The following is a 50,380-nucleotide window of genomic DNA, read 5'->3' on the forward strand; positions in this document are numbered from 1 at the left end:
GCGTCGCGGACAACCAAAAAATTCGCCTGCGGGGCAAGGGGTATCCCAGCCAAGATGGTGGCGAGCCCGGAGACATTGTTCTGACGGTTACCGTCGGCAAACACGCCGTCTTTGAGCGTGAGGGCATCAACTTGCGCGTCTTCGTTCCCATTACTTTTGTGGAGGCGGCACTCGGGGCCACGATCGAGGTTCCGACCGTGGACGGCGAACAGGTGAAACTGAAGGTTGCCGCGGGAACTCCCAGCGGTCGCGTGCTTCGTGTAAAGGGTCGCGGCATTCATACTCCCAAGGGCGACGGGGATTTGCTCGCGGTCGTTCAGGTGGCTGTTCCATCACACCTTGATGCGGATGCCCGGGAGGCTTTAGAAAAATTCGCTGCGCTGGCTCCCACCGAAAACCCTCGAGCCGACATGCTTGCCAAGGCACGGCGCTAGGCTTCCGTGAAACACCTCGTCAGCACTGTGTGAAACATCCGTAGCTAGTCCCCAACGAGTGAAGGAGAATGACCATGGATGAACTCCAGCCAATCTTCACGATCTCCATGGCGGCCGAACTCTCGGGCATGCATGCGCAGACCCTGCGGCAATACGACCGCCTGGGCTTGGTGTGCCCGACCCGTACCGCTGGGCAAAGTCGGCGCTACTCGATGCGCGATATTGCCCAGCTGCGCGAAGTTGCCCAACTCAGCTCGGAGGGCGTGAGCCTCGAGGGAATCTCTCGCGTGCTCGATCTCGAGAACCAAGCAGATAACCTTCGCAAGCGCGTGCGCGAGTTAGAAGTGGCGCTCGCGGATGCTCTGCTCGCTCAGCCAGGACGGCGCATCTTCGCCGCGGGAGTCGAAGGTGAAGTGCAATCATTGCGTGCCGGTACGCGGGCTCGCCGCCAGACCGACGTCGTGGTGTGGCGCCCCTTCGGCCGCCACTAAAGTAAATCTCATGAACCCGAGTGAAGAAATCGATGCCTACATCGCGAAGTTCCCCGATTGGCGAGGCGCCAAGATGGACCACCTGCGAGCGACGATTCTCGCTGTTGACCCTGAGATTATCGAGACCTGGAAGTGGATGGGCTCCCCCGTCTGGGAGCGCAACGGCATTCTCTGCGTGGCCGGTATTTACAAGGGCAAAGCCAAGCTCACCTTTCACGATGGTGCAAGCCTTCCCGATCCCGACGGTCTATTCAACGCGGAACTCGAAGGCAACAAGCGTCGGGCCATCGACTTCTTCGAGGATGACGCGACGACCGACGAGTCGTTGCAGAACCTTATTCGTGCCGCCATTACCTTCCGTCTGGCGCGGGAAACGAAGTAGGCCGCTCCTCACCAACCCCTCCACGGTGGCTGTCATTCACATGTCGCGCGAGTTCGGCGAAAACCGAGGTTAGTCGCCGATTGCGAGTCCACGTTGGCTGGACCACTTCGTTAGGCTTTCAGCATGACTGATTCGGGTATGCCCGCTCCCCCCGAATTTCCGCTCGCTCGGCTGCGCCGCTTCCCCGACCTTGAGTCACCCGAGCTTGTTGCAGTCGATGCCGCGGATCGCCTCCTGCTGGAGGAACTCTCTGACGCGCTCACTCGAGATCCCTCCCTGACGGCTTCGGACCTTGTCGTCATCGGTGACACCCACGGCGCTCTCACTCTGGGCGCGCTCTCGTTCGGGGAGCTCGAAATCCGCGGCCCGGCAGCGCGATTTAGCCAGGTCAAGGTTCATCAAGATGCACGTTCCGGTGAGCTCGCGCTCGACGCAAATGCTGCTGCTCTTGCACAGTTCCTCCCCGTCGAGGCAACCTTCGCGCACCACCCGCTCGATGCCGATCTCGTCGCCGGCGCCCGCATTGTCATCCTTCGACTCCCGCGGGCTCTCGAGCAACTCGGTCAGTGGGCCGCGCTCATCGCCGCTCAGGCTGCCCCCGATGTTCTAGTGCTCGCCGGTGGACGTATCAAGCACATGACGCTGGGCATGAATGAGGTCATGGGTCGCTATTTCGACACGGTGGAGGCCAGCTTGGCCCAGCAGAAGTCCCGCGTCCTGCGGGTTCGGGGCCCCCGGGTTGAGGAAGCTCGTGCTGCCGCGGCGACCTGGCCGAAGCGACAATTTCATGCGGATGTTGACCTCACGGTGTGTGCAGAGGGTGGCGTCTTTGCGGGAACATCCATTGATATTGGCACCTTTTCATTGCTCGCGGTGCTCGATCGCGTCTCGGGAAAACAGGGCCAACGCATCATAGATTTCGGATGCGGCACCGGCATCCTGGCAACCCAGCTCGCCAGATTGCGCTCGACCGCGCACGTCATCGCCAGCGACCAGTCTGCGGCGGCTGTCACATCCGCACGGGCAACGGCGGCGGCCAACGGCGTGGCTGACCGTGTTGAGGTTGTCCTCGACGATGGGCTTTCCACGCAACCCGATGAGTCGGCCGATCTCATTGTCTTCAACCCGCCGTTTCATTCGGGGGCTGCCGTGCACGCGGGAACTTCAATGCGCCTCTTTGCCGAAGCGGGGCGCGTGCTAAAGCCTGGCGGCGAACTGTGGGTCGTGGCCAATCGCCACCTCAGCTACAAGCCCGCGCTCAGAACCCTCGTCGGATCGACCCGCGAAATTCGGCGCAACGCAAAATTCACCGTGACGGCGTCCATCAAAGACGGAGGTGCCGACGCCGCCGAACGCGCCGAGCGCCGGGCGGAACGTCGCCCCGACGGGCTCAAGAAATCACATCGCGAGCAATGACAGAGCCCGAATCTTCTACGTGCGGGCGATGGTCGCAATGTCCTCGCGGAAGGCCTCGGCGACCTCGGCCGAAACAGTTGTCCGAGTTTCCGATATTCCAATGAGGTAATCCTCCGTAACGGCACTCCCGTCGGGGGCAATCGCGGTACCCTTCTCTCGCGAGATGATGGCTCGCTCGAAGGCCCGTTGAGAGGCCTTGCGCGCCGCATATTCAATATCGGCGGGCGAGAAACCGTCTGTTTTTGAAACGATGAGCGGGAGGTCGATGCTCTCGCTCACCTCCCCAGGGATGTAGCCGCGCCAAATCGCATCGCGCGCTTCATCGTCGGGCAGGCCTATGGGAATGACGTAGTCAAACCGACCATGACGAAGGAACGCCGAATCTAAGGCTCGGATAAAGTTGGTCGCGCAGATCAGAATACGGCCCGGTTTTTCACGAAAAACGGGAATGAGCTTGAGCAATTCGTTGGTGACACCCTGCGTAGCTGAGGGTGGCTCGCCGCCACGCTGTGCAGCAATTTCTTCAACCTCGTCAATAAAGACAACGGCGTGATCGAGTTCGGCAATGGCCGAAAATGTCTCGCGAAGTCCCCCCGCCAAACCCTCGGGGCTACTGGCCAGTCGCGAAGGAAAAACCTCAATGAAGGGCCATTCGAGTCTTGAGGCGATGGCCTTGGCAAACGTGGTCTTACCGGTTCCCGGAGGGCCAAAAAGCATGATGGCCCGGGGTGGCACGACGCCATACTTTTCGGCGAGTTCGGCATCCGCTAATGGCACAATCAGGCGTGATTCGAGGAGGCCCTTTTCGGTGCTCATGCCCCCGATCTTGTTCCAGAGGTCGCGGGTGAGAATGCGCCCACCGAGCTCGCGCAACACCGTCATTTCCTTGGCTTTGATGGGAATCTCACGTTCGAAATAGCGCAGGTGTTTCTTGTCTTCAAAGCCAGCCTTCGTGAGCAGCCCCACGTTGGATTGCAGTTCGGGAACCAGAATTGACAGCCGGGTCAGGCCTTGAGGGGCGAGGCGTTGCTCGGCGGCGGCCAACAGTGTGTCCCCAATTCCCTGGTGGCGAAAACGCGAGTCGGTCGTGATGAAGACGATCCAGCCTTGGTCGTGAGCCGCGCGCGCCACCACAACCCCAACAACGTCGTTCCCTTGGGTCGCGACAACGGCGGTGTCTTTTTGGCACGACGCGAGAACTTCGCTGAGGGAGTAGACGGGCTCCGCACCGGTTCCCTTAACTTCGTCATAGAGCCGCAGCACGGCATCCATGTCAGTGGGTTGATAGTCGCGCAGGCTAATGGCAGACATAAGGAGCCTCTCCGGAGGTCGCCAACGGCGGCGATGAAGCCCACGCTACAGGGGTAACGCCCGGGTTAGGCCACGGGTGTCGAGGATTCTTCCGCCAGCACGTTTTCCCCGTTGAGATGATCCAGGTGCCAGCCGGCGGGGGATGCCCGGACCACCGTGAGGGCAGCGTTGGAGATGGGCCCGGCAGAGATGTCGAAGATCGCATTCACGGTCAGCCGAATCAGCGTGCCGTGGCTGACGACGATGATGCGCGCTCCAGGGAACTCGGCCGCGAGGCTCTGCAAGGCGTCGATACCACGTTGGGCCACCGCGGCTTCTGACTCGGCCGTGAGGAACCCGTTAGGGATGCGTAGAGCCTCGAGCTCGGGGCCCGCTTGGAGGCCTTCGGCATCGCCGTAGTCGCGCTCGATAATGGTGGGGAGGCGATGGGTCACGTCAATGTTCAGGCCGGCGGCAATGGCATCCGCGGTATCGGCAGCACGCGACAGAGGCGACGAGACAACGAAGTCCCAGTCGCGTTCGTCTTCGTGAAAAGCCGCCAGGGGAATGACGGCAGCGGTTGCCTGGCCGCGACCGACGTCGTTCAGGGGGATGTCGGTGGAACCCTGAATGCGAAACTCAGCGTTCCAGTCCGTTTGACCATGACGAACGAGGGCGAAAGTTGTTGTAGTAGGCATTGTTATCATTCTCCCCTGCTTTCATGTGAACAAAATGCGTGTCCCCAATATGTCCCTAAGTTGCCCCAAACCCTTCCCAACGATTCCTCGAAAGAGATAAAATTGAGCAAGAGTGACTCGACTTTGGGGGAGCAAGAACCATGCAGCAAGAGCCGCAAGAGGACAACCAGAGTGCTCTGGAGAAGTACGGTATCAACCTGACTGAGATCGCCAAGAGTGGAAAGCTCGATCCTGTCATCGGCCGCGATGCGGAGATCCGTCGGGTCAGCCAGGTTCTCACAAGGCGCACCAAGAACAACCCCGTTCTCATCGGAGAACCCGGGGTCGGTAAGACGGCTGTGGTCGAGGGGCTTGCTCAACGTATTGTTGCCGGCGACGTTGCCGACAGTCTCAAGGGCAAGCAACTCATTACGCTCGATATTTCCGCTCTCATTGCCGGCGCGAAGTATCGCGGCGAGTTCGAGGAACGCCTCAAAGCCGTGCTCAAGGAAATCAACGACTCCGATGGTCAGATCATTACCTTCATCGATGAGCTACACACGCTCATGGGCGCCGGCGGTGGCGAGGGCTCGGTCGCGGCCTCCAACATGCTCAAGCCCATGCTGGCCCGTGGTGAGCTGCGCCTCATTGGCGCCACGACACTGAACGAATACCGTCAGTTCATTGAGAAGGATGCTGCGCTCGAGCGCCGCTTCCAGCAGGTCTTCGTGGGGGAGCCCTCGGTCGAGGACACCGTCGCTATCCTCCGCGGACTGAAGGAACGGTATGAGGCGCATCACAAAGTTGCCATTGCCGACACTGCTCTCGTCGCCGCGGCATCGCTCAGCAACCGTTACATCCCCTCCCGTCAGCTCCCCGACAAGGCCATTGACCTCATCGATGAGGCGGCGAGTCGATTGCGCATGGAAATTGACTCGGCTCCGGTGGAGATTGACGAGTTACGACGAAGTGTTGACCGCCTGAAGCTCGAAGAGTTTGCGCTAAAGAAGGAGAAGGATGAGGCTTCCAAGCTTCGCTTAGCAAAATTGCGCGAGGATCTTGGCGAACGAAGTGGTCGTCTTGTCGACCTCGAGAAGCGCTGGGAGATTGAACGTTCCGCCCTGAACCGCGTTGGTGACTTGAAGGGCAAGCTCGATGCCGCCCGCATCCAGGCCGAACGCGCCCAGCGTGAGGGCAACCTGGAACAAGCCAGCCGCCTCCTCTACGGAGAAATTCCCACTCTCGAGCGGCAGGTCGTTGAGGCCGAATCGGCTGACTCCACGGATGCTCGTATGGTGAATGATCACGTCACCCCCGAGGACATCGCGGCCGTTATCGCAGCCTGGACGGGAATCCCTGTCGGTCGTTTGCTGCAAGGGGAAACCGAGAAACTTCTCAACCTCGAAAACGAAATTGGAAAGCGTCTCATTGGTCAGAAGAAGGCGGTGAAGGCCGTTGCGGAGTCCGTGCGCCGAAGCCGCGCGGGCATCAGCGACCCCGATCGCCCCACCGGTTCGTTCCTGTTCCTGGGACCAACGGGCGTGGGAAAGACGGAGCTCGCCAAGGCGCTCGCCGACTTCTTGTTTGACGACGAAAAGGCCATGATTCGAATCGACATGAGCGAGTACGGCGAGAAGTTCTCCGTCTCGCGGCTTCTCGGTGCCCCTCCGGGCTATGTGGGTTACGAGCAGGGCGGTCAGCTGACCGAAGCCGTTCGGCGTCGCCCCTATTCCGTCGTGCTGTTGGATGAGGTCGAGAAAGCGCATCCCGAAGTCTTCGACGTGTTACTGCAGGTTCTGGATGACGGACGCCTCACCGATGGCCAGGGGCGCACGGTCGATTTTCGGAACGTCATCATGGTGCTCACGTCGAACCTTGGCAGCCAGTACTTGGTGGACCCGGAGCTCTCGCAGGCACAAAAAGAGGAAGCCGTGCAGCAACTTGTGCGCCAATCTTTCAAGCCCGAGTTCGTGAACCGCCTCGATGACATCGTTATCTTCTCCCCGTTGAGCGAAGAAGACCTTTCGCAGATTGTCGAGCTGTACATTGACCGCCTGCAAAAGCGTCTGGGTGATCGCCGGCTCGATTTGGCCGTCACTCCGGATGCCCGGACTTGGCTGGCCGAGCGCGGTTACGACCCCATCTACGGGGCTCGTCCGCTGCGCCGCTTGATGCAGCACGAGATTGACGACCGCCTCGCGCGGGCGCTCCTGGCGGGGGACATTCGTGATGGCGACACCGTGCGGGTCGATCTTGCCGGAGATGAGCTGACTGTCATCTCGACAGGTCCTGCGGCCCCCGCGGAGGGCTAACGAGTTATTTAGCGGCCAATCGCCTTAGCAAGGATGGCCGCTGGATCCGGATTCGCTCCAGCCCAAGCCACGTACTCGTCTGGTCGGACAAGCACGAGAGGTTGGGTGTAACGCGCGGCTGATGTGCCATCGAGTTCGATTACCGTGAGCGGCACCCGCAATTGGGCGGCGGCGGACTCGAACTGTTCGGCGGATTGACCAGGAGCAGTGAGCAGGGTGAACCCCGAACCGAGTGAACCGAACACTTCGACGCCGAGTGCAGTCACTCCGGGAGTGAGGCGGTGGCCTGCTCGGGCTTCGAAGCGGTGACTACCGATGGCGGATGGTGTACCGATACCACCGATCAAGGGAGACCCCTCGTAATTGGGTTCGAAGCGATCAACTTCGCTGGACGTGGCGCCGGCACGCTCGCCCCAGGCTTTTTCGAAAGCCTCGAGGTCCTTCGTGGGTGAGAATTGCTCGAGAAAAGCGCGGTCCGAAAAAATCGACTTCTCAATAAAGCCATCCCGTGTGGACGCGAAGACGGGACGTCGTTCCGCGTCGTACGAGTCGAGCAGACCCTCTCCGGACCAGCCCTCTATCTCTGCGGTCAGTTTCCAGCCGAGATTACGAGCGTCTTCTAAGCCGGAGTTGATGCCGTAGCCGCCATAAGGCGGGTGGCTGTGTGCAGCGTCCCCAGCAATGAACACGCGTCCAGCGCGGTATGTGTCAGCGAGGGTGAAGCGCAGGTCCCAGAAGCCGAGGTACTCGACCGAGAAGTCGATTTCCCGACCGATTGCCCGCGCGAGGATAGACCCGAGATCGATGGTCTCTTTGGTTGAAGAGGGGTCGACGGGGCAGTGGAAAAACCAGGTCTCGCGGGCATCTACGCGTCCGAAGAATTGCCAGTAGCCTTCGAGCTCAGGATTCATGACATTGAGGAAGGCGGCATCAGGATACTGGCGCATGACGTCGTCGAAGTCTTTCGAGCGAAAAACCAGAAGCACCATGAGCCGGTCGTGGTCGGCACGCGTCTGAGTGATTGCTGCCGCGTCCCGCACGATCGACGTGCTGCCGTCCGCGCCAATGATGTAGTCCGCGACAACTGTCGCTCGCTCACCATTGGCGCGGGAGAGTATCTCGACGCTCGCGCTATCGGTCGACTGGGTGATCGCCTCCGCGGACCATTCGAACAATGTGACGGCGCTGGGAAGTTCCGCGAGACGATCGCGAAGAACCTGCTCAGTTCGGTATTGGGGCAAGCGGAGGTTCTGCGCGGCGTAAAACTCACCGACAGTGCCCCGTTGCAGCCAGGGGTGGTGGTACTGCGAGAGAAGCGAGCCATAAGAGTTCATGCCGATTGACTTTTGGTCTTCGGCCATTGTCTTGGCGGCGTATAGTTCCCGCTCGATTCCCCAGCGGCGGAAGTGTTCAGCGGTCCGCTGGGTGAGATTCTGCCCCTTGGGTACGGGCTGTGGCTCGAGGTATTTCTCGATGACGACAACCTCGATGCCGCGCTGAGCAAGCGTAATCGCGAGCCCAACCCCCACCGGGCCGCCGCCAACAATCGCGACCCGAGTCTGATGGTTCTGCAGGGGAGTCACTTCAGCAGCACGCTGGGGATGTCGACCCGTGCCGTCGTGAGTCCGTAGGCGAACATCTGTTCTTCCATAAACGTCAGCGAGTTCAGATCAACGTCCGAGTTCCAGATCGGCAATACCAAAGCCTGTGCGGCGGCATCAGGAATACTGGCGAGGGTGGTCAGTGCCGTGCGGAACGAAGCTGGGTCTGCCGCGATGGAAGCGGCGGTGGCAGCTACTCCGCGTTGAAATGAAGCAACAATTTCGGGGTTGTCTGCTGCATAAGATTCGCTGGCTACATAGCATCCGACCATCAGGCCGGGAAGTGCCTCAACATAGGGTGATAGCACGGAGCGGTCGCCAGCATTCAGACCAGAGGTAACGAAGGGTTCAATGACCCAGGCAGCATCAATCTGCCCGGAGTCCAAAGCCGCGAGCATGCTCGGGAACCCGAGTTCGACAAAACTGATACCGCTCACGTCGACCCCCGTGGCCTCAAGCGCGGTTTTGATGGTGACCTCACCGATGTTCTCTAGCGTGTTGACGGCGATGGTCTTTCCCGCCAAATCGTTCGGGCCTTGGATTGCACTTGCGCCAGGAACCAGGACAGCGGAGAAGTCCTCACCGACCGTTTTCGTGGCGGACGTGCCGGGGGCGATTATCATGAGCGGAAGTCCCTTGCTCTGAGCGAGCAGCACGCTCACGACGTTTGAGCCGGCGAAATGCGTTGTCCCGCTGACAACGCCGGGGATGGCGGCAGCCCCTCCGGCACCGGTGTCCACCACTAAGTCGAGACCTTCAGCACTGAAGAATCCTTGTTGAACACCGTAGTCGAGAAAGGCAGACGGCATTCCGGCTGTTTCTGCGACATTCACGGTGACGGGAGCATCTCCACTCGGTGCCGTCGCATCGCCACTTCCACTGCTACAAGCTGAAAGAACCAGAGTCGCGCCAAAAAAAAGCGCGAGAAGAGGTAAACGCTTCATGAAGTCTCCTTTGATTGTGAGAAGCCCCCCGTTTTTCATTATGGGTAGACCAACGCACTGACGTTAACACGATGACCGCCAGTCAGAACGAGCTCTCATTAATTATTCTTTAGAGCAGAACAATTATTAGGTGAGCCGGGAGCCGATGTTGTCGGCAGCTTCGCGCAGCGATGGGATGAGGTCACGGAGCCGAGCATTCCCGCCGCGATCCGCTGGGACGCTGACTGCGAGGGATGCCACGGCATGACCTCGACTATTGAAGATGCAAACGGCTACGGCGTGAAGGCCGTCCAAGCTCTCGTTGCGGTTGATGGCATAGCCCAACCGTTTGACATCGTCGAGTTCCTCGCGAAACTCCTGGGGGTTGGTTATTGTCGTGGACGTCATCTTGCTGAGGTGTCCTCCGGTCAGGAAGTCGACTTCTTCCGGCGAGAGCGTTGAAAGCATCACTTTGCCTCCTGCCGTCGCATTGGCAGGCAGGAGTGTGCCGGTACGCGCCGAAACACGCACCGGGCGTTCGCACTCAACTCCGTCGATAAAGCGCGCACCGGAGCCTTCGAGGATGAGCAAGTTGACTGTTTCGTTGAGGTCTGCCGACAGACGCACCATCCACGGATGAGCCGCCTCACGAATTTCTCGCAGACCTGCCGGCGAGGCGGACAAGTCCATGAGTGCCGGGCCCGCGCGATAGGAGCGTGAGTTTCGTTCCTGCTGCACGAACCCTTGGAACGCGAGCGTGACAAGCAGGCGGTGAGCCGTTGACCGGGCCACGCCGAGCTCGGTGCTCACGTCTGTGACACGAAGGACATCGCGTTCTCGAAAGAGCAGAAGTAGGCGCAGAGCAGTATTTACGGACTCAATTGCATAGGGCGGTAGTTCCAGTTTGTTCTGCATGAAAGAAAAGTGTGGCTCATTTTTCTGTTCAACGCCACTTCCGCCTAGTCTGACGAGGCCGAACACGGCGCGGCATTACGTCGAGTGCAACAAAATCCAACCACAGGGGAGTGGAAAGTTGAAAAAATCAATTTTAATTGGAATCGCAACATTGTCGGTGATAACGCTGAGCGCCTGTGGGGCCAGTGGCATGCCAGCTCCGGCGGAGTCCGGTGGCGCTGCCGCACCAACCGCCATCACGGTGGGTGTCATACCCATCGTCGATACGGCGCCCATCTGGCTCGGTAACGAGCAGGGGTTCTTCGCCGAGGAGGGTCTCGATCTCACCGTTCAGGTCACAACCGGTGGCGCCGCAGCCGTTCCCGGGGTCGTCTCGGGCGACTATGCTTTTGCCTTCGGCAACCTGGTCTCCGTGATGGTGGCTCGGGATGCGGGTCTCGACCTGCGGTACGTCGCCAACGGAAACTCGACGGCGGGCACGCCCGATTTTGGTGCCATCATCGTTCGCGGTGATTCGCCCATTACATCGGCCTCTGATCTCGCCGGAAAGACCGTCTCGGTCAACAACCTCCAAAACATTGGCGACACAACAATTCGCCAGGTCGTCGAAGATGACGGCGGAGACTCCTCGACAATCCAGTTTGTCGAAGTTGCATTCCCTGACGCCGAGGCCGCCGTTGAGAACTCTCAGGTCGACGCTGCCTGGATTCTCGCCCCGTTCCTCAACTCGGCTGTCGCGAACGGTGCACGGGTTATTTCCTACAATTTCGCCGAGTTCGACGCGGATCTGGACATCGCCGGTTACTTCACCAGTGGAGAGACCATCATGAACGACCCGGAGCTCGTTACGAAGTTCCAGACGGCAATGAATCGGTCGCTCGAATATGCTCAGGCAAACCCCGACGAGGTTCGCCGGATTGTGACCACATACACATCGATGACGGCCGATCAGCTCCAAACTATGGTTTTGCCCGCATTCCGGGTGAACTTCAACATCCCGGCTGCAACGAAGCTTGGTGCCGCTGCTGTGAAGTTCGGAACGATAAAGACGGCACCAGATCTGACGGTAATGCTGCCGTAGCTCAGTTACGTCGAGCAAAATTCCATTAGTTATCGGTAGGAACGGGAACAGCAGTATGTCAAAACGTCTCACGAGCGCGGCCCTAGGGATCGCCGGCGTGCTGCTGTTCCTGATCACTTGGGAATTACTTCCCTTCGTGGGCGTGGTCAACGAGCGTTATCTTCCACCGGCGAGCCGCGTGCTCGTGGAGTTCTTCCACTATCTCGGTCAGTCTGCCTTCTGGGGCGATGTTGGCGAAACGATGACAGCCTGGGCGTTGGGGCTGGCCATTTCCATTGTTGCGGCGGTTGTGCTCGGCCTTGTTATTGGATCGAGTACTTTTCTTCGCCGGGCCACCAGCTCGACGATTGAGTTTCTCCGCCCCATCCCGTCCGTGGCGCTAATCCCACTGGCGGTCCTCCTCTTCGGAGTAAAAATTGAGTCATCGTTACTCTTGGTCTTCTACGCAGCCTTCTGGCAGGTGCTGCTTCAGGTGCTTTATGGCGTGGCGGATGTTGACCCGGTAGCGGAAAACACCGCCCGAAGCTACGGCTTGGGTAGGTTTGCCCGCATTCGCTATGTCGTCTGGCCGACAGTCTTGCCGTATCTGATGACGGGGATCCGGTTGGCATCAGCGGTGGCGCTCATTCTTGCAATCACTGCTGAGCTAATCATCGGTAGTCCGGGCCTCGGCCAGCAGATTGCCCTCACTCAGTCCGGAGGCGCGGTTCCGCAAATGTACGCCCTCATCGTCGCAACCGGCCTGATTGGTGTCCTCATTAACGCCGCCGTCAGGCTGTTAGAAAAGCGTGTCCTTTCTTGGCATACCTCCGTTCGGGGAGAGGTGGCCCTGTGAGGTACCTCAAGAACGTCCTTTATTTCATCGGGCTGCCGGTTTTGCTTGTTGTGATGTGGTGGGCACTGACCCTCGGGCCAACAAACTTCTTTGTTCCGAAGCCGCTCGTCCTTGCCCAAACTTTCTGGGACGTCTGGGTCGGGGAGCGTTTCTGGACGGACTTTGTCCCCAGCATCCAGCGCCTAGTCATCGGGCTGGTGGCCACAATTGTGCTCGGGGTCATCTTTGGAGTCCTGATTGGATCATTCCGCTGGCTCCGAAGCTTCACCGAGCCAATGCTGGAGTTCTTCCGAGCGATTCCCCCACCCGTTCTGGTTCCTCTCCTCATGCTGCTGGTGGGAATCAACGACCAGATGAAGATCATAGTCATTGTCTCCGGCGCAATCTGGCCGGTCCTTCTGAACACCATTGAAGGTGTGCGGGCCGTCGATCCCGTGCTCAGTGACACCTCCAAGACATACAAAATCACCGGTTTTCCCCGGTTGCGGTATCTCGTGTTGCCGGGGGCGAGTCCTCAAATCATGACTGGTGTTCGGCAGAGCACGTCAATTGCCCTCATCCTGATGGTGATTTCGGAGATGTTCGGTTCCTCTTCGGGGTTGGGTTTCACCATCGTGCTGTTTCAGCGCGGCTTCGCCATCCCAGAAATGTGGAGCGGAATCGTCGTTCTGGGTCTCGTGGGCATTGCGCTTTCTCTCATCTCTCAATTCATCGAACGCCGAGTCCTGAGATGGTACAACGGCTTGAAAGAGGTTCAACATGATGGTTAATCATCCTGAGGGTATCGCGGCAGACTCCACCGGCGCCCCTCCCATGTTGTCGGTGAAGGGGCTGCGAAAGGTCTACCAAGTTGATGGCGGCGAGATTGAAGCGGTGCGTAACCTTACCTTTGATATTGCACCCGGTCAGCTCGTGTGCGTGGTCGGACCTTCTGGTGCGGGAAAGACGACTCTTCTGAAGTGCATTGCCGGACTCCTGAGTCCGACGTCGGGGTCGATTGAACTGCGTGGCGAGCCGGTCGTTGGACCGCCGCATTCCATGGCTGTGGTGTTCCAGGAGTATGGGCGCAGCCTCTACCCGTGGATGAGCGTGCGCGCCAACATTGAACTGCCGTTGAAGAACCAGGGAATGCCTCGGGCGGAACGAAAGAAACTAGTGGACGAAGCCCTCGCTGCTGTCGAACTCTCGCACGTGCCTAACAGCTATCCCTGGCAGTTGTCAGGCGGCATGCAACAACGTGTCGCTATCGCTCGGGCCGTGGCCTACAAACCACAGATTCTGTTGATGGACGAGCCGTTCGCCGCCGTGGATGCCCAGACTCGCGCCGACCTCGAAGACCTCGTTCGCAACATTTGGCAGAAGCTCGGCGTGACGATCATTTTCATCACTCACGACATCGATGAATCCGTTTACCTCGGTGAGCGTGTTCTCGTGTTGTCGAACTCGCCGACCGTCGTGCAGGAGGATCTCACTATTGACCTTCCTGTCGAACGCGATCAGCTAACCACGCGGTCGAGTGCACGTTTCACAGAATTGCGGGCGCATGTCTATGAGCAGATTCAGTTGGCTAAGGCAGGAACCCTCACCGGTGCAGTGCCGGTCGTGAAGAAAAGACGGAAATAAGGAGTGAGGAGCTCCCATGCAGTTCTACCTCGAGGGTTATCGTCCCGGCGATCCGGAACTCGTTCCCGCCTCTGAAGACGCATACATCCCGGGAGCCCCGTTTCCCGACGAGGTCGATGTCCTCATCGTCGGTACCGGTCCGGCGGGATGCGTGCTTGCGGCACAGCTGACCGCATTTTCGGACATCCGCACACGTATCGTAGAACGCCGCGAAGGGCGGTTGCAGCGTGGGCAAGCGGACGGCGTCGCGTGTCGCACGGTGGAGATGTTTCAGGCCTTCGGCCTCGCGACAAAAATGCTCGCGGAGGCATATTCGGTAAACGAGAGTGTTTTCTGGAGCCCGGACGTAGGCGACTCCTCGCACATTATTCGCACGGGGCGCGTTCACGATACGGAAGACGGGCTATCGGAGATGCCCCACGTCATTGTCAACCAAGCTCGGCTGCAGGACTTCCTGCTCGAAAAAATGCAGAAGTCACCCAGCCGTCTCGAGCCCGATTACGGTGTCGAATTCGTTGCTCTTGAGATCGACCCGACGAGTGAACACCCCGTGCTCGTGACTCTGAGACGCGACAACGAAGAATTTCAGGTGAGGGCCACCTACGTCGTCGGTTGCGACGGAGCCCGAAGCGCCGTTCGCTCCGCCATTGGTCGCGAACTCCACGGGGACGTCGCGAACCACGCGTGGGGCGTGCTTGACGTCCTAGGGCTGAGTGACTTTCCCGATTGGAGAATGAAGGCGTTCATCCAGTCGGCGCATGCGGGCAACCTTCTGCTGATTCCGCGCGAGGGGGGCAACATGGTGCGACTCTACGTTGATCTTGGCGAGGTGACCGGTCGGGATGACCTCAAGCAGATCACCGTCGAACAGGTCATTGCGACCGCGCAGCGCGTGCTCCTCCCCTTTGTCCTTGACGTGCGCGAGGTCGCGTGGTTCTCGGTCTACGAGATTGGGCAGAGGCTGACCGACAAGTTCGACGACGTTCCTCTCGAAGATATCGGCAGTCGAATACCGCAGGTCTTTGTGGCCGGGGATGCCTGTCACACGCACAGCGCGAAGGCAGGCCAAGGCATGAATGTGTCGATGCAGGATGGTTTCAATCTCGGCTGGAAGCTGGGAGCAGTTCTCGACGGTCGCAGCGGGCCTGCACTCCTGCACACTTATTCAGCCGAGCGCCAGGCCATTGCGCAGGGCCTCATCGACTTTGATAAGGAGTGGTCTACTCAGATGGCGCAGCCGCCGCGTGACCTTGGTCTCCCCGAGCGTGGCGGAATCGAACGCGGAGAATTGCAGGCGGCATTCGTGGAGTCGGGGCGCTACACGGCTGGTCTTGCCACGCAGTACACGCCTTCCGTAATTACCGCGGACTCTGAGCATCAGACACTGGCGACGGGCTTTCCGCTCGGCATGCGCTTCCACTCCGCACCGGTTGTACGCATTGGTGATGCCAAGCCCGTGCAGTTGGGGCACACCCACGAAGCGGATGGTCGATGGCGTCTCTATGCCTTCGTCGATTCGGAAGGGTCGCGCGCGGCGACATTATTCGATCACCTGCAGAACGTCGTGCTTCCACGCTTTACTCCGTCGGCAGCAGACCCAGACGCCGTCCTCGATGTGCGAGCCGTCTTTCCCCAGGGCCACCGCGAACTCAACCTCATCGATCTGCATCGGGTCTTGCGACCTCAAAAGGGCACGCTGGGTTTGCGGGATTATGAAAAGGCCTTCGCCATCGATCTTCACGGCGGTGACATCTATAAGGCGCGAGGCATCGACCCAATGGTGGGCGCGCTTGTCATAGTTCGCCCAGACCAATACGTCGCGCACGTTCTCCCGCTAGATGCGGTCGACGAACTCGACGCGTTCCTCGGCGGATGTCTCTTGAGGGCGACGAACTGACGGTTCTGTCAACTGGTCCGGCGGAAAGCTAGTCGGCTAGAGGGCTTTGTCTAGCTCGACGACACTAGTGGTCGGGATTGTCGCGATCGCGCCGGTGGCAATGGTTTCGGCGACGGTCATGGCAATAGGAGCAGGGGTGATGCCAAACATGGCGGTCAGACCTTCGAGCCAGTCGCGTGCTTCGCCGCGCTGAGAAAGTTCGCGGGAGCGCATCATCGGGGTGTGCAAGAGCACGCCGGCGAAGTGGCGGAGGGCGTCTTCCGTCGTGGTCGCCGAGTCGGTCTTGCCGGCGACGCGCGCAATCTCGCCATCCAAGAGGTCAAAGATATGGGCGCGCAGAGCAACAACGCCGTCGGTCACACTGCGCTCGTGTCCAACGTCGATGAACTTGCGTGTCGCCGAGTCGACCAGCGCACGTGCCTCGCGAACGATGTGCTCTTCATCGAGGGGCGCATGGCGTCGGATGGTCTCGAGATCCAGGAGTTCGACACCTTCAATGTCGCGAACATCCGGATTGATATTGCGGGGCAACCCTAAGTCGATGAGCAACTGGCGTTCGGCCTGACAGGGCTGGTGTGAAACCAGCGAGAGGGAGCCCGTTTGTACAGGGCACGAAGAACGCTCAGCTTCACCCGGGGCGCTCTGCAAAATATTCCGTCCGGCGGAAAGTGTCTCTGCTTCGATGACGAAGTGGGGCGCTGTCGTGCAGGTCACAATGACGCCAGCCAAGGCTGCCTCGCGAGGATACTCGACGCGGCTGACGAGGGGAAGATTGTGGCTACTGGCAAATTTGGCGCCGCGCCCAGAAACTGAATAGACCCGCACATCGGTGACTCCGCGGTCGCGCAGAGCGGCCAATGAGGCGGCGGCGTAGCGCCCCGTGCCCACCAGAAGAACACGGCACTCGGCCCAGTTCGTGATGCGTGACTCGGCTAAATCAAGGGACAGCCGAACAAGGGAACGCCCTGTTTCCCCAATCACGGTGGAGTTTTTGACCTGGCGGGAGGTCTCGGATGCGCGCTGAAAAAGACGCTCAAGCTCGGGGCTGGACGTGCCGACGTTACGGGCATGTTCCAAGGAACGCCGCACCTGACCGGCAATTTCTCCCTCGCCAATGACCACGGATTCAAGGCCCGAGGCAACGGAAAACAGGTGCTGCGCAACAGCATTTCCGTGCGCAAAATGAACGGTGTCGCGTAGGTGATTGGCGTCGACTTCAGCGACCTGCGCCAGAGAATCAAAAACAGCGTTCATGGCAGCGACCGGCGAAACTCCCGCGGTCTCATCCATGTCGATGTACGCCTCGAAGCGGTTACACGTCGAGACAACGACGGCGCCAATAATGGCGGGGTGGGCCGATCGCACTAGCTCAGGAAGGAGTTCGGCGTCTGCCGCGGACAAGATTTCGAGAACCTCAAACGTCGTGTTCTTGTGGTTGGCAGAAAGCGAGAGAAGCACGGGCGTAATCTTACGCCGCGGCGCTGGGAACTTAGCCGCTCGGGTCTCAGCGGAGTGAGGCAGAATGGAACCCATGACGCTTGCTCAGACTCACCCCCTGCACGCCCACGGAACGCATTCCTCCCGGCTCATTCGAGCACTACGCGGCGAGCGCCCCGAAACAACCCCCGTGTGGTTCATGCGTCAAGCTGGCCGGTCGCTTCCCGAGTACCGGGCTTTGCGCGTCGGCACCAAGATGCTGGACTCCTGCTTTGACCCCGCGATGGCCAGTGAAATAACCATGCAACCCGTGCGTCGTCACAAGACCGATGCCGGCATCTTCTTTAGTGACATCGTCGTTCCCCTCAAAGCGGTCGGCGTGGATGTTCGCATTGAGCCCGGCCGCGGTCCCGTCTTCAACGCTCCCTTTGCCGCCGCCGCCGACATCGCGAAGCTCACCGCCATTGATCCCGCCATCATGGATGAGCTCGGCGAGCCGATCTGGGAAGGCGTGCGTCGAACAGTGGCCATGCTGCTGGAGCACGGTGGGAGCGATGGCGTAGCAGCAACGCCCCTCATTGGGTTTGCCGGAGCACCGTTCACTCTGGCGGCCTACCTCGTTGAGGGCGGCCCCTCCAAGGATCACCTCGGCGCTCGGGCGTTGATGCACACCGATCCCGCCGCGTGGGAGGCACTCATGACCTGGACGGCGGAGGTCACGGGCCGCTTCTTGCGCGGCCAGGTTCTCGCCGGTGCCAGTGCAGCTCAGCTGTTTGATTCTTGGGCTGGATCCCTCTCGGCCCGAGACTACGAGACGCACGTCATGCCGGCGTCCCGCCAAGCCCTCACCCATGTGCGAGACCTCACGTATGTCATCCCCGCCGATTCCGACGGAACTCCTGCGACCGAGCGCGCTGTGCCCACGATTCACTTTGGCGTCGGCACCGGCGAGCTCCTGCCGCTGATGCATGACATTGGCGTGGATGCTATCGGTGTGGATTACCGCATCACCCTCGATGAGGCCGAGCGTCGTCTGGGCGGTGGCGTTGTGCTTCAGGGAAACCTCGATCCCGCGATGCTGGCCGCGCCGCCCGCCGTTCTCGAGGCGGCTGTTGCTGATGTGTTGCAGAGCGGAAAATCAGCCCCGGCGCATATCTTCAACCTGGGTCACGGCGTTCCTCCCGGAACCGATCCGGCAGTGCTAACGCGCATCGTCGAGCTCGTGCACGCTGCTCAGTAGTCGCCGCCACGTGAAAAAAACAGGTGTGAATCCTCTGGTGGACATCGTCGTTATCGGTGGCGGCATCGCCGGCCTCGTGGCAGCGGACGTCTTCGCACGGGCTGGTCTCAGCGTCACTCTTATTGAGGAACGTGCAACGGTCGGCGGCCTTGTGACCTCCGCCGTTCTCGATGGGCTACGACTGGATGTTGGGGCCGAAGCCTTCGCTACCCGCGAGGGTTCCGTCAGTGACCTGGCAATTGATTTAGGCCTCGCCGACGATCTTGTTCGCCCCGACCCGGCCGGGGCCTGGATTCGCATGCCGACTAAGACGGTCCGCATCCCTCGACTGGGCATCTTGGGGATTCCCGGGAACCCGCTGGCTCGCGATGTTCGGGCGGCCATTGGGCTAAAGGGTGCTATTCGAGCATCCTTCGATCGGGTCTTACCGAGGGGCTTTGCGGCGGAAAGTGCCACGCTCGGCGAGCTGGTGCGCAAACGCATGGGCCAACGCGTTGTTGACCGTTTGGTAGCCCCTATTTGTTTGGGAATTCACTCCACGCATCCTAATTCCCTCGATATTGATGCCGTAGCCCCCAGCCTTCGTGAAGGATTGCGTCGGACGGGTTCGCTCGTTGGTGCCGTGAAGGAACGGGCCACCACGCAGCGAGCGGGCGGTGCCGTTATGGGGCTTGACGGCGGGCTCTGGAAGTTGACCGAGGCCCTGCACGAGCGCATTGTGCGCAATGGCGGAAACATCCTCACGTCTTCGCGGGTTACGTCTTTGGCTCCCGCGGGACGGGCGCGAACCTCCGCGTGGCAAGTGGGCTACACAGACATGCCAGGAATGCAGCGCACCGTTCGGGCGCTTGGGGTTTTGTTTGCAGTTCCCGCGCTGCAGGCCCAAACCCTTCTTCGCGAAAACCTGACGGAGCCACAGAGCACTTCGGCCGGCCGGCTTCTGCTGGACGCCAAGACGGAGGATGTCACGATTGTCACCCTGGTCCTTATCTCGGCTGCGTTGGATGCCCATCCGCGCGGCTCCGGCATCATCGTCGCTCCCGAGTCCCCGGGTGTTCGAGCCAAGGCTCTGACGCACTCCAGTTCCAAGTGGCCGTGGTTGGCGTCGGTGGCCGGTGCCGGGCGCCATGCCATTCGCCTTTCGTATTCAGGCTCGCAACTCTCCACCCCCGCGAAAAAATCCGCGTCGATTGAGGGCTCCAGCGCAGCGTCCATAAAGAAGGCTGATGCGGAGTTGGTGGCAAAGGCGCTCGCCGATGCCTCCGTACTATTAGGTGTTGAGCTCAGCGCGGGTGATCTCCGGGCCTCTCGGGTGACGCGCTGGAGTGACGCCGTGACACCACCCAGCCCCGCTCATCGAGAACTCGTGCGGGCTTGGACGAAGGCCGTCGCACGCCTGAATCGCATTGGTCTCACCGGATCATGGATTGCGGGAACGGGGTTGGCATCCGTGATTCCCCACTCTCAGGCAGCAGCCGATCAACTTATCGCCGGACTTCAGCGGCCCTCCTAGAGGATCATCGGGCCGCCGTCGCAGGATTCCAGACATAGGAACTTCACCGAAACAATTCGTCGCCACCACACAAGCAGAGGACAATAACATCATGACTTCGACCGGGAACGGCTACACACTTTTCGCAATTCTGAGCGCTGAACAGGCTCGCATGTCGGGGGCTACCCTGGCCACCTCAGCGGGTGCCGCATCCGATTCGCTGGTACCCACTTTTGTTGCCGAGTTGGATGCTCTCATCGTTACCCTCGAGGGCTCGGGGGTCGTCACCCGCGGTCTCTACGACGTTTCGGGCATGCGTGCCGACGCCGACATCATGATCTGGATGCATGGCTCTGACCCCGCCGGTTTGCAGCAGGCCCTGCGCGACCTGCGCCGCACGGCACTCCTCGCTCCGCTGGAATTGGTCTGGAGCGCCATGGGCGTTCACCGCGACGCCGAGTTCAACAAGTCGCATGTTCCCGGATTCCTGCGCGACATCGAGCCTAAGGGCTGGCTGTGCCTCTACCCGTTCGTGCGCAGCTACGAGTGGTACCTGCTTCCCGAAGAGGAGCGGTCGGCCATGCTCGCCCAACACGGTCGCGCCGGGGCTGCCTTCAAGGGCGTCACGGCCAACACGGTCTCCGCCTTCGCTCTCGGCGACTGGGAGTGGTTGCTGCCACTCGAAAGCGATGACCTCATCGACCTCGTCGACATGATGCGTGAACTTCGCAGTACGGATGCCCGTCGCCACGTTCGAGATGAACTCCCCTTCTACACGGGTCGTCGGATCACGGCGCTTGAGGTCGCCGAGGTGGTTCGGTAGTGGCTGCCGCAAACCTGGGTGCCGGCGGCGGGTCGCACAAGGCGCCCGGCGCTACCGGTGAGTTCTTTGCTCCCGGTTCGCTTGTGGCGAGTGCGACTCCCGAAGCGCAATGTGGGCTGCCATGGATCGAGACGCCCACCAGCTACGACGGAATATTGTTGCTCGGTTTTGGCGGGCCTGAGGGCCAGGACGACGTCATCCCGTTTCTGCGCAACGTCACGCGCGGGCGGGGCATCCCTGATGAACGCCTCGAAGAAGTGGCGCACCACTACCGCCACTTTGATGGCATCAGCCCCATCAACGAACACAATCGGGAGCTGAAAACGGCGCTCGCCGCTGAGCTCACGGCACGCGGCCTCGACCTTCCCCTCTTCTGGGGCAACCGCAACTGGGCGCCTTATGTCAATGAAGCCATGACCGAGGCTGCAAACGCCGGCAAGCACCGTCTGCTCGCGCTCGCCACTAGCGCGTACAGTTCTTTTTCCAGCTGCCGCCAGTACCGCGAAGACTTGGCCGATGGCCTCGAAGACACGGGCCTGGGGCAGACGCTCCAAATTGACAAGGTGCGTCAGTTCTTCGATCACCCCGGATTCGTGGCTCCCTTTGTCGAGGGCGTCCGCGATGGCCTCGCAAGCGTTGAAGCGAAGTTCCCCGGCATCAATCTAGAGACCGAAGTGGAGGTTCTCTTCTCCACGCACTCCATCCCGAACTCTGACGCCGATCGTTCGGGACCGCCCGAGCGCGGGTTTGGCGCGGGTGGCGCCTACGTTGCGCAGCACCGTGCCGTTGCCGAGGTCATCATGGGCAAGCTCGGCCGCACCACCACTCCCTGGCAGCTCGTGTTCCAATCGCGCAGTGGCCCCCCTCAGGTTCCCTGGTTGGAGCCGGATGTGAACGACGCCATCCGGTTGCTCCCCGCCACCGGTCGCAAAGCGGTGCTCATCGTGCCGCTGGGCTTTGTCAGCGATCACATGGAGGTCATGTGGGACCTCGACACCGAGGCTATGGAAACCTCTGCTGAGGTTGGGATCTTCGCTGTGCGCACGCCCACTCCGGGTATCCATCCCGCGTATGTTTCTGGACTGGTCGACCTGATCCTGGAGCGCGTCACCGGCCTTCCCGGCGCCAACCGTCCGCATGAAACCACGCTCGGGCCCTGGTATGACGTGTGCCGCACGGGATGCTGCGAGAACGCACGCCTCGGTTTCAAACCGGCACTGTCGGGACTCAAGCCGTGACCGAGCACGATCCCGCGCATCACGTGGAATCGGTCCTGCCGCCGCTACGCATTGGAACGAGATCGAGCACGCTGGCCCTCGCTCAAACGGGCATGATGGCCGATCGGCTGGCCGAGATCGCCGGCCGTGATGTGGAGCTCGTGCGTATCACCTCCCATGGTGACACCTCGAAGGCCTCCCTCGCGAGCCTGGGTGGAACGGGTGTTTTTGTCAGCGCCCTGCGCGACGCTCTGCTGGCCGACGAGTGTGATGTCATTGTGCACTCACTCAAAGACCTCCCCACAGAAGAAGTTGACGGCATCGTGATTGCCGCCATTCCCACCCGCGAAGATTCCCGGGATGCCCTCTGCGCCCGGGACGGCATGACACTTCAGACGCTCCCCCTCGGTGCTTCGGTGGGCACGGGTTCTCCGCGCCGGCGGGCCCAACTCTTGGCGGCCCGGCCCGATCTGAGCGTTCTCGATATTCGCGGAAACGTGGATACCCGCCTCGGCAAGGTAACCACCGGCGAGCTGGACGCCGTCGTCCTCGCGACTGCCGGGCTCGTGCGCATCGGTCGCCCCGAAGCCATTACCCAGCATCTCGAGCTTGATACGTGGCCCTGCGCCCCGGGCCAGGGTGCACTGGCGCTTGAAACCCGTAGTGACGAAGCTTCGCATGGCATCACTGCTCTGGTCGGCCAGATTGATGACATCGGAGCCCGAGTCACGGCCCTTGCCGAACGCGCGGTTCTCGCTGGTCTTGAAGCCGGATGCGCGGCTCCCGTTGGGGTGACCGCCTCGATCTCCACCGCCTTCAATGCCGACACAATGGCGGCAACTCATTCGCTGCGGATCGCCGCCACCGTGCTGAGTCTCGACGGTCAGCGGCAGATTACCAAGACGTGGAATGGTGCGAGTGACCATGGCCCAGAGGGCGCAGCCTTGCTTGTGACCGAGCTACTAGCGGCCGGCGCGGCCGCCCTCGCGCCGTTGGGGTCACGTTGATGACCGCAGATTCTTCTTCAGGAGTCGCCGCCGCAGGCTTCGCGGGTCGCCGGGTCCTCATTCCTCGCGACGGTAGCTGGGGAGAGAACGTCTCGTCACTCGTGCGGGAATTCGGCGGGGTCCCCATCGTCGCCCCCCTCGTGAAATTTGCTCCCCCTGCTGATCCCGGCGAACTCGTCTCAGCTCTCTCCGATGTCGAAGCCGGCGAGTACGACTGGGTGACGATTACCAGTGTCGCGACCGTCGGTCTCCTCTCTGAGGAGCAGGTCTTTGTTCCTTCCGCGACGCAGCTCGCCGCAGTCGGCACGGCCACCGGTGACGCTCTCGAAGACGCAGGCTTTCACGTGTCGATGATTCCCACCGGTCAGGTCGCCAACGCCCAGGCCCTCGCCGCCGAACTCATCGCGCAACTGGGAGATGAGCCGGCCAGCATCCTCGTGCTCCAGTCAGACCTCGCCTCCTCCGCCCTGGCCGATACCTTGACGGATGCCGGTCACACCGTGACCGCGGTCATTGCCTACCGAACGATTCCCGTCGAAGCCAACGTCGTCAGCGACGGTGTCCTGTTGGCCACCGGAATTGATGCCGCCTTACTTACCTCGGGAAGCATCGCGGCGGCATTCCTCGCCCGATTCCCCACCCTTGTCGCGGGCGCTCAAGAGGCCGAAGCTGTCGAGCCTTCCATGGTCTTTGCGTCGATCGGTCAGGGAACCACGGCCTTCGCCGAACATCTTGGCATCTCCGTTGCTGTCACGGCCGAGGCCCAAAACGTTGAGGCCTTGGTTGCCTCGCTCGCGCACTACTTTGAGGAATCCCATGTCTGATGTCAACCTTCCCATTCGCCCGCGGCGTCTGCGCTCGAGCCCGGCGCTTCGCCGCCTGACCTCGGAGACGAGCCTCGAACCCCGACACCTCGTTCTTCCCGCCTTCGTGCGCGAGGGTCTGACCGAGGCTCTTCCCATCGGCTCAATGCCCGGCGTCATGCAACATTCCCTTTCGAGCATACGTTGCCTTGCCGCAGACGCCGTCGATGCCGGAGTGGGCGGAATCATGCTGTTCGGTGTGCCCGAGGAGCGCGATGCGACCGGTACCGCCGGCTCCAACTCGGCCGGAATCTTGAATGCCGCCCTTCGTGCGGTCAAAGAGGAAGTCGGCGAGGCGCTCGTCGTGCAGGCCGACCTATGCCTCGACGAGTTCACCGATCACGGCCACTGCGGTGTTCTGGATGCGGACGGTCGGGTCGATAACGACGCCACTCTTCTGCGTTACCAAGAGCTTGCTCTCGCTCAGGCGGAGGCGGGTGCCGACCTCCTTGGCCTTTCCGGAATGATGGATGGCCAAGTTGCCGCCGTGCGTGAAGCCCTAGATTCCGCGGGTCGCGAGGATGTCATCATTCTGGCCTACTCGGCCAAGTACGCTTCAGCGTTCTACGGTCCGTTCCGGGACGCGGTCGAATCTGCGCTCGTCGGAGATCGCCGCACCTATCAACTCGACCCCGGTAACCGCCGCGAGGGAATGCGCGAAGCGCTGCTCGATATCGACGAGGGTGCCGACATTGTCATGGTCAAGCCCGCCGGTAGCTACCTCGACGTTCTGGCCGATGTGGCCCACGCCAGTCCCATTCCCGTTTGGGCATATCAAGTCTCGGGCGAATACTCGATGATCGAGGCTGCCGCCGCCAATGGCTGGATTGAACGCGAGCGTGCCATCGACGAGTCTGTCCTCTCCATTCGCCGTGCGGGCGCCGACGTCGTTCTCACCTACTGGGCCATCGAGATTGCCCAGCGTCTCAATGCCCTTAATTCACGAAAGGTACGTCCCCGCGCATGAGCAAGAAGATGACGAACGCCCAACTGTTTGATCGCGCGCAGGCTGCCATCCCGGGAGGCGTCAACTCTCCCGTACGCGCGTTCGGCTCCGTGGGGGGGACCCCTCGCTTCTTAGTGAAGGCCAAAGGACCGTACGTTTACGACTCGGAGGGCATCGAGTACGTCGACCTTATTGCCAGCTGGGGCCCCGCCATTCTGGGGCATGCGAATCGGCGTGCAGTGAAGGCTGTGCAAAAAGCGGCGGCCAAGGGACTGTCCTTCGGCGCGAGCAGCCCGGGCGAGACCATCTTGGCCGAGCTCATCGAGCAGAGGGTTTCTCCCGTGGATCGCGTGCGACTGGTTTCCACAGGCACTGAAGCAACGATGACCGCGATTCGTTTGGCACGCGCTGCCACCGGCCGCGACCTTCTCGTGAAGTTCGCTGGCCACTATCACGGTCATTCCGACGGCCTGTTGGCCGCCGCCGGTTCGGGCCTCGCCACGTTTGCGCTTCCCGGTTCTGCCGGGGTGCCCGCCCCTATCGCCGCGCAGACACTGGTCATCCCCTATAACGATCCGGATGCCCTACGCGCCGTCTTCGCCGAACACGGTGAGAAGATTGCTGCCGTCATTACGGAGGCCGCCCCCGCCAATATGGGGGTAGTGCCTCCGCTTCCCGGCTTCAATGCCGCGATGACAGCAATTGCCCACGAGCATGGTGCCCTCATCATTTTCGACGAAGTGCTCACAGGATTCCGCGTTGGGGCCGCTGGGTTCTGGGGTGTCGAAGATAAGTCAAAGGACTCCAGCGGCTACCGTCCCGACCTCTTCTGTTTCGGCAAAGTCATTGGTGGCGGCCTGCCCGTGGCCGCAATCGGTGGCCGGCGCGACATCATGGAACTCCTTGCTCCCCTTGGCCCCGTCTATCAAGCCGGCACGCTGTCGGGTAATCCGGTTGCCGTAGCGGCCGGGATCGCCACACTCCAAGGGCTGACCCCGCGCGTGTATAAGAAGCTCGATCGCACGGCTCGCACCATTGCCGATGCTGCCTCTGCCGCACTCTCCCAGGTATCGGTCCCCCACCGCATTCAATGGGCCGGCAACCTGTTCAGCATTGTCTTCGGCGAGGAGGCTGCCATTTCGGGCCTGCATGATTATGCCGCCGTTCAGCGTCAGGAATCTTGGCGTTATCCGCCTTTCTTCCACGCCATGCTCAACGCTGGCGTTTCGCTACCGCCCTCTCTCTTCGAAGCGTGGTTCGTCACAGCGGCCCACGACCAACGTGCCATCGACCGCATCCTGACTGCCCTCCCCAAGGCAGCGAAAGCTGCCGATACGGCCACCCCACCCGTTGCCTAAACGCATCCCGCCACAGCCGGGACAGGAATCGGTCTGGGACTACCCGCGGCCTCCTCGGGTTGAGGCGACGAACGAGCGTATTGTGATCGAGTTCGGTGGCGTGGTCTTAGTAGACACGAATAATGCCGTTCGGGTTCTGGAGACCAGTCATCCGCCGGTCTATTATCTGCCGATCGATGCCTTCTTAAGTGGTTCGCTGGAACCAGCCCGCGGCCAGTCGTTTTGTGAATTCAAGGGCATGGCGGGATATCTCACCGTTGTCGGGCCCAAGGGTCGGCGCGCCGAGAGTGCCGCCTGGTTCTACGCGAACCCCACTCACGGCTACGAGGCGCTGAAGGACCATGTCGCCATTTACCCGTCGGCCATGGACCGCTGCCTCGTGAATGGCGAGATTGTTCAGTCGCAGGAAGGCGACTTCTACGGTGGCTGGATCACGTCGAAGGTCGTTGGACCCTTCAAGGGAGCGCCCGGCACCCTCGGCTGGTAATACCTCCGGGTGTGTTGTGCTCGTGTTGCGGCTTGTTCTGGGCTACTCGCCCGTAACGAAATCGATGAGCTCTTCGACCCTACCCAGAAGCTGGGGCTCGAGGTCGGCATAGTTTGATACTCGGCCGAGGATGCGCTGCCACGCACGAGCAATGTCGGCCTGATCTTCGTGGGGCCAGCCAAACACCACGCAGATGCCGTGCTTCCACTCCACGTTGCGCGGAACTGTGGGCCAGGCGGCGATGCCCAGTCGGGCCGGCTTCACCGACTGCCAGACGTCGACATACGGATGCCCGATCACAAGTACGCTGTCGCGGAACGGTCCACGAGCCACGGCCTCGGCGATGCGGCTTTCTTTGGAGTTCGGCACGAGGTGGTCGACGAGCACGCCCACCCGACGCCCCGGACCGGGCTTGAACTCGGCCAGCACATCCGCCAGATGGTCGACGCCTTCAAGGTATTCGACGACGATGCCCTCGATGCGAAGGTCAGCACCCCAGACTTTCTCGACAAGCTCGGCGTCGTGCCTGCCCTCGACGAAGATCCGGCTGGCGCGGGCGACGCGGGCACGTTCCTGAGGCGCCGCTATTGAGCCTGATGCTGTTCTACCAGCCCCGATTAGGCTGCCGCCGGACGCAGTCTTCGTGCGAGGAGCCCTGATGGCGACGGGCACTCCCTCGAAAAGGAAGCCGGGGCCGAGCGGAAACATGCGGCGGCGGCCATGGCGGTCTTCGAGTTCCACCATGCGGCCCTCGACGCGCACGACGGCGCCGCAGAACTCGCTAGAAATATCCTCGAGGACCAGATCGGGCAGGGCCTCCACGATTGGCAGTTCGACTTTTGGCGCGCGGCGGTTAAAATCTGCCAGCACGTCTGAGCCGTAGCGGTCTTCGTTATTAGTCACTCTCTGAGGCTAACAACTCAGTAACCATTGAGATCGCTAGCTTGGCAGACTAGCCACTACACCCGCCGTCGAGCTTTAGAGCGCTAGATGAAGTATGAGCGCAGCCTCAACTCGGGCCAGCGTCTCTGCCGCAATCCAGCCCACCGGGCGCACCACCCGAGAGAAATCGAGAGCACGAATTTGCTCGCACTGCACTTTGGACTCCTGGGGGAGGCCTGATTCCTCGGTCGAGAGCAGTACCTGAAAAGGAAAGACAGAGTCGGTACTGCTGGAAATTGGCAACACTGTCAGAACCCCACGGCCGCTCCGAGAAATGACTTCGTTCCGAGCATTGTTGCTAATGACGAGAACGGGACGAGTCTTGTTTTGCTCCGACCCTCTGGCAGGGTCGTGTTCCGCCAAAACTATCTGCCCCCGTCTCAGCAGGGTTACCGCGAGTGCAAAGGTGGTGTCAGTAGCTCCAGTCGTCTCGCTCATGATCGTGAACTGAGCCCGTCTCCGACCGTTGAGTCCCAGAGTTCCGCGTCTCCCGAGTCATACCATTCCGCATCGGCTTGGGCGTAGGAATCCTTGAGTTGTTCGACTTTCATGAGCTTGATTGCCTCATGGAGAGCTGCGGATCGCGAATCAAATGCAGGAGACTTAGCGACCTCGTCAAGGAACGCGACGTCATCTTCGGGGAGGCTCACACTAATCTTCATGTAATGATGCTACTCGTAGTCCTACCCTGGTAGCAATGTCTCCGGCGAGCGAGCACGAATGAACTCTCGTGCGGTCAAAAGCCAGTGAGGTTCTGGAACCGTCTTCCTTTTGCTGGGAATAAAAAAGATTGCAGAAAAGTGCGGGAATACTGCCGCACGCGAAGCGTTATCTCCAACGTGCCAGTGTTGCCACAAGTTTTTTTAGTCCCGCTTTTTGCTTGCCTCTTACCTTAAGGAAAACCATGTCACGCTTGGCCATCACCATCGCTCCCATCTCCGAGATCCACGCCACTCGCTGGAGCCCCCGTTCCTTCGACGCAACCGCCGAGCTCACTCGCGAAGCCGTCACGGCATCGCTTGAGGCGGCGCGCTGGGCGCCCTCGGCCAACAACGTTCAGCCCTGGCGCTTCGTCGTCGGCTTTCGTGGCGACGAGACCTTCGAAACCATCGCCGCCAACCTCATGAGCTTTAACACCGCGTGGGCACCGCAGGCTTCAGCCCTCGTCGTCAACATTGCCCACACCTCCGATGCCGAAGGCAAGGAGAACACCTATGCTCTCTACGACCTGGGCCAGGCTGTGGCACACTTCTCTCTGCAAGCCACGCACGACGGCCTGTTCACCCACCAAATGGGTGGTATCAACCGCGATGAACTCGCCGTCGCTTTCAACGTCCCCGCTGGCTTCAGTGTTGTCTCGGTAACGGCCGTCGGCTCCCTCGGGGCCCCTGATGCTCTTCCCCAAGTGTTGGCCGAGCGTGAGGTTGCCCCGCGCACGCGCATCGAACTTGACGAGATCGTCAGCTATGGCCCGATCGAAACTGTTGCTGCTGCCGCTTAAAGATCCGCTGGCGTTACTCTGATGCAATCGCGTCGCGCAAAAATGGACTGCCGCCAAGTTCGCGAGTGAAGTCTTGAGCGACCCGCGCCACGACGAGGCCGAGTTGGGAGAATTGTTGCCCAACTCGGGCCTCTGGCATGCCCACGCTGATGGCACCCACCACGCGTCCCGCCCCGTCACTAATTGCTGCCGCAGCGTCGATAACGCCGGCTGCAAACTCTCCCTTAACAATCGCGTACCCTCGCTCGCGCACGAGCGCTAATTCGCCGGCTAGGCGGGCGTACGTCGTGATCTGGGGTGATGATCCCTCAACAACGTCGCTCTCGTTCGCCTCAACGGTCGTCTGATGCTCCTCGAACCACGCCTTAAGTTCCGTCTCGCTAAACGTCGCCAGGATGGCGCGCCCGGATGCCGTGTCGATCGCCCGCAGAATGCGCCCGTCCCACGTGGCATCACGAAGGGGAGTGCGTGCTTCTTCGGTGCGCAGTGTCTGCAGATGGCTCCCGCGCAAGATGTTCAAGTGCGCCGTCTCCTGCGTGAATGCAACGGCCTCGAGCAGGAAGCGCTGCGAAACCATGACGAGAAATGCCTCTTGGGTTTGCAATGCAATGGAGTAAAAACGGATGCCAATGCGGTACCGCCGCGTTGTCGGATCGCGATCTACCAGTCCGGCGGCGAGAAGCGTTGTGAGGCACCGCGATACCTGGCCTTTGTCACGAGATGACATTTGCGCAATTTGGCTAACGCCAAGGCCGCCGTTCTCCCACGACTCTGCCGTGGCAAGAAGTTCAATTATTGCAATATCCCTCGCCAAACCACTGACCAAGGGGCGAGGAGTCCCGAAGTTACTCCTGCTAGAAGACACGCTTTGCAATGACATAAGTCAAGATTAGCAAATTGTCATATACACAACCATTTTGATTTCCGTCTCTGTACCCCTCTATGGTCAAAAGGTACTCAAATCCATCGGTTTGGTGTGCGTTTATGACGAGGTGAATTTTTATTTTTGAGTTTTTGGTTAAACGCTGGGACGACGTTCTCGAAATGGCGCTCGGTCACACAGGGGTCGTTTTGGTCTCGCTGGCAGCCGCGGCGATTATCGCCATCACCCTAGGACTCCTCTCCTGGAACAAGTCGTTCTTCGCAAGTTCATCGCTCGCACTCGCTGGTATCTTCCTGACAATTCCCGCTCTGGCGCTCCTCGCTTTCATGATTCCAATTTTTGGACTCGGCTGGGTTCCGACCGTCGTAGCGCTCTCGGTCTATTCCCTGCTTCCTATACTTCGAAACACAATCGTGGGCCTCCGCTCGGTTCCCAAGCAGCTCATGGAAGCCGCCCGCGGCATGGGAATGTCGAAGTCCCAGGTCCTCTTCCAGATCCAGATGCCGCTCGCGTGGCCTCTCATTTTGTCGGGCTTGCGAGTTTCTGCCCAGCTGATTGTGGGTGTCGCCACGATCGCGGCCTACGTCGCCGGCCCCGGATTTGGAACGTATATTTTCAGAGGCCTAGCGTCACTCGGGTCTGTCAACGCACTCAACTTTGCCATCATCGGCACCGTGGGAGTGGTCATTCTGGCCCTCGCGATAGACGGGCTTTTCGCCCTTGTCGCAAAAATGGGTCTCTTTAGGAGCAATCATGTCTAACGTTTCATCACCCCCTACCGTCTCCGCGCAATCCAATCCCCAGGCAACTGCCGAGGGTGCCCCGGTACCCACTCGCGCCTCCCTCCGTAAGGAAGCGTCCGTTGGCGCCCGTATCGTCTTCGATAAGGTCTCCAAGAAGTACTCCGGACAAGCAGAATCTGCCGTCAACGAGTTTTCCTTGGTCATTGAGCCCGGTGAATTTATCGTCTTCGTTGGTCCTTCAGGTTGCGGAAAAACCACGACCATGAAGATGGTTAACCGCATCATCGAGCCCACCAGCGGAATCATCACGATTGATGGCACGGATATTCGTGACCTGGATGAAAACAAGTTGCGGAGAAAAATCGGCTACGTCATTCAGCAAATTGGTTTATTCCCCCACATGACGATTGCGGAGAACATCGCTATTGTTCCCAAGCTTCTGGGCTGGAGCAAGGAGCGCATCGCTGACCGCGTTGTCGAACTGTTGGAACTTGTGGAGCTGGACCCCACGGAGTACGCCAAACGGTATCCCAAGGAACTCTCCGGCGGGCAGCAGCAACGCGTTGGCGTTGCCCGTGCCCTCGCTGCTGACCCTCCCGTGATGTTGATGGATGAGCCCTTCGGAGCCACCGACCCCATCACCCGTGAGAAGTTGCAGGATGAATTCCTCGCGCTCCAGTCGCGCATCAAGAAGACCATCATCTTCGTCACGCACGATTTCGAGGAAGCCATCAAGCTGGGGGACAAGATCGTCATCCTGGGCCCCCGAACCAATATTGAACAATTCGATACTCCCGCCCACATCCTGGCAGCACCTGCCAATGACTACGTTGCGGAGTTCATCGGCTCAGGCCTGAACCTCAAGCACCTCGCCCTGTTGGAGGTGGCAGACACCGAGCTGGGCCCTGTCGGTGCGGCCGCAAAGGACGCCGCTTCCGTGGGAATCGATGCCACATTGCGGGATGCTCTCGACGCTGTGATCAGCGGCGACGGTCTCCCGATTCTGGTTCTCGATGAAAACGAGCAGCCAACAGCATCCATTTCTATTGAAGATATTGCCAAGCGGCTCGGCGCCGAGATTGAGGCCATGGAAACGGAAGAGGGCGTCAAGTAATGTTTTCGCCCAGCCTTGCCTTCGGTTTCATTCCTAACTCCACGCAGCCCGATCCTGACTCTGAAGATCCCAAAAAGGATTCTGATGTGAAGAAAGAAGTGGCGGCGGCGGCGGTTGCGGCAGCTTCTCACAAGCGCCCAAGCCGTTTTCGTGGCAACAAGTTGCAGTGGGAGTTGCCAGCCATCTCGATCGCCATGCTGGCGGCGCTGTCAATATTTCATATCTCACGCGGTACGCCAGATTCGATCGAAACGGTCGTTCTCAACTGGAATTATGTGGGAGAGGCCTTGTGGAGCCACTTGTGGCTCTCCGTTTCGGCTGCCGTGATTGCCGCCGCGATTGCAATTCCCGTGGGGGTCTTCCTGACCCGCGCCAACTCGAAGTGGGCTATGACAGGCGCCTTAACGGTTGCCAACATCGGGCAAGCAACGCCCGTGATCGGTGTGCTCGTCATCCTGGCCCTGATTCTGGGCATCGGCCCAGGGACGGCCATTATTGCCCTCGTAGCCTTCTCATTCCTGCCCGTCCTTCGCAACACGCTGGTCGGACTTCAAGGAGTCGACCCCACACTGATCCAAGCGGCCCGCGGAATGGGAATGCGCAAGTCGCAGATTCTCTTTGCCATTGAGTTGCCGTTGGCCGCGCAGAAAATTATCTCGGGATTCCGCACCGCGTTGGTCTTCAGCATCGGCGCCGCGACGTTGGCCACGTTCATCAACGCCGGTGGCCTCGGGGAGGCAATTGTGATTGGGCTCAAGCTCAACCGAATTTCCATTCTTTTGACGGGTGCCGTTCTCGTTTCGGCCCTCGTTCTCATCCTCGACTGGCTGGTCGGAATACTCGAGGTGGCCATGACTCCCCGGGGCCTGGACTAACCAGCTAGCGGCACACTCGCGCTACCAGAGCGCCCAAAAATGTTCCACTACCATTCGCACCAACTGAAGGGAAAAGTATGATTACCACCAAGAAATCAGCATTCGTAGGAATGCTCGTAGCCGGCGCACTTGCCGTAACGGGTTGTTCCGCAGGGGCAGCAGAGACGAACACGGGAACCGGCGAGCTCGCTGGTCTCACCGGAGTTGTGGGCTCGAAGGAATTCACCGAGCAGCTCGTTCTGGGTAATATCGCCACGATCGCCCTGAACAATGCGGGCGCCGACGTGAGCTACCAGGACCTCGCTGGATCGACCAACGCTCGCGCCGCTTTGATGGGCGATGAAATCATCGGCTACTACGAGTACACCGGTACCGCATGGCTCGTTTACCTTGAGAATGATGCTCCTATCACCGGAGCAGACGCCCAGTACGCAGCCGTGAGTGAGGCTGACCTCGCCACTAATGATGTTGTGTGGCTTGAGGGTGGACAATTCAATAACACGTACGCATTCGCGATGAATTCGGAAAAGGCTGCAGAACTCGGTGTAAAAACGTTGAGTGACGTTGCGGCCTTGCCCGCAGCAGACCAGAGCTACTGCATCGAAGCTGAGTTCTCGGCTCGTCCCGATGGCTGGCCCGGACTTGCATCGACGTATGGTCTCGACACGAACAACGTTTCGAACCTTGACACTGGTGCGATCTACCAGATCACTGCCGATGGCGGAACGTGTAACTTCGGCGAAGTTTTCATTACGGATGGCCGCGTTGCAGCCCTTGACCTCACGATCTTGACCGATGACAAGGAATTCTTTCCTGTTTACCAGGGAGCCTTCACTCTCAAGAGTTCCACGTTGGCGGCCTACCCCGCAATCGCGACCGTACTGGATCCCATCTCGGTCGCACTGACCGACTCGGTCTTGCAGATGCTGAACGCACAGGTTGACATCGACGGAGAAGACCCCGAAGACGTCGCACGCATGTGGCTTCAGGACAACGGTTTAATCAGCTAATTTGCTCTGAAACATGAAGATGGTGGACGGTCCCGAGTACGGGGCCGTCCACTACTTCGTAAAGCGCTGAGCATCCAGAATCTCGGCAATCCGGGCGGGGACCGTCTCGTCTTGCAGTGACGTGGTGTCGCCCAGGACACGCCCCTCCGAGAGGTCGACCAGCAGGCGGCGCATGATTTTACCGGAGCGGGTTTTCGGAACATCCGGAACAATCAGCACGTCACGAGGCCGAGCGATGACTCCAATCTCGTGCGTGACATGGGCGCGCAGGCTTGCCGAAAGTTCCTCGGTGAGGCGCAACCAGGTCTTCGGGTCAGCGCGCTGTTCGTCGGTCAGCGACTGCGACGGCGCGATGAACGCGGCGATTGCTTCGCCGGTTACGGGGTCGGATACTCCCACGACCGCGGCTTCGCCGACATCCGGATGCGACACCAAGGCCGACTCAATCTCGATCGTGGAGAGACGGTGACCCGACACGTTAATGACATCGTCCACTCGGCCGAGCAGCCAAATGTAGCCATCTGTGTCATATTTCGCACCATCACCGGCGAAGAAGTACCCCTGCTTGGCATACTGAGCCCAGTAGGAATCGCGATAGCGCTTCGGGTCACCCCAGACCCCGCGGGCCATGGACGGCCAGGTTCCGTCGATCACGATATAGCCACCGGAGCCCCACGGAACCGGGGCGCCGGCCTCATCCACAATCTTCACGTTGACACCGGGAACCGCGCGGGTGGCCGATCCTGGCTTGAGAACCGTGATGCCGGGGAGGGGCGCGACGATCGCCGAGCCCGTTTCGGACTGCCACCAGGTGTCGACGATCGGCGCACTGCCGCCGCCGATGTGGGTGTGAAACCAGACCCACGCCTCGGGGTTGATCGATTCGCCGACAGAGCCGAGTAAACGGATGCTCGAGAGATCCCACGTGTCGGGGAGCCCGTTCGGGAACCACGTCATGAACGTGCGAATCAGCGTTGGTGCTGTGTAGTAGGTGGTCACGCCATAGCGTTCGATGATCTCGAAGTGGCGGCCGGTGTCGGGGGTGTTTGGGGTTCCCTCATAGATAACGGAGGTCACGCCGTTGGAGAGCGGACCGTAGAGCACGTAAGTGTGGGCCGTGACCCAGGCAAGGTCGGCGGTGCACCAGTAGACGTCGGTCTCGGGCTTGGCGTCGAAGACGGCCCAATGACTCCAGGATGTCTGAACCAGATAACCGCCCGCGGTATGCACGACTCCCTTGGGCTTGCCTGTGGTGCCCGAGGTGTAAATGATGAATAACGGCGTCTCGGCATCGAAGTATTCCGGTTTGTGCATATCGGATGCCGTGTCCACCACATCGTGCCACCAGACGTCGCGGCCTTCCGTCCAGGCAATGTCGGCGGTGGCATCACCCGTGCGACGAACGACCAGCACGTGCTCGATATAGTTTTCGCCCGAGACGGCCTCGTCGGCGTTGGCTTTGACCGCCACGGCCTTTCCCCTTCGGAACTGACCGTCGCTGGTGACGAGCAACTTCGCGCCGGTGTCTTCGACGCGAAACTTCAGCGCCTCGGCCGAGAACCCGCCGAATACGAGTGAATGAATCGCACCGATGCGGGCGATCGCCAGGGTAATGACGATGGTCTCCGAAATGACGGGGAGGTAGACCACCACGCGGTCACCCTTCACGATGCCAAGGGCCGTGAGCGCATTCGCGGCACGAGCCACCCGGCGCTGAAGCTCGACGTAGGTGATCGATTCCCGGTCGCCGGGCTCTCCCTCAAAGTGGATCGCCACGCGGCCGCCGTTCCCGGCGTCCACGTGGCGATCCACGCAGTTCACCGCCACGTTCAGCTTTCCGCCCACGAACCATTCGGCGTGCGGGACGCTGAGCTCGCTGGATTCGTGGTCTACGGCGTCTTCGTCATCCTCGACTGAAGGCTTTCTTTTGGCAGCCTCAGAAACCTTGGTTTCGTGGAGGGGTCGCTGGACGGCCGGTTCCCAGATATGCGTCGTGTGCCACGGCTCTGCCCAGCTCAGCCGATGGGCTTGTTCTTCCCAAAATGCCAGCGGGTCTGCGGCCGCCGCGGCCCATGGGTCTCTTCCGGCTGCGTTGCTAAAGTCCGCGCGGTCCGTGCCGGTCGATCCAGTGGTGCCGGTTTCGTCGTTATCGTTTGGGTGGACAGGCTCGTCGAGTCGAAGGTTGGCCTGCGCCACGAACGCCGCGGAGGGCGCGAAGGTGCGGTTTTCGGTCAGCAAGTTCGCAATCGTCGCTGGGGTTGCGGGGGCCGCTGGGGTGGGAGGGTTTGCGATCGTCGACACGCTGTCAACGTTACGGACGCTCCAGCTTCGCCGCCAAAACTCGCGTCATTCGGGGTAATGAAAGAAAAAAGGTCCGCCTCCCGGCGGGCTTTCTGACCTTGGCGCGTCGCGTCCTTCTGCATCTCTCATCGAGTCGTCACGTTTAGCGGGGTCGCGGTACCAAACTTTCACCGACCCGTCACGTTTAGCGACCTTCAGGGCGCCCGAGGCCACTAAACGCGTCCACTCGATGGCTATTGTGCCCGGAGAGGCCACTAAACGCGTCTACTCGACTCGTGCCGCTTCTAAATTCCCGCCAGAGCACAGCTGTCGTGGTGCAGTGGGTGGGCCAGTGAAGGGGAGGCAGGTGACTAGGCGTGCAGGTCAATCTCGTAGAGCATGTGCCCGTTATCGCTGGCGACCTTGTTGTAGAGGGTGCGTGCGGTGGTGTTGGAATTCTGGGTCTGCCAATACACCGTGTCGGAGCCAGCGGCACGGGCAATGTCGGTCACGGCGGCGATGAGGGCACGGCCCACGCCGAGGCCGCGGACATCGGCTGCGGTGAAAAGGTCTTCGAGGTAGCAGTCGGGGTTCACGTGCCACGTCGAGTCCGTGAAGAGATAGTTGGTGAATCCCACGATGCGACCGTCAACGACCGCAACGAGCCCTGACATGTTGACGTTGTCATCCAGCAGACGACTCCAGCTGACATCCGTCGTCGAGCGCGGCAGGTCTTCCTCATAGAACCGGAGGTAGCCCCCCCACAACACGAGCCATTCATCAAAATCGCCGGACCTGATTTTGCGCACGGAGACGGGGGTTTTATCAGAGGTGGTTGTCATGGCCACAGCTTATACAAGCTTGCGGACAGCGGCGGCAAAATTATCGACGTCAGCCTCGGTGGTGTCCCACGCGCACATCCAGCGAACTTCGCCGGTGGCCGTGTTCCAGTCGTAGAACCTAAACTCTTTGCGGAGCTCGTCGGCAACGCCGGGAGTCAGCGTCGCGAAGACGCCGTTAGCTTGGGTGGGCTGCGTGAAGTTCACTCCGTGCACACCCTCGAGCGAGGAACGCAGGCGGGTTGCCATCGCGTTGGCGTGCGTTGCCGAACGCGACCACAGGTCACCCTCCAGTAGCGCAATGAGTTGCGCCGACACAAAGCGCATCTTGGACGCGAGCTGCATGTTCATCTTGCGCAGGTAGATCAACCCATGCACGGCTTCCGGGTTCAAGACCACGATGGCCTCAGCTCCCATGAGGCCGTTTTTGGTTCCGCCAAAGCTCACAATATCGACGCCGGCGTCACGCGTGAAGGCCCTGAACGGAACGCCCAGGGAGGCAGCGGCGTTGGAGATGCGAGCTCCGTCGAGGTGCACGGTCATGCCCAGCGAGTGGGCGTGATAGCTGATGGCCGAGACCTCATCCGGAGTATAAATCGTGCCGAGCTCGCTCGACTGCGTAATGGTGACCACGAGCGGCTGAGCGCGGTGCTCGTCGCCACGACCGTGCGCCTGCTGATCGATTAGCGCGGGAGTGAGCTTGCCCTCAAGGGCGGGAACGGTCAGCAGCTTGAAGCCACCCACGGTTTCAGGCGCGGTCGATTCGTCGTTGTTGACATGGGCGGTTGAGGCACAGATGACGCCGCCCCAGCGGGGCAACATCGACTGCAGGCTCAGAACGTTCGCGCCCGTACCGTTGAATACCGGGAAAACTTCGATGCCGTCACCAAAGTGCTGCGCCATAACGACCCCGAGATGCTCGGTGTATGCATCTTCGCCATAGGCAATCTGGTGCCCGCCGTTAGCTGTGGCCAACGCATCCAGAACCTCGGGATGCACCCCGGCATAGTTATCGGATGCGAATCCACGCCAGGCAGTGTCATGCAGTTTTTCCATGACTTAACCCTAGGCGCGGATGCCGACGGTCGATTCAATTACGGGCAACATTTTACGCTGCAGAGCCTCATAGAACATCGAAAGTGGGAACTCGTCATCCAGAAGTTGGTCGGTCATCAGCCCCGGTGCCCCCGTAACTGGCAGGGAATCGGCACCCTTTGCCCATACGGAGGCGGGGTGTGGGGTAAGGGTGGCGGCAACCAGCTCATACGCGGCCAGCCAGTGGGCGATCTTGGGGCGATCGATGGAGCGCCAATAGAGCTCGTCGATGGCGTCCCCCAGCTCGACCACGACATCGGGCACGTCAGCCCAGTCGATCGTGAGCTTGTTGTTGGTCCAGTGCAGAACCCCGTGCTGATGCATCCACGCGAAGAGCAGTTGGCCGGCAACCGCGTCGTAGTTGCGAACCCGCGTTCCCGTCATCGAGAAACGGAAGATGCGGTCGAAGATTACTGCGTACTGAACGAGGCGCGCATGGCGACGAATCTCGGGGCTCGCGGTGCTGCCTCGGTCAATTTTGACGCTCTCGCGAAAGGCGGTGAGGTCACAGCGAAGCTCTTCGAGACCATATAAGAAAAATGGCATACGTTGCTTGATCATGAACGGATCGAAGGGCAGATCACCACTCATGTGCGTGCGGTCGTGGATGAGGTCCCACATGATAAAAGCCTCTTCGGCCAGGTGCTGGTCGGTGAGTAATTCGCGAGCATCCGTGGGCATGGTCAGGCCGGTGATCTCAACGGCGGCTTTTGTTACCGTTCGGAAGCGAGCGGCCTCGCGGTCTTGAAAAATGGCGCCCCACGTGAACGCCGGAACCGAGCTCATGGCCACGGTCTCGGGAAACAGTACGGCCGAGTTGGTGTCATACCCGGCAGTGAAGTCGAGAAAACGCAGGGGAACAAACAGCTTGTTGGAGTAGGCGCCGGCCTCGAGCTCGGCGATGAATTCGGGCCAGAGAACCTCAACGAGCACAGCTTCAACGAAACGGTTGATGCTGCCGTTTTGCGTGTACATGGGAAAAATAACGAGATGACGCATACCGTCCACCCGCTGCGCTGCCGGAGCAAACTCCAGAATCGAGGCAAGAAAATCGGGCTCAACAAAACCGCCGTCGACCCAGCGGCCAAAGTCCGCAATCGCGGCCGCGAGGTAGCTCGCATCGTGCGGGAAGTGCGGGGCGAGCTCTTCGATGGAGGAGCAGATCGTGGCGACGTGCGCCCGGGCGGCGGTCTGGACGCTCGTGTCTGTTGCCGCATCCGGAATGGAACCGTTCTTGATCTGCATCCCCTGGAGTGCGGTGGCGGCAGCCTTGAGGGCGATCCACGCGGGAAGAGCGATAAGGTCAACGCGCACGAGTTCCGTGGGCGGGGCAGAAGTGGCAACGGTATTCATGTAACGAGCGTAGCTGCGATCCCGAGACGATTTTCGCATTTCTTTGCGTGAAAACAGCGTTTTTTGGAGCAAAATACCCATCGAGCGAGCATCCACGCACAATTATGACTCTTTCTCAGAAAACCCCTGCGTGCAAGAATAAAACCATGTCGTTCAATATTGCAGGCACTCGCGTTCTCATCACCGGCGCCGCCATGGGCATGGGGCGGCTGTACGCCGAGCGTGCCGTGGCCGAACGTGCCGACACCGTCATTCTCTGGGACATTAACGAAGAAGCACTTGCCGAAACAGCGGCGGCCCTGCGTCTGGTCTCCAACGCCGGTGCCGACAGCGACACCCTCATCGTGCCGATGTTGGTCGACATCTCGGATCGCCTCCAGCTAGAACACGCTGCCCAACTCGTGCGCGAGGAACACGGCGGGGTCGACGTGTTGATCAACAATGCGGGCGTCGTCAAAGGTGCCTTGTTCTGGGAGCACGACAACGAGCGCGACACCGAGTTCACCATGCGCATCAATACGTTGGCGCCCATGTTCTTGACCCGCGAGTTCCTCCCCGGAATGATTGCGGGCAAGCGCCGCTCGCGCATCGTGAACATTGCCTCGGCGGCCGGCACCCTCTCGAACCCGCGCATGAGTGTCTACGCCGCGAGCAAGTGGGCCCTGATTGGGTGGAGTGACTCGGTGCGTTTGGAGTTGGCGCAGGAGGGCATCCGTAATGTCATGGTCACGACGGTCTGCCCTAGTTACATCGCCACCGGCATGTTCGAGGGGGTAAAGGGGCCGCTGATGACGCCGATCATGCAACCGGATTACGTGGTGGACCGTGTCTGGAAGGCCATGAAAGAGGGCAAGGGAATGCTGATGTTGCCGTGGACCGTGCACATGTCAAAGGTGCTGAAGGGTATCCTTCCGCAAGCCGCTTTCGATGTGGTTGCCGATAAAGTTTTTGGCGTGTACGACACTATGGAACACTTCACGGGACGGGTCAAAAAATGACGAATCCAGAAACCAAGCCACGCCTACATATCATCACCGGTAGCACTCGTCCGGGGCGCGTTGGCCCGTCGGTCGCAGCCTGGTTTACGGCCCACGCCCGCGCCGCCGACACCTTCGAAATCGAGGTGATTGACCTGGCTGAGGTTGCCTTGCCGTTGCTGGATGAACCGAATCAGCCTGGCGAGCAGAAGTACACGCACGAGCACACCAAGAAGTGGAGTGCCACAATAACGCGAGCGGATGCGGTGGTCTTCGTCGCCCCCGAATACAACTCCTCGATGAACGCGGCCACCAAGAACGCGCTCGACTATCTCTATGTGGAGTGGCACTACAAGCCGCTGGGCCTCGTAACCTACGGCGGCATCTCGGGCGGACTTCGCGCCGCTCAGGCCATCAAGCAAGTGGGCGCGGCGCTGAAGATGATCGTGATGCCCGACACTGTGATGATCCCGCGGGTCAGCTCGCTGCTCACCGACGCGCCCGCGGACCAGGCGCTCGCCGCATCAGCTTTGCCTGTCCGCACCCTCACCGCCATGGCGGCGCCTGACCGCACCCTCACCGCGACCCCGGGGATGGATCGCTCCGCTGCCGCCCTCCTCGCGGAGCTCCTCAAGCTCACCCTCGCGACGGCACCCCTTCGCCAATAGACGCCGCCATGAAACCGGTCCTTCTCGGACTGAGTAGCTTCCAACCCACAATCGAGTGGTCACGTTTGGCGGCCCACGAAGGGCAAAGCGTCATCGAGTGGTCACGTTTGGTGACGTTTTTCTCCGTGATGTCACCAAACGTGACGACTCGATGGGCAAAGTGGTGGGGGAGGCCGCCAAACGTGACCACTCGACGGGCGACTTCGGGCGACGGCGGGATTGCGCCAATAACCTTCGGAGCACTGACCGTCGGAACACTGTGTTTCCGATAGATAGCGGTTGAAATCGTCGTTTTACAGCGAACCGATGCTCCCAAAGACCATGAGGGCTCCGATGGCCAGGGCAATTACTTGGGCTCCGACGGTGGCGATCGGCACCCAAAATGCGAGCTTTGCGCGCACGACAAGCACAATCGTGATGACGATGCCAATGATGGTCACGACACTGGGCGCGACCGATGCAAAGATAACCCCGCCGCTCAGGACATCCACGTTGCAGGAAGCATTACAGGAGTCCGACATCATGACCAGCATGAAGCCCGCGAAGGAAATCCCAAGGTTGGTGACGACGGCAATGAGCACGAGCACGATAGAGGCAACGGTATCGCCTGTCGAACGGCTCGTTTTTGAACCGGGAGCCGGTACTAAAGGTTCCGCCATCGGGGGGTCTTCGTTGAGTGTCATGGAAGTGAACCTATCGGTTCACGGGCTCGCGGCCGTGATTTTCACTCATATTGACCAGCTCAGGGGAATTGCCGCGAGTTAGGCCCAGCGACGAACGGCCCACTTTTCGAAGAGGCTGAGGAGGGCATCCGTGGTCTTTCCAAAGATGGCTAAGAGGATGATCGCCAGAATGACGCGATCGGTGCGCCCGTTATTTTGGGAGTCCAGAAGCAAAAAGCCGAGTCCGGCAGAAGATGCGAGTAACTCGGCGGCCACGAGAAAGAGCCACGCTTGTGCGAGCGCGAGGCGAAGTCCGGAGATGACGGCGGGAAGCACAGCCGGGAGCTGAATCGTGCGAAAGAGGGCCACACCCGACAGGCCAAAAGCGCGACCCGCCTCGACGAGTTGGCGATCCACGTGACGAAGGGCAGCGGCGACCGTCGTGTACACGGGGAAGAAAGCGCCGATAGCAATGAGCGTGAGCTTCGACTCCTCGCCGATTTTCAGCCACAGCAGGAGAAGGGGAACCCAGGCCAGGGAGGGCACCGCGCGGATGGCTCCAAAGGTGGAGCCGAAGAATTGCTCCCACACTTTGGCGAGGCCGACGATCGCGCCAAAGACGAGGCCGAGGGCCGCGCCAATCGTGAAGCCAATCAGCACACGCTGCAGGGAGATCCCGATGAAGGGACCCAGCAGGCCGCGTTGGATGAGGTCGACACCGGCGAGGTAGACCATCTCGGGGGAGGGAAGTTGAGCGACCGAGACGAGCCCGGAGGTAGAGGCGATCTGCCACACCAACAGGATGGCCAGCGGCAGGATCGACGAGATCAGAAGGCGTCCCCCGCGGGTTCGGCTGATTCGCGTTCGCGACGAGCGAGGGTTGCGGGCGTTCCGGGTTTTGACGGCTGGAGCCGTGTTGCGAGCAGAACGAACTGATCCGGATGGGGCGCTACCGTTCGAGCGGGCAGGTGCCGCCAGAGCCGAGTCAGTCGTTGTGCTCATGATGTTTTCTACTTTCGAAGAGTGTCGTGATGCTGCGCGCTCATGGTTTGGGCACGAAGCAGTGCTACTTCGTGACGGGCGTGTAGGCCTTCGTGATAAACGTGGTGTCGTACAACGTTTTCAGCCCTGTATCGATCTGGGCCTGAGTGGCGACGTCACCGTTGGCAACGAATACCTTGCCAATTTTGGCGAGCAGCGTGGTTTGCGTCGCCCCCGGAATGGGATTGATGTCGACAACGGTGCGCTCCGTGATGACGGTCTTTGCCACGGGAACACTGAGACCGGATGTCTGCGCCAACAACGCATAGGTCGCGTCGGGGTTGGCAATAGCGTAGGCACGGGCACGCTCGTAGACGTTCACAACGATTTGCGCAATGTCTGGCTTTTCTTTCAAAAAGGACTCGGTACCGTTCAAGAAGCCGTAGCTATTGAAGCCCACGTTGCGGTACAAAAGCGTTGCACCCTCTTGCTCGGCCCCGGCCATGATGGGGTCAAGGCCAGCCCACGCATCAACGGAACCACCCAGGAGAGCGGTCTTGCCGTCGGCGTGAGCCAGGTTCTGCACGGTGACCGTTGTGGGGTCAACGCCAGCCTCCTCCAAAGCCTGCAGCAAGAAGAAGTAAGGGTCCGTGCCCTTCTTGGCGGCGACCTGCTTGCCGGCGAGGTCCTTGACGCTCGTAATCTTTGAACCAGGGGCAACCACGATCGCGGCCCACTCGGGCTGGTCAAAGATCTCAATTGTCTTGATCGCCGAGCCGTTGGAGCGGGCCAAAAGTGCGGCGGCCCCGGCAGTGGAACCCACGTCGATGGCACCGGCCAGAAGCTTCGAGTTCGCATCAGCGGAGCTCAGCGACTGAACCCAGTTGACCTTGATCCCGGATGCCGCGAGTTCTTCCTCGAGCCAACCGTAGTTCTTTATCAGCAGGCTGAGAGGGTTGTAGGTCGCGAAGTCGATGTTCAGTGTTTGGCCGGTGCGGTCGATAACGGCATCGGATGCCGCGGAAGCGCTCGACGCGGAGGTCGCGGTGGCGGGTGCCGAGCATCCGGTTAATGCCAAGGCGAGAGCAGCGACTCCGGCCGTTAAGGCAGTGGTCAGTTTGAGGTTACGCATTGTTATCTCTTTATCTTTATGAGTTGTATGGGGGTGAAATATAAGGAGGGAGGAGACCGCGAACGGGAGCCGGGTCTAGTGAACGTGGCGATCGATGCCGAGGCCCTCGAGAAGGTGCGCGCGAATTTCAGCCAGCTCAGCGTTCCCTCGGTCTCGAGGGCGATTACCGGGAACCGTGACGAGTTCTGTGATCGTGGAGCCTGGCTGGCCGGGCATTCGTCCCAGCAAAACTACGCGGTCGGCGAGTTGAAGGGCTTCGTCCACGTCGTGCGTAACGAGCAGAATGGTGGTCGGGGCGGCCGCGTGAATCTCCAACAGCAGATCCTGCATTTTGATGCGGGTGAGCGCGTCGAGAGCACCGAAGGGTTCATCGAGAAGGAGTACCCCAGGGTTTCGGGCCAGTGCCCTGGCGAGGGATGCCCGCTGGGCCATGCCGCCCGAGACTTCACGGGGGCGGAGGTGCGCGGAGGCGCTGAGGCCAACCAAGGCGAGAAGTTCGGCGACGCGCTGCGCGCCGGCAACCTTGTCGAATCCGCGGGGCAATCCGAGAGCGACGTTCTTCTCCATCGTGCGCCACGGCAGTAAACGAGGTTCCTGGAAGGCGAACGCACACCGAGCGTCAATGCCAAATACCGGGGTTCCATCAATACTGACGTCTCCTACGTAACCCGTGTCGAGCCCGGCCGCGATCCGCAGGAGGGTGGATTTACCGCATCCGCTGGTACCCAAAATGGCGACGAGTTCACCGGGAGCCACCGTGATAGTGATGTCGCTGAGCACCTCGCGCGGTTCCGCGTTGGCTGCGTTGCCGAGGGCGGTATTTGCCGCGCGAGAGGTGCGTGAGTTGCGGGGGACCGCAAACGTGCGCCCCACACCCTCAAACTGCACCTCAAACGCCGTGTTCTTCATAGAAACAGACGTTACCGATGCAGAACATCCTGCGTCGAAGTCAAAAGTCACGTGCCGTAACGCGGTGACACATTGCGTAACACGAGCCCGCCGCCATCCCGATGGGCATAGCTAGAAGAGTTTGGCCCCCGGAATGCCGAGAATCATGACGGCTGTGCCGAGAACGAGCGCGATCGTTGCGGCGGCCATCGTTGCCAGCGGCATCCAGAACGCGAGCTTGCGCTGGGCGACCCGCAGAATGGTGATGAAGATACCGACCAGTGTCAGGATGCTCGGCACCGCCAACGCGAAGATGAACCCGCTTTGGATCACCGTGTAGTTGCAGGTCACGTCGCAAGAATCGGTGAGGAGCACGAGGGGCACTGCGGTGGCGGTCACGATCACGTTGGCGATAACGGCGATCAATACCAGCGCGATGGCGGCAATCATGTCGCCGCGGCGAACGGGGAGTTTTTCCAACGCTCTAACCAAAAATCATGGGGCGGTCGTACTCATCGCCGAATTCGGAGTCAACGGCCAGGTCAACGACGACGGGAACGTGATCGCTTGGCCCATCGCCCTTGCGTTCGTCGCGATCGATGCGTGCGCCCTCCACGAGCGAAGCAAACGCGGGGGAGCCCATAATGAAGTCGATGCGCATGCCCTCGTTGCGCGGAAAGCGCAGCTGCTTGTAGTCCCAATACGTATAGCCCTCCGGAACCAGCGGCCGCACAACGTCACGCAACCCCAGTGCCTCGAACGCGAAGAAGGCCTCGCGCTCGAGAGGGGAGATATGAGTGCTGCCGGCGAACTCAGCGACATCCCACACGTCGCGGTCGAAGGGAGCTACGTTCCAGTCGCCCGTGAGGGCTAGGGGCAGTTCGGGGCTGCCGGCCAGCCAGCCGGCGGTATCGCGGGCCAGGCCGCGCAGCCATTCCAACTTGTACGTATAGTGCGGGTGATCGAGCTCGCGACCGTTGGGAATGTAGAGAGAGTAGAAACGCACCCCGTCGACGGTTGCCCCAATCGCGCGGGCTTCGAGCGGGGATACCCCGTCGGCATCCGGTTCGCCAAAGCCGGGCATGGAGGGGAAGTCGCGCTCAACATCCGTCATGGGAAGCCGGGACGCAATAGCCACACCGTTCCACTGGTTCAGGCCGTGCATGACGACCTCATAGCCGACAGCGGTGAACGCATCGAAGGGAAACTGGTGCTCGCGGCACTTGATCTCCTGCATGCAGAGCACGTCGATATCTTCCCGAATCAGGTAGTCGGTGACGCGGTCAACCCGGGCACGAATCGAGTTGACGTTCCAGGTGGCCATGCGCATGAGACTAATTTACCGTGCCTGCCCCAGCACCAAACCGTGGCGAGCGCAGCCCCTGGGCTACTTCCCATTGGATGACTTGGGTGTAGAGGGCGCGGTTCAGTGGCACGTCAATGTCCAGGCGTTCGGCAGCCTCGATAACGGCCCCGTTGAGCACGTCAATCTCGGTGCGGCGCCCGGCGTCAATATCTTGCAGCATGGATGTTCGCCCGTCTGGCGTCTCCGCCAACACCCGAAGAATGTCGGCGACGGCCTGCCGCTCATCGAGCTGGGTGTACCCCAACGCATGAGCCACTGCCATCCCCTCAAGCACAATGTCTTCGACGAGTTGGCGCACCGCGGGGGACTCGGTCATCGCGCGCGATGGCAACCCAGTGGTCGCAGCAATCGCATTGACCCCGTTGACGACGACCTTCTTCCAGACCTCGGCGTCGATGTCGTCAGTAATGGATGCCGCCCAACCAGCCTCTGTCCACAGTGCGGCGACTTTTTTCGCGCCGGCAGTATCCGCGCCGAGAAATGGCCCAAAAAGTGTCGCCGCGGTCGAGTGGTGATAGACGTGACCCGGGGCAAGAACCGTGCCGCCTTGGTACGTGACACCCTTCACGATTTTGCCCGATTCTAGGTTTTCAGGAAAAGCCGCGGCGATGATCTCGCCCGCGCCAACCCCGTTTTGCAGAGTGACAATACTAGTTTCAGGCGCAATCAAAGGTACGAGAGCGCTGACGGCCGCGGGCGTGTCGTAGGCCTTCACGAGCACCAGCACGATGTCGCAGATTCCAACGGATGCCGCATCTATCGTCGCGCTCGCCGCATAGTTTGAGGAGGGGGAACCGTCGCGATCCACCGTGAGACCGTGCTCGTTCAGCGCCGCAATGGTCGCGGCATTCTTGCCAATAAAGACAACCTCGTGCCCGGCGCCAATGAGACCGCCGCCGAAGATACTGGCCATCGCGCCCGTGCCGATGATACCAATGCGCATGGAGCCCCTCAGAGTGTTTCCCCCATTCTCTCTCATCGAACTACTGGGGCGAACTTGTATCCTGCCGCCGCTGTAAAAGACCAAAGAGGTTGCCGCTAATGTCCTTCATAGTGACCACGAGAACCCCATCTCCCACGGATGTGATGTCTCTATGGGCAATGGCGCCAGCGGCTAGAAGTGCGGCGTGCGAGGCATGAATGTCGGTTGTCGTCCAATATGTGACGGGATAGGGGAGTCCCTCGTCTGCCGCATTCGGGTCTAGCCCGAGCTCGCAGCCGTTAACGTTGAAACCGACATAGAACGGCTCATCGAAATACGGAGCGACACCAAGCGTCGCCTGCCAAAATGTCTTGTCAACTTCGAGGTTACTGGTCGGAAATATGACAGATGCAATACCGTTGAACATAGGATTTCCTTCACATCGAGCGAGCACAAAGACAGTCTTTCAGTAGGGGCTTTTGAAAGTCTAGGATGGCGTCGGAAAGCCCCCAGTGATAAAACCGGCACCCCAGTAAACTCAAGGCATGACCGACGCACGCACCCAGCTCATCCGCTACATCACGTCTGACGCTGTTTTCCATGGCGACTTCACACTGACCAGCGGCAAGAAGGCTACCTATTACGTCGATCTGCGCAAGGTCAGCCTGGATCACCGGGTTGCTCCCCTGATTGGTCAGGTCATGCTCGATCTTCTCGCCCAGATTCCCAATGTGGATGCCGTGGGAGGCCTCACCATGGGCGCTGACCCCATCGCTTCGGCGGTGCTTCATCAGGGCGCCGCGCGCGGCCTCAGCTACGACGCCTTTGTTGTGCGCAAGGAACCCAAAGATCACGGTCGCGGCCGCCAGGTCGAGGGCCCCGAGGTCAAGGGAAGGCGCGTTGTCGTGCTCGAAGACACGTCCACCACCGGCGGATCCCCGCTGGCCGCCATCGAAGCTCTCGAAAAGGCCGGCGCCGAAGTTGTCGGCGTCGCCGTTGTCGTCGACCGCGGTACCGACGCCAAGGCGCGCATTGAAGCCGCCGGTTACCCGTACTTCTCGGCCATTGGCCTCGAAGACCTGGGCCTCAACCCGCAATAACGTCCGTGGGTCAGCCGCTACGGAACCAGTAGCACTTTTCCGGTCGTTCGTCGGGCCGCTAAATCCTCGTGGGCTTTCGCGGCATCGGCCAACGGGTACGTCGCTCCAATACGCACCTTCAGTGTGCCCGCCACGATCGCGTCAAAGAGTTCGCCGGAGCGCCAGCGCCGTTCTTCGGCCGTCTGCAGGTAGTTGCCCATAGAGGGCCGGATGACCGACAGCGATCCCGCCGCCGCCAACCGGGAGAGATCAAAGGGGGGAACGGGCCCGGATGCCGCTCCGAACAACGCCAGCAAACCGCGTACCCGCAAGCACGCCAGTGACTGATCGAAGGTGTCCCGTCCGACACCGTCGTAGACAACATCCACGCCGACGCCACCGGTGAGATCGCGCACGGTTTTATCGAATTCTTCGTAGTAGATGACGTGGTCGCTGCCCGCCTGGCGCGAAAGTTCGGCCTTTTCGGGCGTAGACACCGTCGTAATTACGTGGGCACCGCGGGCCTTAGCGAGCTGCGTCAGCAGCAAACCAACACCGCCCGCTCCCGCGTGAATCAGCGCGGTGTGACCCTTGGCCAGCGGGAAAACCGAGGTGGCGAGGTAATGCGCGGTCATCCCCTGCAGCGGGATGGCGGCAGCCGTGGTGTCATCAACGCCATCCGGAACCGGGAGAAGATGTTCGACATCGACCACCACAAACTCGGCGTAAGTCTTGTACGTCTCGGCGAAGGCAACGCGATCACCCACGGCGACATCGCCAGAATTGCCTGAACCAACTCCTTCGCCCAGAGCCACGATCACGCCTGCGCCTTCACCGCCGGGAGTATGCGGAAGCGCCACCGGGTAGATACCTTGACGGCGGTAGATGTCGACGAAGTTCACGCCGATGGCAGAGAGCTTGACGAGCACCTGACCACGTCCGGTGACGGGAATGGCTGAATCCACGTACTTCAAGACTTCAGGCTCCCCGTACTCGGTCATCACGATCGACTTCGACTGCTCGTTCACTCTGGTGCCTCCAATTGTCGGTCCTTACAGTCTGTAACCTAATCAAGTGACTGAGAACCCCCAAAACCTTCCCGCGCCATCACCCACGCACGAGTTGAGCACGTCGGGCGTCGGGCCGTGGATCGGCGCGCTCCCAACGGAGCCCTGGTACGACGCAGAATTGTTGGCCACGGGGGACACCCGCAACGTCATCGACCGGTACCGCTACTGGCGCATGGACGCCATCGTTGCGGACCTCGATACGAAGCGGCATCCGTTTCATGTTGCCATTGAGAACTGGCAGCACGACATGAACATTGGGTCGATCGTACGCAGCGCCAACGCTTTTGCCGCCGACACCGTGCACATTGTGGGCCGCCGCCGCTGGAACAAGCGCGGAGCCATGGTGACCGATCGCTACCAACACGTCGTTCACCACGAAACGGTTGAAGACCTTGTGGCCTGGGCCAAGACCGAGGGTCTGCCCATTCTCGCCATTGATAACGTTCCCGGATGCGTCAAAATCGAAACCTTCGATTTTCCCGCTGCGTGCGTGCTGTTATTCGGGCAGGAGGGCCCCGGCCTATCGCCCGAGGCCATCGCTGCCGCCGAGGCCGTCATCGAGATCAGTCAATTTGGTTCGACCCGATCGATCAACGCCTCCGCTGCCGCTGCCGTCACCATGCACTCGTGGATCATGCAGCACGTGGACTTTTCAGCGTAGTTTCGTCCTAATTTCGTCCTAAAGAAGCGCCAGAATCGCCTCGACCGACATCGCGCGACCAAAGAGGAAGCCCTGCGAATAGTCTGCTCCCGCAGCAATAACCAAGGCCTGCTGCAGTTCCGTTTCGATTCCCTCCGCTGTCACCGACGCTCCAAGGCTTTGGGCGAGGTTTGTTATGGAGGTGACAATCACGGCCGCCACGCGGTCATTGGCCATGTCCGAGATGAACTGCTGATCAATCTTGACGTTGTTCGTGGTGAACGTGCGCAGGTGGGTCAGGGTACTGTAGCCCGTGCCGAAGTCATCGAGCGAGACCCGCATTCCCAATGTCTGCAAGCGCTTCAGGTTCGCTTTGGGCGCCGGTCCGCCGTCGAAGACCGCACTTTCGGTTACTTCCAAAATAACCGACTCAGGGTTCGTCCCTTGGTCGGCCAAAATCACCGCCACGCGATCGGCAAAATCAGGGTCCATGAGCTGTTTGGCCGACACGTTGATGCTGACCGTCATAGGATGCTCGGGCTTGGCACGCGTCCACGCGGACTGGGCGCCACAGGCCGTTTCGAGAACCCAGTTTCCGATTTCGATGATGAGA

The 50,380-nt window shown here is 60.5% G+C and carries 52 protein-coding genes; 28 read left to right on the forward strand and 24 right to left on the reverse strand.

The window, feature by feature from the left end:
* The 4 genes from FB555_RS10355 to FB555_RS10370 all read left to right on the forward strand — a co-directional run.
* Window positions 1-434, forward strand: a 434-nt coding sequence (locus FB555_RS10355; protein ID WP_281362601.1) for a DnaJ C-terminal domain-containing protein, incomplete at its 5' end; no start/stop codon positions are given.
* Window positions 435-508: 74 nt separating this feature from the next.
* The gene (locus FB555_RS10360; protein WP_182485411.1) at window positions 509-925 is read left to right on the forward strand and encodes a heat shock protein transcriptional repressor HspR; all 417 of its coding nucleotides are present in this window, start codon (window positions 509-511) and stop codon (window positions 923-925) included.
* A gap of 10 nt (window positions 926-935) precedes the next feature.
* Entirely contained in the window at window positions 936-1,307 is a 372-nt protein-coding gene (locus FB555_RS10365; RefSeq protein ID WP_182485412.1) for a DUF1801 domain-containing protein, read from the forward strand.
* Between the two features lie 123 nt (window positions 1,308-1,430).
* Entirely contained in the window at window positions 1,431-2,723 is a 1,293-nt protein-coding gene (locus FB555_RS10370) for a class I SAM-dependent methyltransferase (protein ID WP_246323728.1), read from the forward strand.
* A 15-nt stretch (window positions 2,724-2,738) separates the two neighbouring features.
* On the opposite strand, the gene FB555_RS10375 is transcribed toward FB555_RS10370, so the two are convergent.
* Together FB555_RS10375 and FB555_RS10380 are read right to left on the reverse strand one after the other, a co-directional pair.
* Complete coding sequence (locus FB555_RS10375) at window positions 2,739-4,034, reverse strand: ATP-binding protein (RefSeq protein ID WP_182485413.1); 1,296 nt, start codon at window positions 4,032-4,034, stop codon at window positions 2,739-2,741.
* 65 nt (window positions 4,035-4,099) lie between these two features.
* A complete protein-coding gene (locus FB555_RS10380; protein ID WP_246323729.1) occupies window positions 4,100-4,711 on the reverse strand; it encodes a histidine phosphatase family protein in 612 nt (203 codons plus the stop codon).
* Window positions 4,712-4,851: 140 nt separating this feature from the next.
* On the opposite strand from FB555_RS10380, the gene FB555_RS10385 reads away from it, so the two are divergent.
* The gene (locus FB555_RS10385; protein WP_182485415.1) at window positions 4,852-7,002 is read left to right on the forward strand and encodes an ATP-dependent Clp protease ATP-binding subunit; all 2,151 of its coding nucleotides are present in this window, start codon (window positions 4,852-4,854) and stop codon (window positions 7,000-7,002) included.
* A gap of 8 nt (window positions 7,003-7,010) precedes the next feature.
* Here FB555_RS10385 and FB555_RS10390 read toward each other — a convergent pair whose 3' ends face one another.
* From FB555_RS10390 to FB555_RS10400, 3 genes are all read right to left on the reverse strand, one after another.
* Window positions 7,011-8,585: an FAD-dependent oxidoreductase gene (locus FB555_RS10390; RefSeq protein WP_220475972.1), complete on the reverse strand. Its 1,575-nt coding sequence runs from the start codon at window positions 8,583-8,585 to the stop codon at window positions 7,011-7,013.
* The gene (locus tag FB555_RS10395; RefSeq protein WP_182485416.1) at window positions 8,582-9,547 is read right to left on the reverse strand and encodes an ABC transporter substrate-binding protein; all 966 of its coding nucleotides are present in this window, start codon (window positions 9,545-9,547) and stop codon (window positions 8,582-8,584) included. Before FB555_RS10395 ends, FB555_RS10390 begins: the two co-directional genes overlap by 4 nt.
* A 126-nt stretch (window positions 9,548-9,673) precedes the next feature.
* Entirely contained in the window at window positions 9,674-10,441 is a 768-nt protein-coding gene (locus tag FB555_RS10400; protein ID WP_182485417.1) for an IclR family transcriptional regulator, read from the reverse strand.
* 157 nt (window positions 10,442-10,598) lie between these two features.
* Here FB555_RS10400 and FB555_RS10405 point away from each other — a divergent pair, with 157 nt between their 5' ends.
* Genes FB555_RS10405 through FB555_RS10425 form a run of 5 tightly spaced genes read left to right on the forward strand, consistent with a single transcriptional unit; the run spans window position 10,599 to window position 15,877 of the window.
* Complete coding sequence (locus FB555_RS10405; RefSeq protein ID WP_343046462.1) at window positions 10,599-11,522, forward strand: ABC transporter substrate-binding protein; 924 nt, start codon at window positions 10,599-10,601, stop codon at window positions 11,520-11,522.
* A 55-nt stretch (window positions 11,523-11,577) separates the two neighbouring features.
* Window positions 11,578-12,357 (forward strand): ABC transporter permease, encoded by a 780-nt coding sequence (locus FB555_RS10410; RefSeq protein WP_182485419.1) that lies wholly within the window; start codon window positions 11,578-11,580, stop codon window positions 12,355-12,357.
* Entirely contained in the window at window positions 12,354-13,127 is a 774-nt protein-coding gene (locus FB555_RS10415; RefSeq protein ID WP_182485420.1) for an ABC transporter permease subunit, read from the forward strand. The genes FB555_RS10410 and FB555_RS10415 overlap by 4 nt, the downstream gene beginning before the upstream one ends.
* The gene (locus tag FB555_RS10420) at window positions 13,117-13,980 is read left to right on the forward strand and encodes an ABC transporter ATP-binding protein (RefSeq protein ID WP_246323730.1); all 864 of its coding nucleotides are present in this window, start codon (window positions 13,117-13,119) and stop codon (window positions 13,978-13,980) included. The genes FB555_RS10415 and FB555_RS10420 overlap by 11 nt, the downstream gene beginning before the upstream one ends.
* A gap of 16 nt (window positions 13,981-13,996) precedes the next feature.
* Complete coding sequence (locus tag FB555_RS10425) at window positions 13,997-15,877, forward strand: FAD-dependent monooxygenase (protein WP_182485421.1); 1,881 nt, start codon at window positions 13,997-13,999, stop codon at window positions 15,875-15,877.
* 36 nt (window positions 15,878-15,913) lie between these two features.
* On the opposite strand, the gene FB555_RS10430 is transcribed toward FB555_RS10425, so the two are convergent.
* Window positions 15,914-17,410 (reverse strand): glutamyl-tRNA reductase, encoded by a 1,497-nt coding sequence (locus tag FB555_RS10430; protein ID WP_220475973.1) that lies wholly within the window; start codon window positions 17,408-17,410, stop codon window positions 15,914-15,916.
* On the opposite strand from FB555_RS10430, the gene hemE reads away from it, so the two are divergent.
* From hemE to FB555_RS10475, 9 genes are all read left to right on the forward strand, one after another.
* Complete coding sequence (gene hemE / locus FB555_RS10435) at window positions 17,409-18,554, forward strand: uroporphyrinogen decarboxylase (RefSeq protein ID WP_182485422.1); 1,146 nt, start codon at window positions 17,409-17,411, stop codon at window positions 18,552-18,554. The two genes, FB555_RS10430 and hemE, sit on opposite strands and share 2 nt — an antisense overlap.
* Window positions 18,555-18,564: 10 nt before the next feature.
* Entirely contained in the window at window positions 18,565-20,067 is a 1,503-nt protein-coding gene (gene hemG / locus FB555_RS10440; protein ID WP_182485423.1) for a protoporphyrinogen oxidase, read from the forward strand.
* A 91-nt stretch (window positions 20,068-20,158) separates the two neighbouring features.
* The gene (gene hemQ, locus FB555_RS10445) at window positions 20,159-20,869 is read left to right on the forward strand and encodes a hydrogen peroxide-dependent heme synthase (RefSeq protein ID WP_182485424.1); all 711 of its coding nucleotides are present in this window, start codon (window positions 20,159-20,161) and stop codon (window positions 20,867-20,869) included.
* A complete protein-coding gene (locus FB555_RS10450) occupies window positions 20,869-22,107 on the forward strand; it encodes a ferrochelatase (RefSeq protein WP_425485622.1) in 1,239 nt (412 codons plus the stop codon). Before hemQ ends, FB555_RS10450 begins: the two co-directional genes overlap by 1 nt.
* Window positions 22,104-23,093, forward strand: a complete 990-nt coding sequence (gene hemC, locus FB555_RS10455; protein WP_343046461.1) for a hydroxymethylbilane synthase — start codon at window positions 22,104-22,106, stop codon at window positions 23,091-23,093. The genes FB555_RS10450 and hemC overlap by 4 nt, the downstream gene beginning before the upstream one ends.
* Window positions 23,093-23,917 (forward strand): uroporphyrinogen-III synthase, encoded by an 825-nt coding sequence (locus FB555_RS10460; protein WP_182485426.1) that lies wholly within the window; start codon window positions 23,093-23,095, stop codon window positions 23,915-23,917. The genes hemC and FB555_RS10460 overlap by 1 nt, the downstream gene beginning before the upstream one ends.
* Complete coding sequence (gene hemB / locus FB555_RS10465; protein ID WP_182485427.1) at window positions 23,910-24,923, forward strand: porphobilinogen synthase; 1,014 nt, start codon at window positions 23,910-23,912, stop codon at window positions 24,921-24,923. The genes FB555_RS10460 and hemB overlap by 8 nt, the downstream gene beginning before the upstream one ends.
* Window positions 24,924-24,931: 8 nt before the next feature.
* Window positions 24,932-26,260 (forward strand): glutamate-1-semialdehyde 2,1-aminomutase, encoded by a 1,329-nt coding sequence (gene hemL / locus FB555_RS10470; protein WP_182485451.1) that lies wholly within the window; start codon window positions 24,932-24,934, stop codon window positions 26,258-26,260.
* Complete coding sequence (locus FB555_RS10475) at window positions 26,235-26,747, forward strand: DUF427 domain-containing protein (protein WP_182485452.1); 513 nt, start codon at window positions 26,235-26,237, stop codon at window positions 26,745-26,747. The genes hemL and FB555_RS10475 overlap by 26 nt, the downstream gene beginning before the upstream one ends.
* A gap of 42 nt (window positions 26,748-26,789) precedes the next feature.
* On the opposite strand, the gene FB555_RS10480 is transcribed toward FB555_RS10475, so the two are convergent.
* From FB555_RS10480 to FB555_RS10490, 3 genes are all read right to left on the reverse strand, one after another.
* Window positions 26,790-27,650: a DUF3097 family protein gene (locus FB555_RS10480; protein WP_182485428.1), complete on the reverse strand. Its 861-nt coding sequence runs from the start codon at window positions 27,648-27,650 to the stop codon at window positions 26,790-26,792.
* A gap of 75 nt (window positions 27,651-27,725) precedes the next feature.
* Window positions 27,726-28,127: a type II toxin-antitoxin system PemK/MazF family toxin gene (locus tag FB555_RS10485; protein WP_220475975.1), complete on the reverse strand. Its 402-nt coding sequence runs from the start codon at window positions 28,125-28,127 to the stop codon at window positions 27,726-27,728.
* Window positions 28,124-28,351: a ribbon-helix-helix domain-containing protein gene (locus tag FB555_RS10490; protein ID WP_182485429.1), complete on the reverse strand. Its 228-nt coding sequence runs from the start codon at window positions 28,349-28,351 to the stop codon at window positions 28,124-28,126. Before FB555_RS10490 ends, FB555_RS10485 begins: the two co-directional genes overlap by 4 nt.
* Before the next feature lie 242 nt (window positions 28,352-28,593).
* Here FB555_RS10490 and FB555_RS10495 point away from each other — a divergent pair, with 242 nt between their 5' ends.
* Complete coding sequence (locus tag FB555_RS10495) at window positions 28,594-29,190, forward strand: nitroreductase family protein (RefSeq protein WP_182485430.1); 597 nt, start codon at window positions 28,594-28,596, stop codon at window positions 29,188-29,190.
* Window positions 29,191-29,203: 13 nt separating this feature from the next.
* Here FB555_RS10495 and FB555_RS10500 read toward each other — a convergent pair whose 3' ends face one another.
* Window positions 29,204-30,070 (reverse strand): IclR family transcriptional regulator, encoded by an 867-nt coding sequence (locus FB555_RS10500; protein ID WP_182485431.1) that lies wholly within the window; start codon window positions 30,068-30,070, stop codon window positions 29,204-29,206.
* Between the two features lie 134 nt (window positions 30,071-30,204).
* Between FB555_RS10500 and FB555_RS10505 the strand changes: the two genes are divergently transcribed.
* From FB555_RS10505 to FB555_RS10520, 4 genes are all read left to right on the forward strand, one after another.
* Window positions 30,205-30,834: an ABC transporter permease gene (locus tag FB555_RS10505; RefSeq protein ID WP_246323731.1), complete on the forward strand. Its 630-nt coding sequence runs from the start codon at window positions 30,205-30,207 to the stop codon at window positions 30,832-30,834.
* On the forward strand, window positions 30,827-31,930 hold the full coding sequence (locus FB555_RS10510) for an ABC transporter ATP-binding protein (RefSeq protein ID WP_182485432.1): 1,104 nt from the start codon (window positions 30,827-30,829) through the stop codon (window positions 31,928-31,930). Before FB555_RS10505 ends, FB555_RS10510 begins: the two co-directional genes overlap by 8 nt.
* The gene (locus tag FB555_RS10515) at window positions 31,930-32,805 is read left to right on the forward strand and encodes an ABC transporter permease (protein WP_182485433.1); all 876 of its coding nucleotides are present in this window, start codon (window positions 31,930-31,932) and stop codon (window positions 32,803-32,805) included. Before FB555_RS10510 ends, FB555_RS10515 begins: the two co-directional genes overlap by 1 nt.
* Window positions 32,806-32,882: 77 nt before the next feature.
* On the forward strand, window positions 32,883-33,815 hold the full coding sequence (locus tag FB555_RS10520; RefSeq protein WP_182485434.1) for a glycine betaine ABC transporter substrate-binding protein: 933 nt from the start codon (window positions 32,883-32,885) through the stop codon (window positions 33,813-33,815).
* Window positions 33,816-33,866: 51 nt separating this feature from the next.
* Here the strand turns inward: FB555_RS10520 and acs are convergent, their stop codons facing one another.
* The 4 genes from acs to FB555_RS10540 form a co-directional block, all read right to left on the reverse strand.
* The gene (gene acs, locus FB555_RS10525; RefSeq protein ID WP_425485623.1) at window positions 33,867-36,116 is read right to left on the reverse strand and encodes an acetate--CoA ligase; all 2,250 of its coding nucleotides are present in this window, start codon (window positions 36,114-36,116) and stop codon (window positions 33,867-33,869) included.
* A 350-nt stretch (window positions 36,117-36,466) separates the two neighbouring features.
* Window positions 36,467-36,937 (reverse strand): GNAT family N-acetyltransferase, encoded by a 471-nt coding sequence (locus FB555_RS10530; RefSeq protein ID WP_182485435.1) that lies wholly within the window; start codon window positions 36,935-36,937, stop codon window positions 36,467-36,469.
* Window positions 36,938-36,946: 9 nt separating this feature from the next.
* Window positions 36,947-37,990, reverse strand: a complete 1,044-nt coding sequence (locus FB555_RS10535; protein ID WP_182485436.1) for a threonine aldolase family protein — start codon at window positions 37,988-37,990, stop codon at window positions 36,947-36,949.
* Between the two features lie 9 nt (window positions 37,991-37,999).
* Window positions 38,000-39,382 carry a DUF6421 family protein gene (locus tag FB555_RS10540; protein ID WP_220475976.1) on the reverse strand — a complete coding sequence of 461 codons (1,383 nt, stop codon included), beginning with the start codon at window positions 39,380-39,382 and terminating at the stop codon, window positions 38,000-38,002.
* Between the two features lie 146 nt (window positions 39,383-39,528).
* Between FB555_RS10540 and FB555_RS10545 the strand changes: the two genes are divergently transcribed.
* Together FB555_RS10545 and FB555_RS10550 are read left to right on the forward strand one after the other, a co-directional pair.
* Window positions 39,529-40,380, forward strand: a complete 852-nt coding sequence (locus tag FB555_RS10545; protein ID WP_182485437.1) for an SDR family NAD(P)-dependent oxidoreductase — start codon at window positions 39,529-39,531, stop codon at window positions 40,378-40,380.
* Window positions 40,377-41,027, forward strand: coding sequence for an NADPH-dependent FMN reductase (locus tag FB555_RS10550; protein ID WP_182485438.1), 651 nt, complete (start codon window positions 40,377-40,379; stop codon window positions 41,025-41,027). Before FB555_RS10545 ends, FB555_RS10550 begins: the two co-directional genes overlap by 4 nt.
* A 293-nt stretch (window positions 41,028-41,320) precedes the next feature.
* On the opposite strand, the gene FB555_RS10555 is transcribed toward FB555_RS10550, so the two are convergent.
* The 8 genes from FB555_RS10555 to FB555_RS10590 form a co-directional block, all read right to left on the reverse strand.
* Window positions 41,321-41,710 (reverse strand): hypothetical protein, encoded by a 390-nt coding sequence (locus FB555_RS10555; RefSeq protein ID WP_182485439.1) that lies wholly within the window; start codon window positions 41,708-41,710, stop codon window positions 41,321-41,323.
* A gap of 78 nt (window positions 41,711-41,788) precedes the next feature.
* Window positions 41,789-42,691 (reverse strand): ABC transporter permease, encoded by a 903-nt coding sequence (locus FB555_RS10560; RefSeq protein WP_182485440.1) that lies wholly within the window; start codon window positions 42,689-42,691, stop codon window positions 41,789-41,791.
* Window positions 42,692-42,755: 64 nt separating this feature from the next.
* Window positions 42,756-43,802, reverse strand: coding sequence for an aliphatic sulfonate ABC transporter substrate-binding protein (locus FB555_RS10565; RefSeq protein WP_182485441.1), 1,047 nt, complete (start codon window positions 43,800-43,802; stop codon window positions 42,756-42,758).
* 75 nt (window positions 43,803-43,877) lie between these two features.
* The gene (locus tag FB555_RS10570) at window positions 43,878-44,711 is read right to left on the reverse strand and encodes an ABC transporter ATP-binding protein (protein WP_182485442.1); all 834 of its coding nucleotides are present in this window, start codon (window positions 44,709-44,711) and stop codon (window positions 43,878-43,880) included.
* Between the two features lie 111 nt (window positions 44,712-44,822).
* Entirely contained in the window at window positions 44,823-45,170 is a 348-nt protein-coding gene (locus FB555_RS10575; protein WP_182485443.1) for a hypothetical protein, read from the reverse strand.
* A gap of 4 nt (window positions 45,171-45,174) precedes the next feature.
* The gene (locus FB555_RS10580; protein ID WP_182485444.1) at window positions 45,175-46,020 is read right to left on the reverse strand and encodes an exodeoxyribonuclease III; all 846 of its coding nucleotides are present in this window, start codon (window positions 46,018-46,020) and stop codon (window positions 45,175-45,177) included.
* A 4-nt stretch (window positions 46,021-46,024) separates the two neighbouring features.
* The gene (locus FB555_RS10585; RefSeq protein ID WP_182485143.1) at window positions 46,025-46,999 is read right to left on the reverse strand and encodes a ketopantoate reductase family protein; all 975 of its coding nucleotides are present in this window, start codon (window positions 46,997-46,999) and stop codon (window positions 46,025-46,027) included.
* A 40-nt stretch (window positions 47,000-47,039) separates the two neighbouring features.
* The gene (locus tag FB555_RS10590) at window positions 47,040-47,405 is read right to left on the reverse strand and encodes a VOC family protein (RefSeq protein ID WP_182485142.1); all 366 of its coding nucleotides are present in this window, start codon (window positions 47,403-47,405) and stop codon (window positions 47,040-47,042) included.
* Between the two features lie 118 nt (window positions 47,406-47,523).
* Between FB555_RS10590 and pyrE the strand changes: the two genes are divergently transcribed.
* A complete protein-coding gene (gene pyrE, locus FB555_RS10595) occupies window positions 47,524-48,078 on the forward strand; it encodes an orotate phosphoribosyltransferase (protein WP_182485141.1) in 555 nt (184 codons plus the stop codon).
* Between the two features lie 17 nt (window positions 48,079-48,095).
* Here pyrE and FB555_RS10600 read toward each other — a convergent pair whose 3' ends face one another.
* Window positions 48,096-49,058: a quinone oxidoreductase family protein gene (locus tag FB555_RS10600; protein WP_182485157.1), complete on the reverse strand. Its 963-nt coding sequence runs from the start codon at window positions 49,056-49,058 to the stop codon at window positions 48,096-48,098.
* Window positions 49,059-49,131: 73 nt separating this feature from the next.
* Between FB555_RS10600 and FB555_RS10605 the strand changes: the two genes are divergently transcribed.
* Complete coding sequence (locus FB555_RS10605; protein WP_182485140.1) at window positions 49,132-49,788, forward strand: TrmH family RNA methyltransferase; 657 nt, start codon at window positions 49,132-49,134, stop codon at window positions 49,786-49,788.
* 18 nt (window positions 49,789-49,806) lie between these two features.
* On the opposite strand, the gene FB555_RS10610 is transcribed toward FB555_RS10605, so the two are convergent.
* A partial coding sequence (locus FB555_RS10610; protein ID WP_182485445.1) for an EAL domain-containing protein occupies window positions 49,807-50,380 on the reverse strand: 574 nt, incomplete at its 5' end.

This window comes from Alpinimonas psychrophila, assembly GCF_014137865.1.
In the GTDB taxonomy this organism is placed as follows: domain Bacteria; phylum Actinomycetota; class Actinomycetes; order Actinomycetales; family Microbacteriaceae; genus Alpinimonas; species Alpinimonas psychrophila.

Bases quoted from the DNA above. Each gene is read 5' to 3' on its own strand.
- FB555_RS10360 (WP_182485411.1), top strand. From the start codon at position 509: ATGGATGAACTCCAGCCAATCTTCACGATCTCCATGGCGGCCGAACTC.
- FB555_RS10365 (WP_182485412.1), top strand. From the start codon at position 936: ATGAACCCGAGTGAAGAAATCGATGCCTACATCGCGAAGTTCCCCGAT.
- FB555_RS10370 (WP_246323728.1), top strand. From the start codon at position 1,431: ATGACTGATTCGGGTATGCCCGCTCCCCCCGAATTTCCGCTCGCTCGG.
- FB555_RS10375 (WP_182485413.1), bottom strand. From the start codon at position 4,034: ATGTCTGCCATTAGCCTGCGCGACTATCAACCCACTGACATGGATGCC.
- FB555_RS10380 (WP_246323729.1), bottom strand. From the start codon at position 4,711: ATGCCTACTACAACAACTTTCGCCCTCGTTCGTCATGGTCAAACGGAC.
- FB555_RS10385 (WP_182485415.1), top strand. From the start codon at position 4,852: ATGCAGCAAGAGCCGCAAGAGGACAACCAGAGTGCTCTGGAGAAGTAC.
- FB555_RS10395 (WP_182485416.1), bottom strand. From the start codon at position 9,547: ATGAAGCGTTTACCTCTTCTCGCGCTTTTTTTTGGCGCGACTCTGGTT.
- FB555_RS10400 (WP_182485417.1), bottom strand. From the start codon at position 10,441: ATGCAGAACAAACTGGAACTACCGCCCTATGCAATTGAGTCCGTAAAT.
- FB555_RS10410 (WP_182485419.1), top strand. From the start codon at position 11,578: ATGTCAAAACGTCTCACGAGCGCGGCCCTAGGGATCGCCGGCGTGCTG.
- FB555_RS10420 (WP_246323730.1), top strand. From the start codon at position 13,117: ATGATGGTTAATCATCCTGAGGGTATCGCGGCAGACTCCACCGGCGCC.
- FB555_RS10425 (WP_182485421.1), top strand. From the start codon at position 13,997: ATGCAGTTCTACCTCGAGGGTTATCGTCCCGGCGATCCGGAACTCGTT.
- hemE (WP_182485422.1), top strand. From the start codon at position 17,409: ATGACGCTTGCTCAGACTCACCCCCTGCACGCCCACGGAACGCATTCC.
- FB555_RS10430 (WP_220475973.1), bottom strand. From the start codon at position 17,410: ATGGGTTCCATTCTGCCTCACTCCGCTGAGACCCGAGCGGCTAAGTTC.
- hemQ (WP_182485424.1), top strand. From the start codon at position 20,159: ATGACTTCGACCGGGAACGGCTACACACTTTTCGCAATTCTGAGCGCT.
- FB555_RS10460 (WP_182485426.1), top strand. From the start codon at position 23,093: ATGACCGCAGATTCTTCTTCAGGAGTCGCCGCCGCAGGCTTCGCGGGT.
- hemB (WP_182485427.1), top strand. From the start codon at position 23,910: ATGTCTGATGTCAACCTTCCCATTCGCCCGCGGCGTCTGCGCTCGAGC.
- hemL (WP_182485451.1), top strand. From the start codon at position 24,932: ATGACGAACGCCCAACTGTTTGATCGCGCGCAGGCTGCCATCCCGGGA.
- FB555_RS10485 (WP_220475975.1), bottom strand. From the start codon at position 28,127: ATGAGCGAGACGACTGGAGCTACTGACACCACCTTTGCACTCGCGGTA.
- FB555_RS10490 (WP_182485429.1), bottom strand. From the start codon at position 28,351: ATGAAGATTAGTGTGAGCCTCCCCGAAGATGACGTCGCGTTCCTTGAC.
- FB555_RS10495 (WP_182485430.1), top strand. From the start codon at position 28,594: ATGTCACGCTTGGCCATCACCATCGCTCCCATCTCCGAGATCCACGCC.
- FB555_RS10500 (WP_182485431.1), bottom strand. From the start codon at position 30,070: ATGTCATTGCAAAGCGTGTCTTCTAGCAGGAGTAACTTCGGGACTCCT.
- FB555_RS10510 (WP_182485432.1), top strand. From the start codon at position 30,827: ATGTCTAACGTTTCATCACCCCCTACCGTCTCCGCGCAATCCAATCCC.
- FB555_RS10515 (WP_182485433.1), top strand. From the start codon at position 31,930: ATGTTTTCGCCCAGCCTTGCCTTCGGTTTCATTCCTAACTCCACGCAG.
- FB555_RS10520 (WP_182485434.1), top strand. From the start codon at position 32,883: ATGATTACCACCAAGAAATCAGCATTCGTAGGAATGCTCGTAGCCGGC.
- FB555_RS10530 (WP_182485435.1), bottom strand. From the start codon at position 36,937: ATGACAACCACCTCTGATAAAACCCCCGTCTCCGTGCGCAAAATCAGG.
- FB555_RS10535 (WP_182485436.1), bottom strand. From the start codon at position 37,990: ATGGAAAAACTGCATGACACTGCCTGGCGTGGATTCGCATCCGATAAC.
- FB555_RS10540 (WP_220475976.1), bottom strand. From the start codon at position 39,382: ATGAATACCGTTGCCACTTCTGCCCCGCCCACGGAACTCGTGCGCGTT.
- FB555_RS10545 (WP_182485437.1), top strand. From the start codon at position 39,529: ATGTCGTTCAATATTGCAGGCACTCGCGTTCTCATCACCGGCGCCGCC.
- FB555_RS10550 (WP_182485438.1), top strand. From the start codon at position 40,377: ATGACGAATCCAGAAACCAAGCCACGCCTACATATCATCACCGGTAGC.
- FB555_RS10555 (WP_182485439.1), bottom strand. From the start codon at position 41,710: ATGACACTCAACGAAGACCCCCCGATGGCGGAACCTTTAGTACCGGCT.
- FB555_RS10560 (WP_182485440.1), bottom strand. From the start codon at position 42,691: ATGAGCACAACGACTGACTCGGCTCTGGCGGCACCTGCCCGCTCGAAC.
- FB555_RS10565 (WP_182485441.1), bottom strand. From the start codon at position 43,802: ATGCGTAACCTCAAACTGACCACTGCCTTAACGGCCGGAGTCGCTGCT.
- FB555_RS10570 (WP_182485442.1), bottom strand. From the start codon at position 44,711: ATGAAGAACACGGCGTTTGAGGTGCAGTTTGAGGGTGTGGGGCGCACG.
- FB555_RS10580 (WP_182485444.1), bottom strand. From the start codon at position 46,020: ATGCGCATGGCCACCTGGAACGTCAACTCGATTCGTGCCCGGGTTGAC.
- FB555_RS10585 (WP_182485143.1), bottom strand. From the start codon at position 46,999: ATGCGCATTGGTATCATCGGCACGGGCGCGATGGCCAGTATCTTCGGC.
- FB555_RS10590 (WP_182485142.1), bottom strand. From the start codon at position 47,405: ATGTTCAACGGTATTGCATCTGTCATATTTCCGACCAGTAACCTCGAA.
- pyrE (WP_182485141.1), top strand. From the start codon at position 47,524: ATGACCGACGCACGCACCCAGCTCATCCGCTACATCACGTCTGACGCT.
- FB555_RS10600 (WP_182485157.1), bottom strand. From the start codon at position 49,058: ATGACCGAGTACGGGGAGCCTGAAGTCTTGAAGTACGTGGATTCAGCC.